Below are 41,569 nucleotides of genomic sequence, written 5' to 3' on the forward strand. Positions count from 1 at the left end.
TACTCCCACGGGCAAATAATATATAAAGCCCACCTTAACTTATAAAAATTTGTGTCTTGACAATGGGGTCCACTTTATGTATCCCTGATTTTTTATTGCAACGGAAAAAATGGATAAGGGGGGAAGGGGAAAAGGTGCAGTGGGATAAATCGAGAAGGCAAGCAACCTTCTCAGGGTGTGTTGCCGATGTTGCTTGTTCAACATCTACAATTGATTGTCCGATGTTAAACCGGTCTGACGGTAATTTCATTGACATTTACATAATCCGGTTGTGTCACTGCATAAATAACTGCTTGTGCAATATCACGTGTTTCAAGTTTTTTCCGGTCACTGTCAAATGGACTTTTTGAACTTAGCGGTGTTTCCACCATGCCTGGCGAGATATTGGTGGTGCGTACGCCTGTTTTGGCAAGTTCTTTTTCCAATCCTGTAGAGATCGCGCGCACGGCAAATTTTGTTGCACAATATACGGTTAGTCTCTCCGTAACTTCCCATCCCGAGTCGGAAGCAATATTAACAATATGGCCGCTTTCTTTTTCCAGCATAGCATGCAAGACAGAATGAATGCCATAAAGAATGCCCTTAATGTTGATATCGATCATTTCTTCCCAGTCAGTAACATCTCCTTGCAAAACCCTGCTCGATCCCATTCTCCCAGCATTATTAACATAAATATCTACGCTTCCAAATGCTTGTTTCGCACGCTCAGCCAGAGAATTGACATCTTCTGGTTTTGTCATATCTGTTTTAACACATAGCGTTTTTTCTTTCTGGTCAATCTCTGATGCAATTTCCGCAATCTTTTTCTCATTTCTTGCAGCAAGCACTACATTCGCACCTGCTTCGACAAGGGCTTTGGCAATTGCGGTACCAATACCACTGCTTGCTCCAGTAACAATAGCTGTTTTTCCTGTCAATTGTTTTGTCACTATCCTATACCTCCTTCATAGCAATAGGTTTCATTTGCAATACGTACATTCATTCTATAATAGTTATCATGCACAATACAATTATTACATAAATAGTTAAAATTACGAGCATTATTCATACCAAGTAATAAGCGTAAATAACTTCTACCATAACCTTAAAAAGGGATACGAAAATCACTGTGATTTTCGTATCCCTTTATAATTATTGGTGTTTTGTCTTGGTATACCCGTTAGACAGAGTGATGTTATTCTATTAAGCCATATCCCATATCATAATGAGTAAGGTACCGAAAATACTGAACAGTGCAATCGCAAACCCGTAAATAAGATTTGTATAAATGGAGTGTTTATCCTGTGTTTCTCCAGCATGCATAAAGATAACCAATTGCACAAAAGCTTGCACAAATGCGGTGATCAGGAGAATGGTCATGCCTGCCATAAACGACAGGTTAAAGAAATAAACACACAGAGCAATGATCGTAAGCACCAGGGAAAAGGCAAAGCCCATTACTTGTTTTCGTGGAAATAATTCACCCATGTTTACATCATTCCTTTCAAGTAAATGAAGCTAAAGATAAAGATCCACACGATGTCGAGGAAGTGCCAGTACAGGGAAAAGATGAACGATTTGTTCGCCGTTGACGCGTTAAAACCATTTTTCTTTACCTGCAGAATGATAAACAACCCCCAGAATAAACCGATTGTCACGTGGACACCGTGTGTGCCAAGTGTCGTTAACAGACTGGCAGTGAAAGCACTAATTTGCAGGCCAGCGCCAATATGGACATAGTGTACAAACTCGTAAATTTCGACACCCAGGAAAGTTAGACCAAGAACCAATGTGATGGCAAAGAAGCTCATCATTGCTTTTCTGCGGCCGATCCGCATGGCATGAACACCAAGACCAATGGTAAAACTGCTCGTTAACAAGACAAAGGTTTCAATGAGTACTGGTCCAATTTCAAAAATTTCTCCGCCTGCCGGTCCGTTTCCGACGCGGTTTTCCAAGGTAAAGTAAGTAGCAAACAGTGTTGCGAACAGCATAATCTCGGCACCAAGGAAAATCCAAAAGCCGACAATATTTAATTGGTTTTGTTCTGAACGATATTCAAGTGGAAGCGCATGATCCATTTTCATTAGCTAACACCTCGCATTTTCTTTTCCGTGTCTTCAATTTCTTTTACGGAAATATAGTGCCCATCATCTTTTTCAAAAGAACGATAAGCCATGAAGCCAAAGATAACTAGTGTTGTAATAATTGCCGGCAGCCACATGCTAAATATGAAGGCGAATCCCCATGCAAAGAAAATACAGCTTAAAAGGAATGGCCAGCCACTGTTATTTGGCATATGAATTTTTTCTATTCGTTGACTAAAAATCGGACGCCCGTTTTTCTTATGACCCCAGAATGCTTCGATTGAATCGACTTCTGGGGTCGCTGCAAAGTTGTATGCGGGCACTGGACTGTGTGTAGCCCACTCTAAAGTCCGTGCATCCCATGGATCTGAGCTGATCTCACGAGAAGCATAGCGTACACTGTAATAGACATTATAGACGATCAATGCAAAGCCGATTGCAAGTCCAATCGCACCGGCAAATGACAGTAAGTTGAGAGGTCCATATCCGGCTGCTTCAGAATAGGTGTACATTCTTCGGGCTTGACCATCAAGGCCAGTAAAGAACATCGGAAAGAATGTCACGTTAAAACCGACAACGATAAACCAAAATGCCCATTTGCCGATTCGTTCGTTTAACATGAAGCCAAACATCTTCGGCCACCAGTACGTTAGCCCAGCGAGCATAGCGAATACAACTCCAGGAATAATGGTGTAATGGAAATGGGCTACTAAGAACATCGTATTGTGATATTGATAGTCCGCACTTGCCATTCCAAGCATGACCCCCGTCACACCGCCAATAGTGAAAATGGGAATAAAGGCAATCGAGTAAAGCATCGGTACCGAAAATTTAATTTTTCCTTTCCACATTGTCAATAACCAGTTAAAGATCTTAATCCCGGTTGGTATCGCAATCGCCATTGTGGTAATCGCGAAAATACTGTTCGTCAATGGACCTTGCCCCATTGTAAAGAAGTGGTGGGTCCAAACCAGGAATGAAAAGAACGAGATGATCACGATGGAAGCAACCATTGATTTATATCCGAATAAATTACGTCTGGAAAATGTCGAGATTACTTCACTATACACACCGAATGCCGGCAGAATTAGAATATATACTTCCGGGTGTCCCCAAATCCAGAACAGGTTGGCCCAGAGCATATCCATACCGCCATTCGTCGTGGTAAAGAAGTTTGCCCCGAATAACCGGTCCATCGTCCCTAATAGTAGTGTAATCGTTAATACTGGAAAGGCAAACACGACAATCAAGTTAGTAATAAACGCGGTCCAGGTAAACATTGGCATTTTCATTAATTTCATACCAGGTGCACGCATTTTTAAAATGGTTGTGATAAAGTTAATCCCGGAAATTAACGTTCCGATTCCGGCAATTTGAATCGACAGCATATAATAGTTGGTTCCTACTGATTGACTAAAGTCATTGCCAGCAAGCGGGAAATATGATGTCCAGCCTGCATCTGGCGAACCTCCGACCACGAATGAAATATTAAATAACATCGCACCCATGAAATATAGCCAAAAACTAAGGGCGTTTAATCGTGGAAACGCAACATCCCGGGCACCAATTTGTAATGGAACGACAAAGTTCATTAATGCATAGATAAACGGCATCGCCATAAAGATGATCATGACAACTCCGTGGGTGGTAAACACTTCATTGTAATGCTGGGCTTCCAAAAAAGTATTATCCGGCACAGCAGTTTGTGCACGCATCATAATGGCGTCGACCCCACCGCGGAAAAGCATGAGTAAAGCGGAGATTAAATACATAATTCCAATTCGCTTGTGATCCACTGTTGTCAGCCATTCACGCCATAAATAACCCCATTTTTTAAAGAAGGTCAAACCAGCGATAATCGCAATCACTGTTAGCCCAATAGCAACCATCGATGCATAAATAAGGGGATCTGCATGTGGGATGGCAAATCGATCAAAGTAATTCATACGTTTTCTCCTTTCAAAAGTCGTTACAAACGCTCAACCGGGTATCTCAATGATGGTGATGTTTGGAATCATCCATTTTGTCTTTTTTATCCATGTGGCTTGTATCAGATCCATGCTGATGACCACCATGATGACCCTCTGGTGGCGGCAGGAATGATAAGTGTGTACCACGAAACGTCTTTTGACCAAGGTGACCAGGCTCTAGTAATTTATCAAATTCAGTTTCTGTAAGAGGTTTTGCGGTCTTTTGCACATCTTCTACCCATTCATCAAATTTCTGTTGTGGCATTGCTTTCACCTGAAACATGTTTTCCGCGAATCCTTCTCCGCTAAAGTTAGCATTTCGTCCCATATATTCACCCGGTTCGTCAGCAGCTAAGTGTAATGTCGTCACCATGTCAGACATCGCATATTTTTGTCCGCCGAGCTGTGGAATCCAAAAACTAGTGATCGGTCCGTACGAATACAGTTTAAATTCGATAGGACGATCGGTTGGGATGTACAAGTAATTCAATGTCTCAATATCTTCTTCCGGATAACTGAAGTGCCATTTCCAGTTCGAACTGGATGCATAAATCGTCATTGGTTCCTGATCGTCATATCCGGTTGGAGTTGCTTCCACCTGATACGTCGATTTGACGGTCACAACGGAAAGAATCACAATAATGATCACCGGAATAGCGACGATGATGGATTCAAGCCATTTACTTCCTTCGATATGTGGTGGTTCATAATCATCTGGTTGTTTGGATGCACGATATTTGATAACAACAAAAACTAACAGGCTAAATACCGCGATGACAATGATGGCCATTGTTGCAATCGAGATCCAAATAACATTGGTGGTTGTCTCCGCTTGTGGTCCTTTGGGATTTAACACCATAATCGGCTCACAACCGGCAAGCGTAACAAGTGTAATGATCAGCGAACTTAAAAAAGCCCATTTTATTTTCAATGAAAGTGCCCCTTTCCTTGTGATGTAGCAGTTTTAATCATGTAATTAAGTGATCTATGTCACTGTCTTTCTACTAATATTAATGCCAGATAAGAGGATAAAGGGCAATAACATGTGACATTTGTCACAAAGTATTCAATAATATATGTCACAAATTGTTCATGAATCATTACTTGTGAACAATTTGTGGCAAAAAAGAGAAGAGAGTGAGATGTATTAATGTGATTTATTGAGCATGTATATGCGCGAGGGATAACAAGAAGGGGTTGCTGAAAAAGCGAATAGCTGTTACAGTTTTTAAAAATCGCTGTTAAAATGTGTACAAAGCCGCCGGTAAACGTATGAATGACAAATAGGTAAAGTATAATTTACTACATTCAGTTAGTTAAAGATAGCTGTTATTCAGTAATCTTGGACAGGCGTCATGTCCCACCATTAAAAAGATGGTGGGACAGCGGAACGACCCCTCCGTATCAGCTATATCGCCCAGTCCCCATTACGAAAAATAGGAACAGCTGTCCCATCTTCCTTTATGCCATCAATATCCATTTTGTTGGAACCAATCATGAAGTCAACGTGGGTTGTTGATACATTCATGCCATGTTCCTGTAATTCTTCCTCACTCATTTTTGTGCCACCTTCTATGCACGTTGGATAGGCAGCGCCAATTGCCAGGTGATTCGATGCATTTTCGTCAAACAGTGTTTCAAAGAAGGTAATGCCTGATTGTGAAATTGGCGATGGATCCGGAACTAAAGCGACTTCACCAAGACCTGTTGCTCCTTCATTATCCTCCACTAATTTTTTGATTGCTTTATCGCCTTTTTCGGCGGAAATAGCGGTAATCTTTCCATCTTTAAAATGTACCTTGATACCTTCGATTAACGTGCCGGCATAGCTTAGCGGTTTGGTGCTGACAACAACCCCATCCATTCGGCGGGTATCAGGCGCGGTGAACACTTCTTCCGTTGGCATGTTAGCGATAAATTCCTCGCCCTTTGGATTGAAGCTTTCCGCACTCATCCAAATATGGTTCTTAGGCAGGCCAAGTTTTAAATCGGTGCCAGGAGCAGTGTAGTTTAATGCATCAAATTGATAGTTATTCAATATGGTTGCTTTTTCCTTGAGTGTTTCTTTATGTTCATCCCAGACAGCAACTGGGTCATCATGATAAATGCGACATGTTTTAAAGATTTCATCCCATAATGCATCAACCTGTTCCTCAGATGTTTTTAAATCCGGGAAGACAGCTTTGGCCCAATCCACACCAGCTGCAGCAGCTACAGTCCATTTTAAGTCATCATTTTGTGTGGCCACGCGCTGGGCTTTGAATGCTTTTCCGGCGACTTTCTGATAGGCAGCCACTTTATCGGGATCCACTTCATTTAATAAGTTCGGGTCATTGGATAAAATAGAAAGCCGACAAACACGATGGTTCAATACATGGTCTTCGGATTCGTCAATCGCATATTTTGGGATATCAGTCAGTAATTCTTCGGACTGATTCATGTAATGTTCTTTCGTAATCGCGTCATCCGACCATTTTACGATGACTTTATCAGCGCCAAGCGCATAAGCTTCTTTCGTGACCAAACGGGCTAATGGTGCCTGTTCTACGGCGATGGTCATTTTCACCCAATCACCAGGTTGAACGTTAAGTCCTTTTGCAACTAATAGTTTTGCATATTTTTGCAGGTTCGCTTGATAGTTGTCTAGCATGTATGTACCTCCTAAATTCTCTTAGTCATTTTAGTATAGTGAAGCAAGGGTGTGAATGCAAATAAATGGAAAAGCTGAGTACGCCAAAAGTAACCGTGACGATGTTTGCTCTAGAAACGCTTGAACAATATGTACTACTGTATGAATTTGGTTTAAATAATCATAAAATTTGACTGTTTCTCAACCAAGATGCAACGTCTCATGATATACTTACTGAAAATTAGAGGGGGATAACAATGGGGAAATCCATTCGCGACGGACAGCTTAGAGCTGATATACGAATGGGACGAATCGGGCTTTTGGGGTCATGTAGAAAAATAAGGCGTTATCCCTTGTGTCAAACCACTTTTAATGAAAGGAAGTGAATCCTAAATGACACTTCAACAGTTAAAATACGTAATTGAAGTAGCGAGAAGCCGTTCGATTAATAAGGCAGCACAGAACCTGTTCATTAGTCAGCCAAGTCTTTCGAATTCATTAAAAGAGCTCGAGAAAGAAATGGGGATTACGATTTTTTTACGGACAAACAAGGGAATTCGGATCACGCTGGAGGGGACGGAGTTTCTAGGGTATGCAAGACAGGTGGTGGAGCAATCAGAGCTTCTGGAAAACCGCTATTCCAACACACCAGCACCACAGCAGCATTTCGCTGTGTCGGCTCAGCACTATGCATTTGCAGTAAGTGCTTTTGTACGGCTGTTAACGGAGTACGACCGGGAAGAATATGAGTTTACGTTGCGGGAGACGAGGACATATGAAATCATTGATGATGTGAAAAATTTACGGAGTGAAATTGGTATTTTATATGTCAATGCGTTTAATAGGAAGGTGATTCACAAGTTCCTGCGAGAAGGAAATTTAGCATTTCATGAGTTGTTTGAAGCAAATCCGCATGTGTTTATTAGTGCAAATAATCCACTAGCCGCTAGAGATTCTGTAACATTATCTGACTTGCTTCCTTTTCCATATCTTTCATATGAGCAAGGTGATTATAATTCGTTCTACTTTTCAGAAGAGATTCTCAGTACCCTGTCCAGACCAAAGAATATTCGGGTGAGTGACCGTGCTACGTTGTTTAATTTACTTATCGGTTTAAATGGTTATACCATTTCCACGGGTGTGATTAGCCATAAATTAAACAGCAAAGATATTATTGCTGTTCCTTTGGAAGTGGATGAACGGATTACAGTTGGATATATCACCCATAAGCACATTACAAACAGTCAGCTTGCTACTATTTATATTGAGTATTTAAAAGAATCCATTGAAGAGGGATTGCGTCAGTTATAGTTTAAGACTATAGCAAGACATAGGTTTTAGGTGTTACATTATAGGAAACGTTTCATGCTACACTTTCCTTACAGAATCAAAGAAAAAGGAGAGGGTAAACATGGGAGTAGAACTAAAAGTGGGAAACCGTACAAATGCACCATTTCGATTTGACAATGTAGGGAGCTTTTTACGTCCGGAAAAGTTAAAAAAAGCACGGGTTGCCTTTGCTGAGGGGACACTTACTGAAAGTGAATTGAAAAAGGTGGAAGATGTATGTATTGCTGATTTAATTCAAAAACAAAAAGAAGTGGGACTGCAAGGAATTACTGACGGAGAGTTCCGCCGTTCGTGGTGGCATTTAGATTTTATGTGGGGGCTAAACGGTGTAAAAAAGGAAATAATTGATCAAGGCTATATTTTCAATGGAGAAGAAACGCGGCCAGAAACAGCTTGTTTGACTGGTAAGATTAGTGGGGAAAGCCATCCATTTATCGAACATTTTGCCTTTGTGCAGCAATATGCAACAGATGAAATAGTGGCACGACAAACCATTCCAGCGCCAGCACAGTTTTTAGCGGAATTACAGCGTCCCCAGAATAAAGAAACAACCGAACACGTTTATCCAGATATCAATGATTTAGTTGCAGATATTGCCAAGGCATACCAAACTGTGATCCGTGATTTATACGAGGCTGGCTGCCGAAATGTTCAACTAGATGATTGTACGTGGGGGATGCTGGTTGACACAAATTCCAGTACAGCACAGCAAATCCAAGCAGACGCAGAAGGAATGGGAGAGCTCTATTTACGTGTCAATAATTTAGCTATTGACAATCTGCCGGAGGATTTAGTTGTCAATACGCATGTTTGCCGCGGAAACTATCATTCTACTTGGGCTTCATCTGGTGGATATGACCCGATCGCCCATCTCTTATTTGAAAAAGAAAACGTTACTGCGTACTATTTAGAATTTGATACCGACCGCGCTGGTGATTTTTCACCATTACAACATGTGAGTGATGATAAGCTAGTTGTTCTTGGCCTTTTCTCATCAAAAACGGGAGAATTGGAGGATAAAGCGGCTATCAAAGCTCGGATTGAAGAGGCAGCAAAATATGTTAATCTAAGCCGACTCTGCATCAGCCCGCAATGTGGCTTTGCATCGACGGAAGAAGGGAATATTTTAACGGAAGAACAGCAGTGGGATAAGCTGCGGTTGATTAAAGAAATAGCGGATGAGGTTTGGGGATGAGTGTATTGCAAAAGAGGGGAATCCTGGTGATTTCGCTCTTTTTTGTTTTGTTGGGGTGAACGGTCATCAGTGTTTCGACTAGATATAATAATTTATATGTTATAATACACTTGGAATGATAGTTATTCGGAATTATTTAGATTATTGCCTAACCTTATGAGGTGAGATGAATGTTTGAACAAATCGATGTAAAAAAAGCGCATCTTGATGCAAAACGACCTTTTCCAACCCATACATTAAGAAGTTTACATGAAAAGTTATTGCTTGAGTGGACATATAACTCCAACGCAATAGAGGGAAACACATTAAGCCTAAAGGAAACAAAAGTCGTGCTAGAAGGTATCACAATTGGCGGCAAAACAATGCGTGAACATTTAGAAGTTATTAATCATCGTGACGCCATTACGTATGTAGAAGAAATTGTTCAACATAAGGAAACTCTGTCGGAATGGCAGATCAAGAACCTGCATCGATTGATTTTAAAAGGGATAGATGATGCGTATGCTGGTGTTTATCGCGATCAGCAAGTCTTCATTTCAGGTGCTAAACATATACCGCCAGCCCCATTTTTTATCGCGGAGCAAATGGAGAAATTAATGAATTGGTATGAACAAGAAACGCAACAAATGCATCCGGTTACTTGCGGGGCAATGCTACATGCAATTTTTGTAGGCATTCACCCTTTTATGGACGGAAATGGCCGGGTATCTCGTTTATTACTGAATCTGGAACTTATGAAAAATGGCTTTCCTCCTGTTGTTATTAAAGTGGAAAATCGATTAAATTATTATGAAGCATTGGATAAGGCGCATACGCAAAAAGATTATGATGACTTTATTCGGTTAGTTGCGATGGAAGTGGAAGATTCATTAGATTTATATTTACATGCAATCAATTGAACAGGCTACGGTGGTGAAAACGGATAGAAATGGGAGCTAGCAGGCCTTGTTTAGGAGAGCGGGAGAATTAGAAGGTTAGCGTTTCCCGGTCTAATCTATAAACGGTGTCTTTCATACGAACAGGAATCTAGACAAAGCGCATTCTATTCATTTACGATACATATATAGCACTACAATAATTAAGCTAAATAGTCATATTCTGAAAGGGTGGTTAGATTGAAAATTCTTGTAGTTGGAGCTAATGGTCAAATTGGGAAACATCTAGTTTCATTGATTCAGGATCGTGACAATCTTCATGCGAAGGCAATGATTCGTAAGCAAGAACAAGCCTCCTTTTTTGAAAAATTGGGAGCGGGGACGGTAGTAGCCGATTTAGAGCAGGATGTCGAAACCATTGCAAAAGCTGCCAAGGGAGTTGATGCAGTCGTATTTACAGCCGGTTCCGGTGGACATACAGGTAAAGACAAAACCATCATGGTGGATTTGGATGGTGCCGTAAAAACAATTGAAGCTGCCAATGTTGCAGGTGTTAAACGTTTTGTCATGATTAGTTCGTTTGACACGAGAAGAAAAGCGATTCAAGAAGCATCATCCTCCTTTGCCCCTTATGTTGTGGCAAAGCATTATGCGGATGAATGGTTGCGGCGGTCCGATTTGAGTTATACCATTATTCATCCAGGCTTGTTAACGAATAACAAGGGAACCGGACAAATAAGGGCAGCAGCTGAGGTCGATCGGGACGAGGTTTCCAGAGAGGATATTGCAAGTGTGATCTTAGCTTGCTTAGAAAATGAGACAACGATTGGAAAGGAATTTCAGGTGGTGACCGGGAGTACACCTGTAAAGGAAGCGATTGATTCCATCTAATAAAATCGATCAGACATGTAACATGACCTAAGTGATCGGTGTTCACTAAGGTTATGTTTTCAAATCCATTAAAAAATCTCCCAGGTGATTCATAATCACCTGGGAGATCGTCATTAATTCCCATTTAATTCGCTTTTGTGTACGATGCCATTGAATCCATACGTGCTCCAATCGAACTTTCCTTTTTCCCGTGCATGAAGAAATAAAGCACCGTCGTAGCCAGAACCATCACACCCATAATGGTATATAAGCTGCTGTATCCAGTTAATGGAATGATGTACCCGAGCACGTATGGGCCAAATCCAATTCCGGCGTCCATGGCAATATAGTAAGTCGATGTTGCCAAGCCGACCCGATGCGGGGCAGCCATTTTTACCGCGATCGCTTGTGTGGTGGATTGCATATTACCGTACCCGAAACCCATCAGTGCACCAGCTAGTAATAACGAGACACTGCTTTGCGAGGTACTTAACAACAGTAATCCTGCTCCCAATAAAAAGAAAGCGGGGTACATTACCCAGTTGGCGCCTTTTACGTCCATTAATCGTCCAGTGAATGGTCGAGATATCAAAATTGCTGCAGCATAGACGATAAAGAAAAAGCTTGCGGCATCGACCTGGTTAATTTCAATTGCATAGAAATTAATAAAGGAAAGGACACTTGCATAGCCTACCGAAATAAGAATAATCACGAGTGCGATTGGGAACGCCTTTGGTTCGACAAAATCCGAAACCTTTAATTTCTTTGTTTGCGCTGTTTTTATCGGTCTTTCCATTACCGGTATATTAGCAAATAAGGATATAATTAAACTAATAACTGCCAATGCCAGACAGAAGCCGAAAATCAGCTGATAACTGGTATGCGAACTCAGATATAATCCAATGAACGGACCGATTGCCGTTGCCAAGGTAATACTCATGCTGTAATAGCCAATTCCTTCCCCTTTTCGCTCAGCCGGAATTACTTCCGCAACAATGGTTCCAGTTGCTGTACTTGCCGCACCTAAGGCAATTCCGTGAAGTAAACGGGTAATTAGCAAAAAGGTAATGCCGCCCTCGACATAATATAACAGGGACGTCAAAATAAAAAAGATGAGTCCAAAATATAACATTTTCTTATTTCCAAGGGTTGTAATCAATCGGCCAATCACCAGCCGCCCGATTAACGTCCCGATAACAAAAATACCAGTAACAAGGCCGGCCTGACTCTCTGAAACGTGAAATTTCTCCACTGCGTAAACCGACATCGTTACTAATAATAAATAAAAAACTAAATATAAGAAGAAATTTGCCACTGATATAATGGTAAAATCCTTCGTCCATAATTTTGATTTCGCTTGCTCCACGAACAATCTCCTCACTTCTTGATGTTGTTTCTAATCTCTTCCATAATTTGAATGGTCTTTAGTTGTTCTTCTTCTGAAATGCCTTTTAGATTTTCCTCTTCAAACTGGTCAATGGTGACACGGACATGTTCATAGATGTTCCTGCCATGTTCAGTCAGTCGCATGCGTTTTTCACGCTTATCTTTACCGGGCATCTGCTCGACATAACCCAATTCTTCCAGGCGGGCAAAGGTTCTGGTGGTGGTAGGCTTCTCTACGCCTTGATAATTGGAAATCTCTACAAGCGTTGTCGGACCATTGTTGTATAAATAGTACAGAATAGTCCATTGCGCCCGATGCAGGTTATGTTTATTCAACTGCACATTCAATCGATTTTCAAACGGGCGATACAGCAGCATCAGCTGATGAAAAAACTTTTGAGTCGATTTTATAGGTTCCACCTCCAATATAGTTACTTCGGGTAACTGTTTTCGTGAGTAACTTTAATAAGTTAACATTATTTTGGCGAAATGTCTAGGGGGCTAGTATGTTCCAGTAAAAAATTATAAAATTTGTACGAAGTCGTGAAATGGGCGATTAGAGAAAGGAGAGGTGAGATTTGGCCTAAATCATAGCGCCGGTTCCTTACCGATAAATGTATGTAAACCCCTGGACATGCCAGAGGTGCTGGAACGTCTTAAGCAGGTATAAAAAATCCTGACGTCCTGGGGAGACTTCGAAAACATAGCGGGAAAAGGGTTTCTTGGTATTCTCCTTCTCGATGGTTTATTTATCTGTATCCGCTTCGTCCTTTCGTTCTTCTATTTTTTTCTTGTCTTCGCTCCACCATAAGGAATCTTTTGGGTTTTCAACAGCTTCTTTATACTCAGACTTAGATGCAACTGTTGGGTATGAACCTTTTAGAGATTTTCCTGCTGTGTTTTTAAACAGGAATAATATTACTAAAAACCCAATAATACTAAAGAATGTTAGATAAAAACCAGGCGCTAAGTTGTTTCCAGTTTTGTGAACGAGCCATGTGGAGACTAATGGTGTAGTACCGCCAAATATGGAAACAGAGACATTAAAGGTAACGGCTAATGTTCTATACCGAACGTCTGTGTAGAACATCGTTGGCAATGATCCGGGCATAGTACCTTCATAAGTTGAAAGCAACACACCCAAAATGAGAATACCTAACGACACAAATATTAAACCATGCAAATTTATTAAATAAAAGGCAAAGGCAGATAACAGCGTCAATCCTCCCAAACCGATTAAAAAAACAGTCTTATTTCCAATTTTGTCACTGAGCCTTCCAAACATAAAGGCAAGTGGCACCATAATAATCATGATTACCGTAATTAATACGGTTCCTACCGTGCTGGATAATCCAATGATCTCATCTAAATAAGAAGGCATGTATGATAGTAGCATATAGTTTGTAACATTGAAGAATGCCACAGCTACAAAACATACGAAAACATCCTTTTTGTGGTATTTTAAAATGGATAGGAAGCTTTCCTCCTGGACGTCATCATCAGAAAGTTCGTTTTCAAAAATCGGTGTTTCCTTTAAACTTTTCCTTAGGTACAATCCAATTAGTCCTAAAGGTAAGCCGAGTATAAACGGAATTCTCCAGCCCCATGAGGCCATTTGTTGATCAGATAGCGTGATAAAGAGTATGCTGGCAAGAACGGAAGCTAGTATATAACCGGTGAGTGTACCAATTTCTAATCCACTTCCAAGCATATTACGTTTATTGTCTGGAGAGGATTCTGCGATATAGACCATAGCGCCAGCGTATTCACCACCAGTTGAAAAACCCTGTATAATTCGAGCAATTAATAAGAGGATAGGTGCCCATATCCCCACTTGATCATATGTTGGCAATAAACCAATCAGTAATGTGGAAAAAGCCATTAAAATAATTGTAGTTGTTAAAACGACTTTTCTTCCCAATTTATCCCCAATCTTCCCAAATATAACACCACCTAACGGGCGCATTAAAAAGGCAATCGCAAAAGTTGCAAATGTGAACACTAATTTTAACTCATTATTCTCCACGGCGCTGAAAAAGTTTTGGCTGATAATAACAGCCAAATAGGAATATAAACCAAAGTCAAACCATTCCATCGCGTTTCCTACACCTGTAGCAAACACACTTTTCCTCGCTTTTTGAATATCTACAACGTTGATTTTTTTCTTGTTAAATTTCACTTTATCATGTCAACTCCTTCTATCGAGTTATTCAGGCAAATGTGGTTAAGCTTACCACTCCACTTCAAGATTTTGAGGTGGAACTAAAAAAGGTAAGTGGGGGTCAACTGCAAGACAAAGGCTCGATTCTGTTCGGGCCTGCACGATGCAGTTCACAAAGGTGTTGCAACCCAGATGTTCTAGTTATTAGCCTTTGTTCTCCTGTCTGAAAGGGAAACCCGACTGAATGAAGTTTCCCTTATCCGAAATCATTCACTTTATTATGTGCCTTCCTTCCTTTTTTATGAAAAAGTTATTTGAGGTAATGTGGGCACAAAAAACGTTATCTTTTGCTTTTTTAACCAGAAATCACAACTGTTAAACAATTGTTGCTTCGCGATGTCCTTTATGCATGAAATTTATGATCTTTTACTAATTAGGTCATGGTAGAGCAGAAGAAGTGTCACTTCATTGTAAACTGATACTTTTCTACAGTTTTCATTAATGATGAACAAGTGAATGGTATAGACTATTATAAATTCTGTATATGTGTTCAATTGCGCGTCCACTCTGTCTCCCAATCCTAATATGTCCGCTAAGTACCGCCATTTCAAATTCCGGGAAACTTCAGAATTGGTATATAGGGAGAGAGTGCTTTAGCTTTAAAAAATACGAGAATGGTAAGGGAAGTCGCGGTATATTTTGGTCTTTATACCGGTATAGTTTATTTTTTGGTAACATTTTGTTTACATGAGGCTCCGGACGAAAGCAAACCCGTATGAGTAGTGCAGGTTTGTAGTCATTTAAATAAAAACTGGGAAGAGGTAGGAGAGAATAAATAGTTGCTCATTATAGCACAAAGACCTTAAGAACAGAAATCATGTAACCCAATTGGCGCTTGGGAAAAAGCACATTGGTAGACAAGATTACTAAAAAAGTCGTGTCATTGCCTACCCAAAATACATCCGAAATCCAATGATAACTAAAAGCACGGAGAGCATTTGCATAACGATTTTACCGGGGATTCGCTGGGCTAGCCGTACACCGAGTTGAGATCCGATAATGATTCCAATTCCACCCCAAAGAACCGTCATCCAGTCGATACTGTTATAAAAAATTTGCGATATCACACCGTACGAGGAATAGATACAGAGTGAAAAAAGGGATGTTGCTGTTGCAAAATGGGTAGGGATCTTGAAGCCATAGATCAGGATCGGTACAAGCAGCCATCCGCCTCCAATCCCAAGGTAACTCGATAATACTCCCATCAATAAACCAAGTGGGAGCAGCAATTTGACATCGATCCGATTACCATCCGATTGCTGGTTTGTTATCGTGGCAAGCTGTGACACTTCAGATCCGGTGGCACCCATCTGTTGTCGGGCTTCATGCTGCTGGGGATGATTTTGTACGCTTGCTTTAGTTTTTCCAAATGATGTGTTTTTGGTAAACAAAAATAGTCCCAGTAGCATTAACACCGTTGCAAATGCGATGTTAAAATAATTAGAAGCATAAACATGCAGCAACCAAACACCTAGTAAAGAACCTGGCAGTGCCCCGATCGCGATGAGGATTCCAGTTCGATAGTCAATTTTTTTCTGTCGGGCGTATCCAATTGCACCAGAAAATGAATTGATTAATACGATGACGAGCCCGGAACCAGCAGCGATCGCAGGGTCCATTTTCAATATCAGAAGTAGTGCGGGCACAAAGATAAAGCCTCCGCCGGCACCTACGATTGTTCCATAGCCTCCTGCGATAATACCGATGACTAACAGTAATAAAGCTGTTGCAATATCCACGATCCATTCCTCCAAGCGAAAACATTCTTGTACTAAAATTACCAGAGTCATTCCAATATGTAAAAGGCCCATTTTTTATGAGGTATAAGGAAATGGAATAACGTTTTTAAGTAATGTGACATGATAAAATAGATACAGAGGGAAATGGGAGAGGGGAAGATCATCTTGAATATCGAAAATTTACGGATGTTTTGCCGAGTGGTCGAGGAAGGAAATATTAGCAAGGCTGCCCGGTTAGGATATGTTTCGCAGCCAGCCGTTACGAAGCAAATTCGTCAATTAGAAACGCGGTATAATACGCTGTTATTTGATCGACAGGAGGGCAAACTTATTCCAACAAAAGCGGGAAAAACGTTATACCCGTTTGCTAAAGACATGGTAGAAACACTAGAACAATCGCATGAGGCGGTTAAGGAGGCAACAGGTGAATACGAGGTCGTATTACATATAGGGGCAAGTTTTACAATTGGCGACTATTTGTTGCCAAACGTAATGGGAAAGTTCAAGAAAAAATTTCCTGATTACCAATTTAGTTTAACGATTGGAAACACACCACAGATTACGGAAAAACTAAAAAATCAGGATATTGATATTGCCTTGGTGGAGAGCCAGGTTGATGATCATTCCTTTATGTCAGAAACGTTTGCACAAGATGAATTGGTCCTTGTTATACCGGCAGATCATCGCTGGAAAGATAGGGAAACGATCACGCCTCATGAACTACCTGAAGAAAAGATGATTTGGCGGGAATCAGAATCAGGGACACGGGTTATTTTGGAAAACGCATTGCAAAAAGCTGGCGTGTTGAAACAGATTCAGAGTTCATTAGAGCTTGGCAGTGTCCAATCCATTAAAAGTGCAGTGGAAGCAGGTCTGGGTGTCAGTATTTTACCCAAGCTGACGGTCGAGAAGGAATTGGCGTTTGGCGTGTTGAAAATGGTACCTGTTAATGACCTTCAACTTACACGTGATTTATTGATGGTACGAGAACTGCAACGTTTCAGAAAACAGGTAATGCATGATTTTGTAGCGTTTGTCCGGGGGAGTTAGTAAATTTTGGGGGAGGTGGAAAAGGTTTCGGTATTTGATTATTTATGCATTGAACATGGATCGAAATTATAGCCTGAAATTTATCCCGCCTTAATGGGCAGCCATGTAGCAAAAGTTTCACCCGGAGATAAAAATATTCGCGTCAATTTCGTAGCACCAGGAGCAATTGACACAAATGTTAAGAGGAGCGTTGGAAGAAACCGGCCAAACGGAGGAAGAATTTGCGCCTCAGCAGTCTATTGGGCAGATTTGGTCAGCTTAAAGAAATTGCACAAGCAAGTCTGTTGGTTAGCCTCTGACCAGTCGTTTTATGTAACAGGGACAGTGATACATGCTGATGCCGGTTACACAAGGCGTTAAATGAAAAAGACATATCAAAATTAGTTGGGGACAGGAACCCTGATCCATTTGAAGATCTGTTGTTCCTGTCCCCTTATTCATCAAAACTTATTTATTTTGCAAAACCTTAATGTAGGACGTACTTTCCCCATTATCTTCATCTTTTGCCGTATAACCATAGGCAATCGTGCTTCCATCTAAACTTACCGTTACATTATCCAATTCTTCATTTTCTTTTAATTTGATGGTATGAACGGTTTTTAGTTCTTCTGTTTTAAAATCGAAAAGCTTAACCTCATTGTCATCAACGATTATGATATTTCCGTCTGTCAGTGTAAATAATGCATTTCCTTCCCCAATTTCGATTGATTCTTTCGTTTCCACATCGAGAGCGTGTAACGTAACAATGATATTATCATCGTCCGAATCATTGACGCCATATGCAATGTGTTGTCCATCGGAGGTTAGCATCGTCGTATTTCCGTCCGCGGTTAGCACATTGTCTGATAAAAGCAAGCTTTCCATTTTTTGCGCTTCTACATCATAGGCGAAAATTCCCTCATCTAAAACGATCGCATAAACCATGGAGGCATCTGCTGATAAAAAGAAATGTGGGTAAGATGTTAATTCTTCCTCATCCATTTCACTTTTTATATCATGAATAAAATTCAAATCGGTGAATTTATTATTGTCTATGTCCCAGATGTAGGTCTCGGAATCATCAAACTTCGTATTTGTAACCGTATGTATATAGGTTCTTGGCTCCTGTAAATAATCACCATGGCCAGGTAACAAGATATCGTCACGGTCATTATCAGCTATGAATTCTTCTGTTTTGTCTGCAGCCGGATCATATTCGATAATAGAGTGCCGCTTATTTACTTCTGCATCCCAATCTACTTTATGATTAATGATCGTACCGTTTCCGGACAATATGGAGGATTGACCAAACGTATCTAAATCTAGTTCTTTCACTTCACCGTCCACCCAGACGTAACGTCGTTTATCATCGCCTAAACCACCATCATTCTCTCCCCACATTAACGTGCTTCCATCCTCATCAAGGGAAAAGTTGAGGGAGTTGACGGTTCCTTCTAAATCGATTGTCTCTAATTCTTTATAACTTGCCTGTTTACTAGATTTTTTATCTTTCTTAGCGTTTGCAGAGTCATCATTGCCTCCACATCCGGCAAGTACCATCAGGATAATGGCTGTGAAGATACATAACAAATGCATTTTTTTCATTTTACTTCAAACCCTTCTTTTGCTTTTTGACATTCTTAATAAAACTACCATAGCGGGATATAAAGAACATGGGGCTAAAGCATTAAAAAGGACTATAAGATTAGGAACTGCAGCCCAACATTATACTATCCAACCACTGTATTCGGGATCTTCACGGTAAACCGCATGTCTAATGGAATAGTTGAAAGCGTATGAAATAGACTTCGTTCGTTTTCCGTGGGGGTAAAGAAGATGCAGAAAATGAATACCAATCAACCAATAAACAATTCCATTAAAAAATGGTACTGATCACTGGTTTTGGATGATCAATACCTAAGAGAATATCCTATATCAAGACTTTGAGGTGAAACCAAAATAAGAAAATGAGGTAACTGCATGACAATGTTCCGGTTCTGTTTAGCCCTGCACGATGCAGGCTACAAAGACGTTGCAACCCAGACGCCTGAGAATTTTTGCCGTCGTTCCTTTAATGAAGTAGAAGGAAACTACGGCTAAGAGCATTACTTCCGGTACGTCAGAAAATCTCGCTTAATGTGGTTTCACTTTATGTTGAAATTCTTTAACTCCTGCTTCAGCTACTTGCACGTCCTGTGGTACAGCGCCGCCACTAACACCTACTGCGCCGACTACTTGACCGTCCTTTTCCAGAGGTATTCCGCCACCAAAGACAACGATTTTTCCTTGGTTAGTTGTATTAAGGCCCCAGAGCTCTGCGTTTGGAACGGTTGCTTCCTCTAAGTTTGCTGTTGGCATTTTTAGAGCAACCGATGTCCAGGCCTTGTTTTGGGCAATGTCTACACTTGCCAGCCATGCGTCATCCATACGATGGGTGGCGACGAGATTTCCGCCATCATCCACAACAGAGATAACCATCTGTACGCCAATTTTACTTGCTTCCTTTTCTGCACTGTCAATTATTTGTTTTGCCATTTCCAAGTCTACTTTTTTCATTAATTCTCTTCCTCCTTCAAAAAATTCTCTATCTATAGCTATTCCCTGCAACGCTTTCATGAAACATGCATGTATGAAAAATGCTAAGATTCAAGTTTTACATTTATATGAGTGGGAAAGAGATTGATAGGGGACTACCATACATACGGTAGTATCTCCTTTGCGGTAAATTTTGCTGCATACTATCATCCCAAGGAGGTTATTCGTTTGGCAGATAATCGCGGTGTCGTTTACTTAGGAAATGGTAAAGTAGAAGTGCAGGACATATCCTATCCCGATCTAGTGCTGCATGACGGGCCGGGGGTACCAAAGTCTAATATCGAACGAAAGTGTGAGCATGGCGTTATTATTAAAAATATCGCAACCAATATTTGCGGCAGCGATCAGCATATGGTTCGCGGGCGTACAACAGCGCCGGAGGGAATGGTGCTGGGACATGAGATTACAGGTAAAATTGTCGAAGTTGGACGAGATGTGGAATTTCTGAAAAAAGGTGATATTGTATCTGTGCCATTTAATGTGGCATGTGGCCGCTGTAAAAATTGCCAGCGTCAGGATACGCACATTTGCTTGCATGTGAATCCAGAAAGGCCTGGCGGTGCTTATGGCTATGTGGATATGGGAGGCTGGGTAGGTGGCCAGTCTGAATATGTTATGGTCCCTTATGCAGATTTTCAACTTTTAAAGTTTCCAGATAAGGATCAAGCAATGGACAAAATACTTGATCTTACTATGTTATCGGATATCTTTCCAACAGGGTATCATGGGGCAATTACCGCGGGCGTCACCACTGGATCAACAGTATATGTCGCCGGTGCCGGCCCGGTTGGCCTTGCTGCAGCGCATTCCGCCCAATTACTTGGTGCCTCGGTGGTAATTGTTGGGGATTTAAATGAAGAACGTTTGAAGCACGCGAGAAGTTTTGGCTGTGAAACGATTAATTTGCAAGAACATGATAATGTTGGCGAGCAAATCGAACAGATCCTCGGTGAACCGGAAGTCGACTGTGCAATCGATGCTGTTGGTTTTGAGGCATATGGACATGGTACAGATTACCATGATGCACCAGCCACGGTATTGAATACGATGATGGATGTTGTGGAAGCGGGAGGACAATTTGGCGTACCTGGTTTGTATGTAACAGAAGACCCCGGAGCCAAAGATCAGGATGCCAAACAAGGGTCGCTAAAAGTAAGGTTTGGACTTGGCTGGTCAAAGGCACATTCGATCCACACCGGACAAACTCCTGCAATGAAATATCATCGTCAATTAATGAAAGCTATTTTGAACGGAAAAGCGGATATTGCTAATGTGGTAAATGCGACTGTTATTTCACTGGATCAGGCTCCACAAGGTTATGCAGACTTTGACAGCGGGGTTGCCAAGAAGTTTGTGATCGACCCACACGGGATATTAAGTAAGTGAGGATGAAAGATAAAGTTTGAACAAAAGGGCTCTTAAAACTGACAATTTTACAAACTAGAAAAAGCCCATTTTGGAAAACGATTGATCAAAATATGTGAAAGCGATTATACAGAGATATATGTATAGTTGTTTACAAAATCTAACGCTGTGGTATAATGATTATAGAAGCAACATATATTATGCACAGTAGACCGAACCCCTTAGAGGGCACGGCTCTATTGGATCTTAAAGCCTCCCAAGCTCGAGCGGTCAACTCAACAGGGAGGTTTTATTTTATGTCGATCTGACATAATAAACGCCACGAGCATGCCGAAAGAAAAAACCAACGACAAAACTTGAAACGTGGACACACGGCATCACCTCCTTTCGCTTCAGACATGATGAATGTCTAACAACGGTTGTCGGCGAGCCGCCCTCCCATGAGAAGTCGGTACCTGCGCTTCGAATATTATAACATAACCAAGCCTAAATTCGAAAAATTTGTATTTGTCTAATACAAATCAAACTTTGATAAGTAGTTTAAATAAACGTGGTCTCTTCTACGGAATTCCACGTGAGAAAGGCCTTTGTTATAATGGTGAAGATCGGCTTTTACTTTTTGCAATTCCACAGCCAAATCCGGATAATAGAAATAAAGAACTTTCAAATAGATTACTATAGCTGTGAGGTGTCATGATGAGAAAAATAAATCACATGAAAGTTCCAGAGCTAAAAAAGAACTTGAAAGCATTCGACCAAAAAGAACTGGTCAGTGTTATTACCGATTTGTACAAATTGAATAGTGACGTAAAAGATTATTTGACGATGAAATTTACGGGTGAAGCGACGACTATGGAATTATTCGAACGTGCTAAAAAGGATGTCAGGGATGAATTTTTTCCAGATAAAGGATTTGGAAAAACGCGCTTGGCACAGGCGAAAAAAGCCATTACTAATTTTAAAAAACTGACAAATGATTCTTTAAGGATACTTGATTTGATGTTATATTACGTTGAGGTTGGAACTGAATTTACAAATACGTATGGAGATATTGACGAAACATTCTACTATAGTATGGAGTCCATGTATATGAAGGTTATCGCGGCATGTGAAAAGGATGAAACAGTATTTAAGCAATTTAATGATCGTTTATATGCCATTGTTGAGGACACAGACGGGATGGGTTGGGGATTTCACGATAATTTGGAGGATATATATTATTCGATTGGTTGGTTGGATAAATGAGATTTTTCATATAAAAGATGTCAATCACCAAAAGCAGGAGAATCAGATCGCGGGAATGAATCAGAAGTTAATATGAGGTTTTTGGTTGAATTCATTGGAGACACCAGGCCAAGATGATTGACTCCACAGAGAGTGATAACAAGATTCCATGAAGAGCGTTTCCAACAGGTGATTGCCAATAAAACAGTAATCAGATACTTGAAATAAATAGGAATTTAATGTATAGTAAGAATACCAAAATCCGGAAATGGCGACCTTGCTATATAATAAATGATTCTATTATTCGTCCATACATAAAGTTGTTTGAATAAGTAGAAATAGCGTGAATAGAGTTCAAAAAAATGAAAGCGTTTAAAACAATGTTGCAATACAGGATATGGTTTCGTAATGAAGCTTTCGTTGATGAAAGAATATTCATTGCAGAATAGCTGTGAGTTTACGAATAATGTTGTGAAAAACATAAGAAGTGAAGTGTACCACCAAGTTAACAAACGCTCGCTTATAAATATAAGCCCACTATGCTAAGTCGAATAGTAAGATGCGAAAAAGCTATGGCAAAAAACCCGAATTAACCAGGTTTTCCCCCTAATAAGTATGTTACATCACGAGAGTTAGATCAGAATCATATGCAATATGAGCACATGCAAAGCAATTAACTTCTTCCATAAATCCGTTTTCTAAGTGTAGAGCAGTAACCAAATATCGAAGGAACCATACAGCGAGAGGAGCGATAATGTGTCACAATCTATTTTGGAAATTAAAGGATTGAAGACGTCATTTTACACGGATGACGGGGAAGTTCCCGCTGTCGATAATGTGAATTTTTTTATCAACCCTGGAGAAATTTTGGGTGTGGTCGGGGAATCCGGGTGCGGAAAAAGTGTTACCTCGTTGTCTGTCATGGGGCTTGTTCCAGAGCCAGGAAAAGTGAAGGATGGCAGCATCCGATTTAAAGAAGAAGAACTAACCAAAGCTACCAAGAAACGGATGCAACAAATACGCGGCAATGAAATCGCGATGATTTTTCAGGAACCAATGACGTCGTTAAATCCGGTGTTTACGATTGGCTCCCAACTGATCGAAGGCATTCGTCTTCATAAGAAAATTTCCAAGAAACAAGCCGCGAAAGTTGCTGTTGATATGTTAAAAAAGGTTGGCATGCCTCGCGCTGAACAACTGTTGAAAGAATACCCGCACCAGCTTTCAGGGGGAATGCGTCAGCGGGTGATGATTGCCATGGCAATGGCGTGTGAGCCAGCATTGCTGATCGCAGATGAACCGACAACGGCGCTTGATGTAACGATTCAAGCACAGATTCTCGATTTAATGAAACGATTGAATGAAGACTTTAACACCTCGATTCTATTAATCACCCATGACCTTGGGGTAGTTGCTGATGTATGCAACCGTATTGTTGTCATGTATGCCGGGAAAGTTGTGGAAGAAGGAAATGTGGACGCGATTTTTAAAAACCCCAAGCACCCCTATACAGAGGGGCTGATTCAGTCGGTTCCTAATATGTACGCCAAAAAAGACCGGCTCTATTCCATCCCTGGAAATGTGCCAAAACCTGGAGCAGTAAAGCAGGGCTGCCAGTTTGCCCCAAGGTGCCGATATGCGTTCGACCGGTGTACGGCTGAGAGTCCAAAATTACTGGAAACGGAAAATGGCCACCAGGTACGTTGTTTTCTTCATGAAAAGCAAAAACAGGAGGTAACAACATGAGTGAGACGTTACTGGAAGCACGTAATTTAAAAAAGTATTTCCCGATAACTGGCGGTGTGTTCGGGAAAAAGATAGGGGAAGTCAAAGCTGTCGATGGTGTCTCGTTCACGTTGAAAAAAGGAGAGACGCTAGGATTGGTTGGAGAATCAGGCTGTGGCAAATCAACAACTGGACGAATGCTTTTGCGCTTGATTGAGCCAAGCGAGGGAACGGTAACCTTTGAGGACCAGCCATTAACAAAAATTTCTAATCGGGAAATGCGCAAGTTCCGTAAAGACATGCAAATGGTCTTTCAGGATCCGTATGCATCGCTCAACCCGCGCCAAACGGTCGGGAAGATTATTGAAGAGCCGTTAAAAGTACACGGAATGGGAGATGCCAAAGCACGAAAGAAAAAGGTGCGCGAATTATTGGAAACGGTCGGGCTGAGTGGTTATCATGAAAAACGCTATCCGCATCAGTTTAGCGGTGGACAGCGACAGCGGATTGGTATCGCACGTGCACTAGCGGTACAGCCTAAACTCATTGTTGCGGACGAGCCCGTGTCTGCGCTTGATGTATCCATTCAATCACAGGTGCTGAATCTATTGAAGGATTTGCAGCAAGATTTTGATTTGACCTATGTGTTTATTGCGCACGATCTTAGCGTGGTTCGGCAAATTAGCGATCGGGTGGGGGTTATGTACCTTGGACGTATGGTTGAACTTTCCGATAGTACCCAAGTTTATGAAAATCCGAAACATCCGTATACACAAGCGTTACTGTCAGCGGTGCCAATCCCCGATCCGGATTATGAGTCAAACCGGACGATTTTGGAAGGAGATGTACCAAGTCCAGCTGATCCACCAGCAGGCTGTGCCTTCCATACTAGATGTCCAATGGCGATGGAAATTTGTAAAACCGTTCGTCCCGAATTGATGGAGGACGAAACGAATCACTATGTTGCTTGCCATCTGTATGCTGAAGATAAAAAGGGAACTCCCGTTTTAGCAGATGGCAAGTGAGTATAGATTACCTTAAAAAGATGGAGGGGGAAGCATGAGAAAATCTTTTTTATTGATTTTTGCATTTATCACCATGACAGCGATTGCACTTGTCGGATGTTCATCAGATGATGAGAGCAGCGGAAGTTCCGATGGTGGTGGGGACAGTACGCAAGATACCTTGATTTATGGGCGTGGTGCAGATGCCACACGTCTGGATCCTGCCAAAGTAACAGATGGGGAGTCGCTGAAAGTAACCCAACAGATCATGGAGACGCTGGTTAATTTTAAACCAGGTACAACCGAACTGGAGCCGGGGCTGGCGACCGACTGGGAACAGAAAGACGATGGCAAGACATACGTTTTTGAATTGCGCGAGGGCGTAAAATTTCAAGACGGAACCGATTTCGACGCCGATGCGGTCGTTTATAATTTTGAGCGCTGGCAAAATGGAAGTGCTGAGGAAAACTTTGCTTATTATCCTTCCATGTTTGGTGGATTTGGTGATAAGAGCGTGATTAAGGATGTAAAAGCTGTGGATGATCATAAGGTGGAAATACACTTACGAACACCTCAGGCACCATTTTTAAAAAACCTGGCAATGACACCGTTCGCAATCGGTAGTCCTGAAGCTCTAGAAGGTGATGATTTTGAAAAAAATCCAGTCGGTACAGGACCGTTTGAATTTGACAGCTGGGAGAAAAACAGCAAGATCGTCCTAAAGAAAAACGAGGATTACTGGGATGAGGGAAAACCAAAGCTTAATCAAGTTATTTTTCAAGTTATTCCGGATAACGCTTCTCGGTTAAACGCACTGAAAAATGGCGAAATCGATTTAATGGATGGTGTCAATCCGTCTGATATAGCTTCGATTGAAAAGAATGAGGATCTCAACATTTGGAACCGTCCGCCTTTAAATCTGGGCTATCTTGGCTTTAATGTGGAAGAGAAGCCATTTGATGATAAAGCAGTACGTGAGGCGTTGAGTTATGCTGTTGATAAAGATTCGTTGGTGGATGCTTTTTACGCTGGTAATGGAGAATCCGCAAAAAATCCAATGCCGCCAACCATTGAAGGGTTTAATGATGACATTGAATCGTATGAATTTGATCCGGAAAAAGCAAAAAAGAAACTGGCTGATGCCGGGTATCCGGATGGATTTGAAATGGAATTATGGACGATGAGCAATCCGAGACCATATTTACCTCAGCCTGAAAAAATTGCTGAAGCGATTCAGTCTTCCTTTGGGAAAGCGGGCGTGGATGTGAAAATTAAGACGGTGGAGTGGTCCTCCTATATTGAAAAACTTACGGATGGCGAGAGTCCCGCTTTCTTAATGGGGTGGACTGGGGATAATGGTGATGCCGATAATTTCCTTTACACATTGCTTGATGAAGATAGTATCGGAAGCAATAACATGTCTCGCTATGCCAACAAAGACGTGCATAAGTTATTGAAGGACGCTCAGACAGAGCCGGATAATGATAAACGGATGGATCTGTATAAGGAAGCACAAGAGATTATTCATGATGAGGCTCCTTGGATTCCATTGGTCTACGCGGAGGAACCATTGGCAGGAAATGCAAATTTGCAAGACTATCAACCGAACCCAACCGGAAGTGAGCCGTTTGATGAGGTCAGCTTCAAGTAGGAAAGAAAGGCGTAGGGGCCCGTTTAGCAACGTACAAACTGAAGCATTCTGCAATGAGATAAAGGAAACACGGTAAGCTGTCAAGCGAACCGATGTTGACTTATCGTAGTGGAGGAATGTGAAGTTTGCTAGTTGCTGGGCACCGGAGCCGGACATGGCTTACGCTGACACAAACAGAACAAAGCTTGAATTTTTTATACCTTCTTTCCTGTTAAGGGTACCCAGGGGGAGTACGCGCTCCCCCGGCTTTTTAAATAGAGAGGAGTGAGCCCATCATGATGTCTTATACGATTCGCCGGTTGTTGATGCTCATTCCGGTTTTGTTCGGGATGTCGATCATTGTCTTCTCGATTGTGCGAGCGATCCCTGGTGATCCGGCCCAAACAATTTTAGGTACAAAAGCCTCCCCGGAAGCTATTGCTAATTTAAGGGATAGTCTGGGGCTGAATAATCCGTTTTTTGTCCAGTATGGCAATTACATAAAAGATCTGTTCACTGGGGATCTTGGCACTTCCATTCGAACAAACTCGCCGATCAATGATGAAATATGGACGGCTTTGGCTGCAACAGCTGAACTGACAATCGTTGCCATGATTTTTGCGATTGTCATCGGGGTGAATGCCGGTGTTTTGAGTGCATGGTTTCGCAATTCCTGGTTGGATTATGTTATCACAGTTTTAGCATTAATTGGGATATCAATGCCGATTTTTTGGCTAGGTTTAATGCTGCAGTATAAATTTGCGGTTGATTTGGGATGGTTGCCGACAAATGGTCGGGAAGACATACGAAATCCTATCGATGCCATCACACACTTTTTCTTAATCGATACCTTGATCCATGGGAATTATAGCCAATTTGTGGCTGCGGTAAAGCACCTTTTATTACCAGCTATTGCATTGGGGACGATTCCGATGGCAATGATTGCGAGAATGACACGTTCCAGTATGCTCGATGTCTTAAGTTCTGATTACATACGGACAGTACGAGCAAAGGGGCAAAAAATGTTTTGGGTGGTATATAAGCATGCCTTAAAAAATGCTTTCATTCCCATTGTAACGGTCATTGGACTGCAATCCGGTTTGCTTTTGGGTGGTGCGATTTTAACGGAAACCATCTTTGGCTGGCCGGGTATCGGACGTTATATTTACGATGCTATTCAGGCCCGGGATTATCCGGTCGTCCAATCCGGCATTTTAGTTATTGCGACAGCGTTTGTTATCATTAATTTGGTCGTAGATTTGTTATATGCCGTATTCGATCCAAGAATTAAATATCGTTAGAGGAGGGTATAGATGGCACAGATTGAGACAGAACCTGGAAAACAAATGATTCCAGCGCAGGAAACAGAAAAAATCTCCTCACCGATAAGCGATGTCTGGCGAATTTTTCGAAAAAATAAATTAGCCATTGTCGGCGCAAGTATCATCGTGATATTTATATTTTTGGCTATATTTGCGGGAATCCTTGCTCCGGAGGGAATTGACGATCAAAAAGTGAATCAGTCTGATCAATTATTGCATGCTCCGTCCGGCGAATATTGGTTTGGGACAGATGAATTTGGCCGTGATATATTGAGCCGGGTCATGTATGGTGCACGGCTATCGTTATGGGTCGGATTTATCTCCGTGGTCGGCTCGGTGATTGTTGGGGTCACCTTAGGAATTATCGCCGGTTATTACGGACGTTGGCTTGATATTCTGATTTCGCGAATTTTTGACATTATGCTGGCATTTCCAAGCATCTTGTTGGCTATTGCTGTTGTTGCCATGCTTGGTCCGTCATTACAAAATGCGTTGATTGCGATTGCGATTGTAAACGTACCGATTTTTGGCAGGTTAATCCGTTCCAAAGTGCTTAGTTTGAAAGAGGAAGAGTATGTAGAAGCGGCACGGTCTATCGGTATGCGCGATTCGCGGATTTTGTTTCATCATATCTTACCAAATAGTCTGGCACCAATTATTGTGCAGGGAACGTTAAGCATTGCAACAGCTATTCTTGACGCAGCAGCACTAGGGTTTCTGGGTCTTGGCGCACAGGCTCCGGACCCAGAATGGGGGCGTATGCTCGCGGATTCAAGAAATCTGATTCAGGAGGCGCCATGGACAGTTATTTTCCCGGGCATTTGCATCATGTTAACTGTTCTCGGATTTAACTTAGTCGGCGACGGATTACGAGATGCGCTTGATCCAAAAATGAAAACATAACGGGACAAAGGGAAAGATTCCTTTGTCCCGTTTTCAACATTTATCTCGCCTCAACGGGCAGTAAGACCCCCCACTGAATGAAGTTTCACTTTATAAATAGATATCATTTCGAGGCAGGTTAGAGGTGTATAGTCTGAGTTTTGATATAAAAGGATCCAACATGCTAAATGAAAAACTATTATAGAATCTATACTGTTGAATGATTAATCTATTATGCCGCATAAAGGAATTCTTAAACTTAGATGAAATTTACAAAAGAACACTTGTTTGTAAGTTTGGCATATGCTATGCTTTTCTTAGATATACTCCTCGTTCAGTCTCCATAAATCATAAAGGAAGTGTTCCTGTGATAATATTAACTAAGTCTCACAATAAACACCTCACTAGTACATCATTTATAGTAAAAGAAGATCCGAATGATTACGCGAAGAAAATTAAGAATGTTGATAAAAACTCACGGCCGGAATTACTTAAACGAATACCTTTGGAACGGTTAATGGATTTAAAAGTTGATTATGCCTTCAAACAGCTTTTTGGCAATGAAAAGAATAAAGCAATTACGGTCGTTTTCCTAAATGCTATTTTACAACAAACAGGACGAAACGTAATAAAGGATATTTCGTTTTCAAATATTGAAATTGGCGGTGAATATGAGGAGGATAAGCAATCTTCTTTTAATGAGGAGTCAAAATATATTGAATTTTGTTATTGACAGGAACGTATATTCCGTTATAATAAAAATATATTAATTAACTGCAACGGATTTAATCCATCTGCATTGTCCACCTCAGACTAACATGATAGGAAAAGCAAGGTAAACCACTCCAAGATTCGGCATACTTTCTCTAAAAAATCTATTTCATTTTCAAACACTATCATAAAATTTGTGAGGAGCGATTAACATGGGAACGGATTATTCGATTGGCGTGATCAGGAATTTCACAGCGGAAGCGAATCAGAATGTATCACTTGAGGAGTGGCAGACGGTTTTGCATGATCGGCTGGATTTGGATTGTTATACATTGACACCGCAAGACACAACACTTACAGGCGAGCTGGACGCAACGGTTTTTCGTGATAACATTGCCGGTTTTTATCAATTTCTCCAATACATACTGGAGGAAGACCGAAATCCTAACGTTGATTACTATTTTGAGGAATTTGGAACGGAACTCAGTAATTACCAAAACTTTCCTTCCTACTTTTCCTTAAAAAAGAAAAATGGGCTATCGATTCAATTACATTGTAATATGGCTCTGCTGTTTGTCGAAGGAAAAGTAATGGTGGAAGAGTTTTATACGGAACCAGTAATGATGAATTGGTTGTTTCGCAATAGCAAAATCGAGAACAAACTGGCTGGCTGTATCGTTAGCGGGATCATCGGGTAATTTGGTTAAAGTGGAGAGAATCGATTGGAAGTATCTTTAGCGTAGCAATTGCAATTAAGAGTGACGATGTCGAAACTGATTTTGGAGTAGTGTCCCAAGCAAGAGTCTAACTCCAAACAAAGTAGACAGAAAAAGAAGCTGATGTAGTGGGTAACGAAAAAGACATCACACCAAACAAAATGCAAAAATTATTGGGTTGGGGTTATGGATTCAGCAATTAACGGGCTTCCCAAAACAACGACTGCAGGAGATTTAGCGGGGAATTATTTGTCAAAGTTTCATTCTGCTGATAAGGCTATTAAATCACTTATACGTTGTCTAACATTAAAGTCGGGTACTACGGGGTTTTGGGGAGGACTAAAAGGAATAATCACCTACCTGTTGCCATCCCCATAGACCCACAGATGCGGCCTCTGTTTTGTATGTTCAAATTAGCATGGTTACAGCCATTGCTCATATCAGTGGGTACGATGATAGTAGGGACGATCAAGTAAAACGTTATTATTTGTAACCTTAACGGGGAATGCCGCTAATAATATTCTTAAGAATACCGGAATACAATTTGGCAAAAAAACATTGATAAGTCAGATTGAACGTAAAGTGTTGAGAGACCCTGAAAAAATTAATCTAAAGATGGGATATAGATTAGGTACAAAATTTGGTGAAACGGGTATCTTTAATTTGAGAAAATTAGTGCTAGTGGCCGGCGGAGTAATCGGCGGTTCTTTTGATTGCCTAGGAACATCCGTCATAAGAAGGGCCACCCAAAATAGGCCATCTGAAAATTTTAAAGGAAAATATACTAATTGTAATAAAAACCATAATAGTTGTTTGTGTTTTTCTTTGTTTAATGATATTTGAAACTCATTGAATTTCTCTTCTGTTGTATGACCTGGATTTTCCAATGTTGGTTTCTGGATATCAGTCGACTAGTTACTTTCTTTTTCACCGATTTCTGTATTGCACCATAGCTATTCTTAGCACTTTACAGACTTCATCATCTACCTGTTAAGCAGTCCACTACTAAAGCTGCCTGCTCAGGCACTAATTTCCTTACCTTCCTTACGCCTTTTAGCATGTTCAGTTGTTGCCGTAAAAGGTACGTCAGTGGATGAATTAAGTGCCATTTCACAAGAGTCCTGTAACACACCAATGATGAAACCGACAGCCTGCATCGCAATATCATTGGAACACCCACATTCATAACAGTAGTATAACATGGAAATATACGAATAGTTAGCCTATATAGAATTCTTGATCATACGTAATGCTGATTTCCTTTTCAGTTTTGAAATAAAAAGAACATGACACCAATTTAGGAGCCATGCTTCCTTTACCAACAAAATTCACTGCTCATATTTCACACACCATTTTCCATCCCGTTCCTCGATACTCGTCCCCCGAAAGCCGGATGCTAGCGCCTGTTGTTGTTTTTCAATCTCTTCGACAGGAATCCATTGTGTTTCCTGATATAATCGGTCTTTGGAACGTACGGTAAAGTCTCGCATAAAGATATATCGCATCAGCCCAGTATATTTTTCCTTCAGTGCAACAACTTCCATACGTAGTGAAAACTTATCCTTAATACTTGGAACATTTATTGGCGAAACGGTTGCACAAACATAACGATACTGCTGTTTATTTATCTCTTTCATTAATAATTTTCCCATATAATTTTGCAGGGCATTGCCGCGATAATCGGGATCAACAGATGAAATTTCCGAATAAATTACTTTGGGCAGCTCCGCTTTTTCAAGTCCAGCATCAATTCCCAAATGCGCGTCATCGATCTCCGGTTTTAACATGGCACGAAATGCAACCATGATACCATCAATAAAAACGCCAACCATGAGCCCGTTCCCAGTTAAAATTCGCGTGAATTCTTCTTCGTTAAGTGGTGACAAAATTGAACGGGAGGGAAGTGTTGCACTCACATTTGCTTGAAGCCGCATAATGTCTGGTAAATCCGTTATTGTTAAACACTCGACGGTAAAAGCTTGTTCGTTGAGTAACGCCCCTGAAGCGATTTTTTTTCTCATACGCGAACCTTCTTGTTTATGATGGTTAACTTTAATCCAGTATGTATGTGATTACATGCTGCCATAAGGGCAAGCGGAAGGATATTCCATTGTCTCGCTGTTTTTTTCATATTTTTTTATCCCACCTATTCTGCCTGTTTATATTAGATAATTAAAATAAGAATACATTTAGTTTACGAAATTGTCAAATTAGTAGAGCGTCCTGTTTATTTGTAGTAAAATTAAATCATAGTATTACTATTGGAAAATAACTGTTAATAATGCATAGGTGTTACAAACGAATATTGGCAAGGGAGAGGGTATTGTGAAACGTGCAGGTATTATCGGAGGGTTGGGGCCAGAATCCACGGTTGATTACTATCAATCCTTTATAAAAAAGTATCAAAACAAGATGAACAGCAAGCAGGTGTTACCTGAGTTGTTTATAAATAGTATTAATATGTACAACGTTTTTCAATATATTTCCGATAATGATTTGGATGGACTTGCGACATATGTGGGAGATGCAGCCCGGCAATTGGAGGTGATCGGCGCAGATTTTGTGATCATTTCGGCGAACACACCGCATATCGTATTTGATCAGGTACGGAAGAAAGTCCATGTGCCGATGATCAGCATTGTGGAGGCGACCTATGCCAAAGTGGAAGAATTGGAATTAAATCGTCTAGGTCTGCTTGGGACGAAATTTACGATGGAGAATGATTTTTTTCAGAAACCGTTTCATAATAGTCAAAAAGAGATATTCGTTCCAGAGGAGGATATACAGCAATATTTGCATCAAAAGATTGTTGATGAACTTGAGAATGGGGTTGTGGACCTCGAGACAAAAAAGGACTTCCTCCAGATCGTTAATCAAATGACCAATAAACATAATTTGGATGGTCTTATTTTAGGTTGTACCGAGCTACCGATGATCATCAAACCGGAGGATACGGATCTTACGTTATTGAACACAACAGATATACATGTAGATAAAATGATTGAGGTTGTTTTTGCGAAATAGCCCTCGCATGGGTAGGCCACTGAAAAAAGTAACTTTCCGTAATCGTTTGGAAGAAAACGGGCTGAAACGTGCGGGACCAAGGCCGAAACGTGCGGGATCAAGGCTGAAACGTGCGGGACCAAGGCTGAAACGTGCGGGACCAAGGCCGAAACGTGCGGGATCAAGGCTGAAACGTGCGGGATCAAGGCTGAAACGTGCGGGACCAAGGCTGAAACGTGCGGGATCAAGGCTGAAACGTGCGGGACCAAGGCCGAAACGTGCGGGATCAAGGATAAAACATGTGAGATGTACAAGAGTTTAAAACGAATCTATTTCACTTTTTCAGCAGCCTCTCGCATGGAGGGTATTTTTTCGGGATAGCAAATAGATAGGATAGACGAGCAGTATGAAAATAAGAAGTGAAGAGCTACGTAAATGGGCAAAGTCATCGTTAAAGTTGCTAATATATTTTATCTGATATAGAAGCACTTACTTCCGCTTTGCGTAGTCTTGCCTGACTCCACGTTCTCTTCTCAAGTAAAAAAATCTGCCACAGAGGAAGCTTGCCAACTTAAAGGAGCATGTCCTCCTTGGTCATGCTCCTTGTCAAAATCTATTATTTCATTATCAAAACCGGACATGTAGCATGGTGAACAATGTTGTTACTGACACTGCCAAGAAGTAAGTTTTTCACCTTTCCAAGGCCGCGGCTCCCGACAATGATCAGATCAATTGCGTTATTCTCTGCGTAGCTGCATATTTTTTCACCGGGGTTTTGATTATTTTCCCCAAACAAGAAATCGGTGTAAACAGGGATATTTTCATTTTCAAATTCCCGTTTAATACTTTCCATTTGTGGACGAAATTTGTCTGCTAATTCATTTTCGATATTACGACTTAAGAGTACATTTGTGCTTGGCCCGGTCGCCTTGATCACAGTAACAATGTGGACCTCGGATACAGGAGTAACTGCAGCTTGCCGTTTTGCTTCCTGGATTGCTTTTCTGCTTAAAAGGGAACCATCATACGCCACCATAATTTTTCTCATTTGTAACCCCTCCCAAGTACTGATACTGTTTCTCTTTATCTACCTTTAGTATACCATTTTTATACGGAATAATCGCACATTTCCTATGACAATTGTTTGACACCTTTTCCTGGAAAAATGGAGGAATAGTAAAAATGCTGCACCATTCATTGAAGAAGGTGCTAAGCAAGGAGGGTTGCCTATTATACTTGGCACTGAAGCCAAATATACGTAAAAACACCGTAGCTACCCCATATTAAAAGTACAGCAATGCCTAAACAGGTAAAATAGGAAGTTATCCGAACAAGCGCATATAAACCAGCCAAAATAATGCAGGCAAGGTAGATGTATGCTTTTTTCTTATTTTGTCTAAACAAGGATATAAAAATAGCTAATCCAAAGCCCATAGAGAAAAGTGCTAAGATGAGAGATAAAATAAACAGCACCGGGGATGATTGGATGGTAAACGATGTAAGAATCATCCTTTTCCTCCTAACGTTTGATGCTTCTAAGCTAACAAAAGTCTAAATTGCTCGTCAATAATTCACATAATATTTAGTTATAAAATCAACGAATTTCATTTAAACGTCTGTCTAAAATGAAAGCAGAACGCAGAAAGAAATCCTTTCCTGCGCTCTATACCATCAAGACGATGTCCATGAACCGCCATTAATATGGATTGCTTGTCCTGTCATATAAGAAGATTCATCGGCAGCCAGCATGACATAGGCCCAGGCGTGTTCGGACGGCTGACCAGGCCGGCCCATCAAGCTGTCTTGGCCGAAGTTTTCCACACCATCCTCATCAAAGGAAGATGGGATAAGCGGGGTCCATACCGGTCCGGGCGCAACCGTGTTGGCACGGATGCCTTTTTTGGCGAGGCTTTGGGCAATACTGCGAATGAATGCGGTAATGGCACCTTTTGTAGCTGAATAGTCCATGAAAATAGGATTACCGCGGTAGGCATTAATGGACGATGTGCTAATAATCGCATCACCAGCCTGCATGTGGCGGACTGCTGCTTTAGTCGTGTGAAATTGAGAGAAAAAGTTGACACGGAATACTTCCTCCAATTGTTCTGAAGAAATGTCCAGTAAATCCTCCCGTACGTATTGAATGGCTGCATTGTTAACTAAGATGTTTATTTTACCGAAGGCTTTTACCGTTTGTTCCACGAGATCCTCGCAGTGGGAGGCTTCTTTGATATCGCCGGGAAGCAAAATACATGAAACACCTTCTGCTTCGACCATTTCCTTCGTTTTTTCAGCATCTTCATGTTCATCCAAGTAAGAAATCGCAACATTTGCTCCCTCTTTGGCATATAAAATAGATACGGCTCGTCCAATTCCACTGTCTCCACCTGTGATTAACGCACTTTTACCTGCAAGCTTTCCTGTACCTTTATATGTTGTCGGTTGTGCAGGTAATGGAGTCATTTTCGATTCGATACCAGGTTGTTTGGATTGTACTTGGCGAGGCGTACGGCCTTTTTGCATGTTTTCTGGATCGTTCATTGAAATTACCTCCTTCATTTGTCTGTATTTTACCATTACCTGTTTTATGCATAAAAAAACATTCGGTATGGTCACGAAAAAATAGGTTTTATTGTTAAACAAAACGTTTATATAATCAACAAGGGAGGCGTTAAACAGTGACTAATAAACCAGGTATGTCAGATAAGGTAAAAGGTGCGGTGAACAAAGTGAAAGGCGAAATAAAGGATCAATTCGGAAACGCGACAGATGATAAGAAAAAGCAAGCGGAAGGCAAGAAAGACAAAATGAAGGGTTCGGTGCAAGAGGCCACTGGTCAGGCAAAAGATGAAAATAATGAAGAAAGATAAATAATAAATTATCGTAACCGCTCGACTGATTCGAGCGGTTCTTCATTTCGTGCAGATGATGGGTGAACAAATGAAATAATAGGGAACAATAGTGGTACAAAACAGCAAGCTAAAAAGGAGTCATACATCATGCGAGATGAATTAATGAACATGTTAGAGGAACGAACAGATGAAATGGTTGAGATTCGGCGTTATTTACATGAACATCCTGAGCTCTCCTTTAAAGAAGAAACCACCGCAAACTATATTGCTGATTTTTATCAAGGAAAAGATGTTCATATTGAAACGAATGTAGGAAATGGCTATGGCATTATTATTACCATTAAAGGTGGTAAGCCGGGAAAGACGATTGGCTTGCGTGCGGATTTCGACGCATTGCCAATTAAGGAAGAAACAGGGCTGCCGTTTCAATCCACAAACGAGGGTGTTATGCATGCGTGCGGACATGATGCCCATACCGCTTATTTGCTTGTCTTGGCGGATTGCCTGATTCAGCTGAAGGATAGTTGGAAAGGTACGATCAAAGTCATCCATCAGCATGCGGAAGAGCAACCGCCAGGCGGAGCAAAAAGTATCATGGAATCAGGCAAACTAAATGATGTAGACACGGTTTTTGGGATTCATGTGTTACCATTAGCTCCTGCAGGGACGGTAGGTTATCATAGCGGCTATTCGTTTAATGGCAGAACCTATTTTAAGCTGCGGATTCAGGGCAGCGGGGGACATGGCTCCTCTCCCCATATGGCAAATGACTCCATTGTAGCAGGTGCCTATTTTGTAACAGCTGCACAAACAATTGTCAGTCGTCGTGTTGATCCTTCCACATCTGGGGTAGTAACGATTGGATCTTTTGATGGCAAAGGAACCTTTAATGTTATCAAAGACAGTATCGAGCTGGAGGGAGATATTCGTTATGCTGATAATGCGACACAGGAAGTGATTGATAAAGAAACTCACCGCATTGTGAAAGGGCTGGAGGCGACGTTTGGCGTCACGTGTGAACTGACATATATTGCTGATTATCCGCCGTTATATAATGATCCAAAATGGACGCAGTTTGTTGCAAAGTCTTTGAACAATGTGCAGGATAAAGCGATAAAAGAAGTCAAGGAATTTCCGAAAATGGCACCGTCAGACGACTTTGCTTATTATTTGGAGGAAATTCCCGGTTGTTACTTTTACATTGGCTGCACTCCAAAAGGCGTTGACAAACCATATTTTAACCATCATCCGAAGTTTGATATTAATGAAGATTCTATTCTCGTCGCGGCAAAAGCGGTTGGACATGTTGTCTGCAGTTATATGGAACAATGAAATGCTAAGGGGGGGAGCCGTCGCGGGCTGTTGAAAAAAATCAGTCATCGGTCCGCTGTTAACCAGAGAAAATTGTCCGTAAATAGAATAAGGGGCGTTAAATTGGAATAGCGAGATCAGATACGTGGCTCTATAAAGGGATTAACTGGGACTGTCTTCATGCATATTCCTGCTACTTGGGTGAAAACTATGAGAAACCCTTGTCCTTAAGGAGGATCTCTTATGGAGGATCAACACCATCAGTCAATTTGGCTTACTTCGGCGGAAATCGCATCATTGTGGACATGCTATATGAATAATAGCATGTCCAAATATTTCTTGCTTTTTACATTAAAAGGCGTACAGGATGAAGAGATTAAACAAGACGTTCAACAGGCATATGACTTGTCTACGAAAAATATGGAGGAAATGTCCAATTTATTTTTACAGGAAGATTTTGCAATTCCTAATGGGTTTACCGAACAGGATGTGAATATGGATGCACCATGGCTGTTTACCGATACATTTTGCCTTTCTTACATAATTGAAATGGCCCGGGTAGGTATGGTATCGTATAGCGGACTTTTATCCATGAGTGCACGGGCAGATATTCGCCATCTTTTTACGAACATGCTAATGAATACCCAAGTACTTTATAATAATAGTATGGAAATAGCGCTTAAAAAAGGGATGTATACACGGGCGCCATTTATGGAGGTGCCAAAGGAATCCGATTATATTAATAGCAAAAAATACATGAGTGGCATGAATCCTTTTAGTGTCAAACGCCCGCTAAATGCAGTAGAAATGACTCATTTGTTCATGAACACGGTAACGAATCATGTCGGTGCCAAGCTGAGTCTTGCATTTGCCCAAACGTCACCACTGAAAGATGTCCGTGAATATATGCTTCGTGGCAATAAAATTGCTTCGAAACATATTAAAATTTTCAGTGATACGTTGTTGGAAGACAAAATTCAGACTCCCCAATTACCGGATGTTGCTGTAAGTAATTCCAGTACGAATGTTTTTTCCAATAAGTTAATGATGTTTCAAATGTCGTTACTCGCTGCAGCAGGACTAGGGAATTACGCAACAGCAGCTGCTGCCAGTCAACGCAGTGATATAGCACTTAATTATGAACGGCTATCACTTGAAATTGCCCAATATGCAAAAGATGGAGCGGATCTCATGATCAAAAACGCCTGGCTGGAGCAGCCGCCGGGTACCATTGATCGAGAAAGATTGATTAAACGAAAGGATCAGCTGCATTAAGGAGTAATAACAAAAAACCGTCACACGGAGATACGTGTTGACGGTTATTGCATATTTATCCCATCTGCCTCATGTATAAAACTCTCTCACCTTAACTGTTACAGCAAATAAAAGTAATAGAAAGAAAAGCAGCGAAAACAACAGATAACTGCGTTTATACGATGCTTTGCAACCTTTCTTACATATGATATGGTTTTAGATGCATATGTCGTATTTGCTTAACAATTACAGATCATTACGACGTTACCATCCGGATCCTTTATGTTGAACCAAGCTGTCGTTTCAACCCGCTCTATTTCCCGGGCAATTGGAATACCTTTGGATACAACATACTGATAAGCTTCCTCGATTTCTGGGGCAAAAAGGTTAAATATCGGACTGGGGCTTGCATTGTGTTTAAACTCTGGGTCAAAGGTGTGGTCATCTAAGGTTAGGGAAGTTGTTCCAGCTACGGGTATGTTATAGACGGGTGATGATACGTTAGCTAAATCAAAATCTAAACCTAACAAATCAGAATACCATGTTACGGAAGCCTTCAAATTAGATACATGAATGAAAACAGCATTTATTTGGTTTTTTAACGGTATAGTATTACTCATTTTAAACCTCCTCATTATATTTAATATCTATTTCGATAACTTCTTAGAAAAGTCCTCTTTTAATGAGAAGTTTATTCGCCTCAATGGGTAGTAAGACCCCCATTTCAAGATTTTGAGGTAGAACTAAAACGATAACAATTGTACGGATAACTTATTCGTTAGTCGGACTTTTCATAAACCGTACGCAAGAAACGAACCATTGACTCGTTACCAGAAAGGGAAATGGTGATGATTAAAGAAACATGCTTTATTCGTGTTGAATTACATTTATACAAGGAGGATGCGACATGCGAGAGAATATCGTGGCAAAGATTTTATTTGTTATTGGCATCACCATCATAGTAGCCAGCGTATTAATGGGAATCATTGTCGGTTTGGCCGGTTATGGAGGTCAACTCGGTTATACAGCCAGTACGACGGGCTCGATCTTGTTTTTCTACTTTTTTACCGGTATTGTCGTGGGAATGTTATTTATCGGGCTGTCTGAAATCATTCATTTATTGCATGGTATATACCGCAAATTACATGAGACAGGCCCGGAGCATCAGCAACAGCAAGAATTCAGCACCAATCCGATTGATATGCATCCCAATAATCACACAGACACTCAGATGAAACGCCCATCGGAAATGCTGACATTAACGCAAATGGATCAAGAGAAAATCATTTACTTATATCCAGATGAACAAATTATCGAAATGATTCCAGCCAATGTGGAGAACTATTGTGTGGTGAAAATGGTTGGAAATGATGGACTTTATTTTATTCGGATTGTGCATCTTAATGGATCTGAGGCAATGGAAGCAACCGATCAAATGGTGAAAAAGCACATTATCACCTGGTATAATAAAAGAATGCATGAATTTGGCAATATAAGCAGCTAGAAGAAATCCATTTACCTGATAGCTCATAGGGAGCCGAAAGAGTTCTCTTATTTGCATTGTTGTTTTATTATTGATATAAATAAGGATATTGAAATTGATATTGATAGGAGAGTTACCATGGGAAAAACATTGATATTTGGACACAAGAACCCAGACACAGATACCATTACAGCAGCACTAGCATACGCGAATTTAAAAAAGGAATTGGGCCAAGACGCAGAGGCCGTTCGTTTAGGTGACGTCAATAAGGAAACGCAATATGCCCTTGATCATTTTCATGTATCTGCCCCACGACTGATTGAATCCGTTCCGGAAAATAGTGACGTCATTTTAGTGGATCATAACGAGTTCCAACAAAGTGTCGCAAATATTAGCGAGGCACGCATTGTGGAGGTCATTGACCATCACCGGGTGGCAAATTTTGAAACCAAAGAACCACTATTTTTCCGCTTGGAGCCAGTTGGTTGTACGGCGACGATTTTAAAGAAAATGTACGAAGAAAACAATGTTGTCATTACGAAAGAGATCGCTGGATTACTTGTTTCTGCAATAATATCTGATTCACTGTTGTTAAAATCACCAACTTGTACGCAGGAAGACGTTGATGCTGCACATGCGTTAGCGGATATTGCTGGCGTAAACTTGGACCAATATGGATTGGCCATGCTGCAGGCCGGAGCGGATCTAAGCGGCAAGTCGATGGCCGAATTGATTTCAATGGATGCTAAAGCGTTTGATATGAATGGCTCCAAAGTAGAAATCGCGCAGGTGAATGCGGTTGATACCAGTGCAGTTCTAGCTCATCAAGCAGACTTGGAAACGGAAATAACCAAGACGATTGCAAGCAAGAATTTGGATTTGTTCTTGTTTGTGGTGACTGATATCATCAACAACGATTCTGATGCATTAGCACTTGGAAAAGCGAAAGCGAACGTAGAAAAAGCATTTGATGTCACATTGAATAATAACCGTGCCTTATTAAAAGGCGTCGTCTCACGGAAAAAACAAATTGTTACGAACCTGACCGAGACATTTAAATAAGTAAAAAACCCCTCATGCTTGCAGAGGCCACTGAAAAAGTCCAAAAAAGATATGATTCCCGAATTTATAATAGGAATCGTATCTTTTTTTGGTTACAATA

The 41,569-nt window shown here is 41.0% G+C and carries 39 protein-coding genes and 1 pseudogene; 22 read left to right on the forward strand and 18 right to left on the reverse strand.

The features are described 5' to 3' along the window. Positions 1 to 224: 224 nt before the first annotated feature. From WMZ97_RS19865 to WMZ97_RS19890, 6 genes are all read right to left on the reverse strand, one after another. The gene (locus tag WMZ97_RS19865) at positions 225 to 929 is read right to left on the reverse strand and encodes an SDR family oxidoreductase (protein ID WP_343273843.1); all 705 of its coding nucleotides are present in this window, start codon (positions 927 to 929) and stop codon (positions 225 to 227) included. 253 nt (positions 930 to 1,182) lie between these two features. After that, positions 1,183 to 1,467: a cytochrome aa3 quinol oxidase subunit IV gene (qoxD, locus tag WMZ97_RS19870; RefSeq protein ID WP_343273844.1), complete on the reverse strand. Its 285-nt coding sequence runs from the start codon at positions 1,465 to 1,467 to the stop codon at positions 1,183 to 1,185. 2 nt (positions 1,468 to 1,469) lie between these two features. Next, complete coding sequence (gene qoxC, locus WMZ97_RS19875; RefSeq protein WP_343273845.1) at positions 1,470 to 2,066, reverse strand: cytochrome aa3 quinol oxidase subunit III; 597 nt, start codon at positions 2,064 to 2,066, stop codon at positions 1,470 to 1,472. Continuing rightward, positions 2,066 to 4,012 carry a cytochrome aa3 quinol oxidase subunit I gene (gene qoxB / locus WMZ97_RS19880; RefSeq protein WP_343273846.1) on the reverse strand — a complete coding sequence of 649 codons (1,947 nt, stop codon included), beginning with the start codon at positions 4,010 to 4,012 and terminating at the stop codon, positions 2,066 to 2,068. Before qoxB ends, qoxC begins: the two co-directional genes overlap by 1 nt. Positions 4,013 to 4,058: 46 nt before the next feature. Then, positions 4,059 to 4,967, reverse strand: a complete 909-nt coding sequence (qoxA, locus tag WMZ97_RS19885; protein WP_343273847.1) for a cytochrome aa3 quinol oxidase subunit II — start codon at positions 4,965 to 4,967, stop codon at positions 4,059 to 4,061. Between the two features lie 477 nt (positions 4,968 to 5,444). Beyond that, positions 5,445 to 6,686, reverse strand: coding sequence for an aminopeptidase (locus WMZ97_RS19890; RefSeq protein WP_343273848.1), 1,242 nt, complete (start codon positions 6,684 to 6,686; stop codon positions 5,445 to 5,447). 372 nt (positions 6,687 to 7,058) lie between these two features. Here WMZ97_RS19890 and WMZ97_RS19895 point away from each other — a divergent pair, with 372 nt between their 5' ends. From WMZ97_RS19895 to WMZ97_RS19910, 4 genes are all read left to right on the forward strand, one after another. Then, a complete protein-coding gene (locus tag WMZ97_RS19895) occupies positions 7,059 to 7,976 on the forward strand; it encodes a LysR family transcriptional regulator (protein WP_343273849.1) in 918 nt (305 codons plus the stop codon). A 100-nt stretch (positions 7,977 to 8,076) separates the two neighbouring features. Further along, the gene (locus WMZ97_RS19900; protein ID WP_343273850.1) at positions 8,077 to 9,210 is read left to right on the forward strand and encodes a 5-methyltetrahydropteroyltriglutamate--homocysteine S-methyltransferase; all 1,134 of its coding nucleotides are present in this window, start codon (positions 8,077 to 8,079) and stop codon (positions 9,208 to 9,210) included. Positions 9,211 to 9,380: 170 nt separating this feature from the next. Next, positions 9,381 to 10,109 (forward strand): Fic family protein, encoded by a 729-nt coding sequence (locus tag WMZ97_RS19905; protein WP_343273851.1) that lies wholly within the window; start codon positions 9,381 to 9,383, stop codon positions 10,107 to 10,109. A gap of 216 nt (positions 10,110 to 10,325) precedes the next feature. Beyond that, positions 10,326 to 10,976, forward strand: coding sequence for an SDR family oxidoreductase (locus WMZ97_RS19910; RefSeq protein WP_343273852.1), 651 nt, complete (start codon positions 10,326 to 10,328; stop codon positions 10,974 to 10,976). A 124-nt stretch (positions 10,977 to 11,100) separates the two neighbouring features. Here the strand turns inward: WMZ97_RS19910 and WMZ97_RS19915 are convergent, their stop codons facing one another. The 4 genes from WMZ97_RS19915 to WMZ97_RS19930 form a co-directional block, all read right to left on the reverse strand. Further along, positions 11,101 to 12,321 (reverse strand): MFS transporter, encoded by a 1,221-nt coding sequence (locus WMZ97_RS19915; protein ID WP_343273853.1) that lies wholly within the window; start codon positions 12,319 to 12,321, stop codon positions 11,101 to 11,103. An 11-nt stretch (positions 12,322 to 12,332) separates the two neighbouring features. After that, entirely contained in the window at positions 12,333 to 12,719 is a 387-nt protein-coding gene (locus tag WMZ97_RS19920; protein WP_343273880.1) for a MarR family winged helix-turn-helix transcriptional regulator, read from the reverse strand. Positions 12,720 to 13,086: 367 nt separating this feature from the next. After that, on the reverse strand, positions 13,087 to 14,520 hold the full coding sequence (locus WMZ97_RS19925) for an MFS transporter (RefSeq protein ID WP_343273854.1): 1,434 nt from the start codon (positions 14,518 to 14,520) through the stop codon (positions 13,087 to 13,089). A gap of 929 nt (positions 14,521 to 15,449) precedes the next feature. Next, the gene (locus WMZ97_RS19930; RefSeq protein ID WP_343273855.1) at positions 15,450 to 16,301 is read right to left on the reverse strand and encodes a sulfite exporter TauE/SafE family protein; all 852 of its coding nucleotides are present in this window, start codon (positions 16,299 to 16,301) and stop codon (positions 15,450 to 15,452) included. Positions 16,302 to 16,466: 165 nt separating this feature from the next. On the opposite strand from WMZ97_RS19930, the gene WMZ97_RS19935 reads away from it, so the two are divergent. Both WMZ97_RS19935 and WMZ97_RS22020 read left to right on the forward strand, forming a co-directional pair. After that, complete coding sequence (locus WMZ97_RS19935) at positions 16,467 to 17,351, forward strand: LysR family transcriptional regulator (RefSeq protein ID WP_343273856.1); 885 nt, start codon at positions 16,467 to 16,469, stop codon at positions 17,349 to 17,351. A 93-nt stretch (positions 17,352 to 17,444) separates the two neighbouring features. Then, positions 17,445 to 17,711, forward strand: a complete 267-nt coding sequence (locus WMZ97_RS22020; RefSeq protein WP_405027729.1) for an SDR family oxidoreductase — start codon at positions 17,445 to 17,447, stop codon at positions 17,709 to 17,711. An 87-nt stretch (positions 17,712 to 17,798) separates the two neighbouring features. On the opposite strand, the gene WMZ97_RS19940 is transcribed toward WMZ97_RS22020, so the two are convergent. Both WMZ97_RS19940 and WMZ97_RS19945 read right to left on the reverse strand, forming a co-directional pair. Continuing rightward, positions 17,799 to 18,935 (reverse strand): WD40 repeat domain-containing protein, encoded by a 1,137-nt coding sequence (locus WMZ97_RS19940; RefSeq protein WP_343273857.1) that lies wholly within the window; start codon positions 18,933 to 18,935, stop codon positions 17,799 to 17,801. A 528-nt stretch (positions 18,936 to 19,463) separates the two neighbouring features. Beyond that, complete coding sequence (locus tag WMZ97_RS19945) at positions 19,464 to 19,886, reverse strand: GlcG/HbpS family heme-binding protein (RefSeq protein ID WP_343273858.1); 423 nt, start codon at positions 19,884 to 19,886, stop codon at positions 19,464 to 19,466. Between the two features lie 207 nt (positions 19,887 to 20,093). Between WMZ97_RS19945 and fdhA the strand changes: the two genes are divergently transcribed. The 9 genes from fdhA (at position 20,094) to WMZ97_RS19990 (ending at position 30,486) form a co-directional block, all read left to right on the forward strand. Continuing rightward, the gene (gene fdhA / locus WMZ97_RS19950) at positions 20,094 to 21,311 is read left to right on the forward strand and encodes a formaldehyde dehydrogenase, glutathione-independent (RefSeq protein ID WP_343273859.1); all 1,218 of its coding nucleotides are present in this window, start codon (positions 20,094 to 20,096) and stop codon (positions 21,309 to 21,311) included. Positions 21,312 to 21,983: 672 nt separating this feature from the next. Beyond that, on the forward strand, positions 21,984 to 22,535 hold the full coding sequence (locus WMZ97_RS19955) for a DUF6155 family protein (RefSeq protein ID WP_343273860.1): 552 nt from the start codon (positions 21,984 to 21,986) through the stop codon (positions 22,533 to 22,535). A 735-nt stretch (positions 22,536 to 23,270) separates the two neighbouring features. Next, entirely contained in the window at positions 23,271 to 24,260 is a 990-nt protein-coding gene (locus tag WMZ97_RS19960) for an ABC transporter ATP-binding protein (RefSeq protein WP_343273861.1), read from the forward strand. Beyond that, on the forward strand, positions 24,257 to 25,264 hold the full coding sequence (locus WMZ97_RS19965) for an ABC transporter ATP-binding protein (RefSeq protein WP_343273862.1): 1,008 nt from the start codon (positions 24,257 to 24,259) through the stop codon (positions 25,262 to 25,264). Before WMZ97_RS19960 ends, WMZ97_RS19965 begins: the two co-directional genes overlap by 4 nt. A gap of 34 nt (positions 25,265 to 25,298) precedes the next feature. Further along, positions 25,299 to 26,894, forward strand: a complete 1,596-nt coding sequence (locus WMZ97_RS19970) for an ABC transporter substrate-binding protein (RefSeq protein WP_343273863.1) — start codon at positions 25,299 to 25,301, stop codon at positions 26,892 to 26,894. 275 nt (positions 26,895 to 27,169) lie between these two features. Continuing rightward, complete coding sequence (locus WMZ97_RS19975) at positions 27,170 to 28,174, forward strand: ABC transporter permease (protein ID WP_343273864.1); 1,005 nt, start codon at positions 27,170 to 27,172, stop codon at positions 28,172 to 28,174. Between the two features lie 45 nt (positions 28,175 to 28,219). Then, complete coding sequence (locus WMZ97_RS19980; protein ID WP_405027730.1) at positions 28,220 to 29,098, forward strand: ABC transporter permease; 879 nt, start codon at positions 28,220 to 28,222, stop codon at positions 29,096 to 29,098. Between the two features lie 346 nt (positions 29,099 to 29,444). Next, a complete protein-coding gene (locus tag WMZ97_RS19985; RefSeq protein WP_343273866.1) occupies positions 29,445 to 29,810 on the forward strand; it encodes a PD-(D/E)XK nuclease family transposase in 366 nt (121 codons plus the stop codon). A gap of 190 nt (positions 29,811 to 30,000) precedes the next feature. Then, positions 30,001 to 30,486 carry a hypothetical protein gene (locus WMZ97_RS19990; RefSeq protein WP_343273867.1) on the forward strand — a complete coding sequence of 162 codons (486 nt, stop codon included), beginning with the start codon at positions 30,001 to 30,003 and terminating at the stop codon, positions 30,484 to 30,486. 1,037 nt (positions 30,487 to 31,523) lie between these two features. Here the strand turns inward: WMZ97_RS19990 and WMZ97_RS19995 are convergent. Together WMZ97_RS19995 and WMZ97_RS20000 are read right to left on the reverse strand one after the other, a co-directional pair. Then, a pseudogene (locus tag WMZ97_RS19995) lies at positions 31,524 to 31,682 on the reverse strand (serine/threonine transporter SstT); the annotation flags it as partial. Positions 31,683 to 31,832: 150 nt separating this feature from the next. After that, the gene (locus WMZ97_RS20000; protein WP_343273868.1) at positions 31,833 to 32,525 is read right to left on the reverse strand and encodes a GNAT family N-acetyltransferase; all 693 of its coding nucleotides are present in this window, start codon (positions 32,523 to 32,525) and stop codon (positions 31,833 to 31,835) included. Between the two features lie 304 nt (positions 32,526 to 32,829). Here WMZ97_RS20000 and WMZ97_RS20005 point away from each other — a divergent pair, with 304 nt between their 5' ends. After that, positions 32,830 to 33,528 (forward strand): aspartate/glutamate racemase family protein, encoded by a 699-nt coding sequence (locus WMZ97_RS20005; RefSeq protein ID WP_343273869.1) that lies wholly within the window; start codon positions 32,830 to 32,832, stop codon positions 33,526 to 33,528. Then, positions 33,518 to 33,829 (forward strand): hypothetical protein, encoded by a 312-nt coding sequence (locus WMZ97_RS20010; protein WP_343273870.1) that lies wholly within the window; start codon positions 33,518 to 33,520, stop codon positions 33,827 to 33,829. Before WMZ97_RS20005 ends, WMZ97_RS20010 begins: the two co-directional genes overlap by 11 nt. A gap of 294 nt (positions 33,830 to 34,123) precedes the next feature. On the opposite strand, the gene WMZ97_RS20015 is transcribed toward WMZ97_RS20010, so the two are convergent. The 3 genes from WMZ97_RS20015 to WMZ97_RS20025 form a co-directional block, all read right to left on the reverse strand. Continuing rightward, positions 34,124 to 34,555 carry a universal stress protein gene (locus tag WMZ97_RS20015; RefSeq protein WP_343273871.1) on the reverse strand — a complete coding sequence of 144 codons (432 nt, stop codon included), beginning with the start codon at positions 34,553 to 34,555 and terminating at the stop codon, positions 34,124 to 34,126. A gap of 182 nt (positions 34,556 to 34,737) precedes the next feature. After that, complete coding sequence (locus WMZ97_RS20020) at positions 34,738 to 35,016, reverse strand: hypothetical protein (RefSeq protein WP_343273872.1); 279 nt, start codon at positions 35,014 to 35,016, stop codon at positions 34,738 to 34,740. Positions 35,017 to 35,178: 162 nt separating this feature from the next. Beyond that, positions 35,179 to 36,048, reverse strand: a complete 870-nt coding sequence (locus tag WMZ97_RS20025) for an SDR family oxidoreductase (protein ID WP_343273873.1) — start codon at positions 36,046 to 36,048, stop codon at positions 35,179 to 35,181. Positions 36,049 to 36,203: 155 nt separating this feature from the next. Between WMZ97_RS20025 and WMZ97_RS20030 the strand changes: the two genes are divergently transcribed. The 3 genes from WMZ97_RS20030 to WMZ97_RS20040 all read left to right on the forward strand — a co-directional run bounded on the left by WMZ97_RS20030 (position 36,204) and on the right by WMZ97_RS20040 (position 38,945). Continuing rightward, positions 36,204 to 36,377, forward strand: coding sequence for a CsbD family protein (locus WMZ97_RS20030; protein ID WP_405027731.1), 174 nt, complete (start codon positions 36,204 to 36,206; stop codon positions 36,375 to 36,377). A 129-nt stretch (positions 36,378 to 36,506) separates the two neighbouring features. Beyond that, a complete protein-coding gene (locus WMZ97_RS20035) occupies positions 36,507 to 37,691 on the forward strand; it encodes an amidohydrolase (protein ID WP_343273875.1) in 1,185 nt (394 codons plus the stop codon). 222 nt (positions 37,692 to 37,913) lie between these two features. Then, positions 37,914 to 38,945, forward strand: a complete 1,032-nt coding sequence (locus tag WMZ97_RS20040; protein ID WP_343273876.1) for a DUF3231 family protein — start codon at positions 37,914 to 37,916, stop codon at positions 38,943 to 38,945. A 218-nt stretch (positions 38,946 to 39,163) separates the two neighbouring features. On the opposite strand, the gene WMZ97_RS20045 is transcribed toward WMZ97_RS20040, so the two are convergent. Continuing rightward, a complete protein-coding gene (locus WMZ97_RS20045; RefSeq protein ID WP_343273877.1) occupies positions 39,164 to 39,544 on the reverse strand; it encodes a VOC family protein in 381 nt (126 codons plus the stop codon). A gap of 287 nt (positions 39,545 to 39,831) precedes the next feature. On the opposite strand from WMZ97_RS20045, the gene WMZ97_RS20050 reads away from it, so the two are divergent. Together WMZ97_RS20050 and WMZ97_RS20055 are read left to right on the forward strand one after the other, a co-directional pair. Beyond that, the gene (locus WMZ97_RS20050) at positions 39,832 to 40,428 is read left to right on the forward strand and encodes a hypothetical protein (protein ID WP_343273878.1); all 597 of its coding nucleotides are present in this window, start codon (positions 39,832 to 39,834) and stop codon (positions 40,426 to 40,428) included. Between the two features lie 117 nt (positions 40,429 to 40,545). After that, a complete protein-coding gene (locus tag WMZ97_RS20055; RefSeq protein WP_343273879.1) occupies positions 40,546 to 41,469 on the forward strand; it encodes a manganese-dependent inorganic pyrophosphatase in 924 nt (307 codons plus the stop codon). Positions 41,470 to 41,569: the final 100 nt, after the last annotated feature.

The sequence above is a fragment of the Lentibacillus songyuanensis genome, assembly GCF_039548255.1.
Lineage (GTDB): Bacteria > Bacillota > Bacilli > Bacillales > Amphibacillaceae > Lentibacillus_C > Lentibacillus_C songyuanensis.

What these genes read in the sequence shown, in the direction of transcription:
- qoxD (WP_343273844.1), bottom strand. Translation starts at nt 1,467, where the DNA reads ATGGGTGAATTATTTCCACGAAAACAAGTAATGGGCTTTGCCTTTTCC.
- qoxC (WP_343273845.1), bottom strand. Translation starts at nt 2,066, where the DNA reads ATGAAAATGGATCATGCGCTTCCACTTGAATATCGTTCAGAACAAAAC.
- qoxB (WP_343273846.1), bottom strand. Translation starts at nt 4,012, where the DNA reads ATGAATTACTTTGATCGATTTGCCATCCCACATGCAGATCCCCTTATT.
- WMZ97_RS19890 (WP_343273848.1), bottom strand. Translation starts at nt 6,686, where the DNA reads ATGCTAGACAACTATCAAGCGAACCTGCAAAAATATGCAAAACTATTA.
- WMZ97_RS19895 (WP_343273849.1), top strand. Translation starts at nt 7,059, where the DNA reads ATGACACTTCAACAGTTAAAATACGTAATTGAAGTAGCGAGAAGCCGT.
- WMZ97_RS19900 (WP_343273850.1), top strand. Translation starts at nt 8,077, where the DNA reads ATGGGAGTAGAACTAAAAGTGGGAAACCGTACAAATGCACCATTTCGA.
- WMZ97_RS19905 (WP_343273851.1), top strand. Translation starts at nt 9,381, where the DNA reads ATGTTTGAACAAATCGATGTAAAAAAAGCGCATCTTGATGCAAAACGA.
- WMZ97_RS19920 (WP_343273880.1), bottom strand. Translation starts at nt 12,719, where the DNA reads ATGCTGCTGTATCGCCCGTTTGAAAATCGATTGAATGTGCAGTTGAAT.
- WMZ97_RS22020 (WP_405027729.1), top strand. Translation starts at nt 17,445, where the DNA reads ATGGGCAGCCATGTAGCAAAAGTTTCACCCGGAGATAAAAATATTCGC.
- WMZ97_RS19940 (WP_343273857.1), bottom strand. Translation starts at nt 18,935, where the DNA reads ATGAAAAAAATGCATTTGTTATGTATCTTCACAGCCATTATCCTGATG.
- WMZ97_RS19945 (WP_343273858.1), bottom strand. Translation starts at nt 19,886, where the DNA reads ATGAAAAAAGTAGACTTGGAAATGGCAAAACAAATAATTGACAGTGCA.
- WMZ97_RS19955 (WP_343273860.1), top strand. Translation starts at nt 21,984, where the DNA reads ATGATGAGAAAAATAAATCACATGAAAGTTCCAGAGCTAAAAAAGAAC.
- WMZ97_RS19965 (WP_343273862.1), top strand. Translation starts at nt 24,257, where the DNA reads ATGAGTGAGACGTTACTGGAAGCACGTAATTTAAAAAAGTATTTCCCG.
- WMZ97_RS19970 (WP_343273863.1), top strand. Translation starts at nt 25,299, where the DNA reads ATGAGAAAATCTTTTTTATTGATTTTTGCATTTATCACCATGACAGCG.
- WMZ97_RS19975 (WP_343273864.1), top strand. Translation starts at nt 27,170, where the DNA reads ATGATGTCTTATACGATTCGCCGGTTGTTGATGCTCATTCCGGTTTTG.
- WMZ97_RS19980 (WP_405027730.1), top strand. Translation starts at nt 28,220, where the DNA reads ATGATTCCAGCGCAGGAAACAGAAAAAATCTCCTCACCGATAAGCGAT.
- WMZ97_RS19990 (WP_343273867.1), top strand. Translation starts at nt 30,001, where the DNA reads ATGGGAACGGATTATTCGATTGGCGTGATCAGGAATTTCACAGCGGAA.
- WMZ97_RS20000 (WP_343273868.1), bottom strand. Translation starts at nt 32,525, where the DNA reads ATGAGAAAAAAAATCGCTTCAGGGGCGTTACTCAACGAACAAGCTTTT.
- WMZ97_RS20015 (WP_343273871.1), bottom strand. Translation starts at nt 34,555, where the DNA reads ATGAGAAAAATTATGGTGGCGTATGATGGTTCCCTTTTAAGCAGAAAA.
- WMZ97_RS20020 (WP_343273872.1), bottom strand. Translation starts at nt 35,016, where the DNA reads ATGATTCTTACATCGTTTACCATCCAATCATCCCCGGTGCTGTTTATT.
- WMZ97_RS20025 (WP_343273873.1), bottom strand. Translation starts at nt 36,048, where the DNA reads ATGAACGATCCAGAAAACATGCAAAAAGGCCGTACGCCTCGCCAAGTA.
- WMZ97_RS20030 (WP_405027731.1), top strand. Translation starts at nt 36,204, where the DNA reads ATGTCAGATAAGGTAAAAGGTGCGGTGAACAAAGTGAAAGGCGAAATA.
- WMZ97_RS20035 (WP_343273875.1), top strand. Translation starts at nt 36,507, where the DNA reads ATGCGAGATGAATTAATGAACATGTTAGAGGAACGAACAGATGAAATG.
- WMZ97_RS20040 (WP_343273876.1), top strand. Translation starts at nt 37,914, where the DNA reads ATGGAGGATCAACACCATCAGTCAATTTGGCTTACTTCGGCGGAAATC.
- WMZ97_RS20045 (WP_343273877.1), bottom strand. Translation starts at nt 39,544, where the DNA reads ATGAGTAATACTATACCGTTAAAAAACCAAATAAATGCTGTTTTCATT.
- WMZ97_RS20050 (WP_343273878.1), top strand. Translation starts at nt 39,832, where the DNA reads ATGCGAGAGAATATCGTGGCAAAGATTTTATTTGTTATTGGCATCACC.
- WMZ97_RS20055 (WP_343273879.1), top strand. Translation starts at nt 40,546, where the DNA reads ATGGGAAAAACATTGATATTTGGACACAAGAACCCAGACACAGATACC.